Annotated in this window: 56 protein-coding genes and 1 pseudogene (2 of these 57 running past the window's edge); 34 read left to right on the top strand and 23 right to left on the bottom strand. The window is 41.3% G+C overall.

The features are described from left to right. Together ACXAD1_RS05325 and ACXAD1_RS05330 are read left to right on the top strand one after the other, a co-directional pair. A protein-coding gene (locus ACXAD1_RS05325; protein ID WP_206835118.1) for an ABC transporter permease crosses the window boundary here: on the top strand, positions 1 to 693 show its 3' portion. Its footprint begins 330 nt before the window's first position; the window shows 693 of its 1023 coding nt (coding positions 331-1023); the start codon falls outside the window, past its left edge; it ends in the stop codon at positions 691 to 693. Further along, positions 668 to 1462 (top strand): ABC transporter ATP-binding protein, encoded by a 795-nt coding sequence (locus tag ACXAD1_RS05330; protein WP_206835120.1) that lies wholly within the window; start codon positions 668 to 670, stop codon positions 1460 to 1462. Before ACXAD1_RS05325 ends, ACXAD1_RS05330 begins: the two co-directional genes overlap by 26 nt. 99 nt (positions 1463 to 1561) lie before the next feature. On the opposite strand, the gene ACXAD1_RS05335 is transcribed toward ACXAD1_RS05330, so the two are convergent. Further along, positions 1562 to 2113 carry a helix-turn-helix domain-containing protein gene (locus ACXAD1_RS05335; RefSeq protein ID WP_206835123.1) on the bottom strand — a complete coding sequence of 184 codons (552 nt, stop codon included), beginning with the start codon at positions 2111 to 2113 and terminating at the stop codon, positions 1562 to 1564. 136 nt (positions 2114 to 2249) lie between these two features. Here ACXAD1_RS05335 and ACXAD1_RS05340 point away from each other — a divergent pair, with 136 nt between their 5' ends. From ACXAD1_RS05340 to ACXAD1_RS05350, 3 genes are all read left to right on the top strand, one after another. Continuing rightward, the gene (locus ACXAD1_RS05340; RefSeq protein WP_206835126.1) at positions 2250 to 2978 is read left to right on the top strand and encodes an AzlC family ABC transporter permease; all 729 of its coding nucleotides are present in this window, start codon (positions 2250 to 2252) and stop codon (positions 2976 to 2978) included. After that, a complete protein-coding gene (locus ACXAD1_RS05345) occupies positions 2971 to 3276 on the top strand; it encodes an AzlD domain-containing protein (protein WP_206835129.1) in 306 nt (101 codons plus the stop codon). Before ACXAD1_RS05340 ends, ACXAD1_RS05345 begins: the two co-directional genes overlap by 8 nt. Before the next feature lie 174 nt (positions 3277 to 3450). Next, positions 3451 to 4743 (top strand): M48 family metallopeptidase, encoded by a 1293-nt coding sequence (locus ACXAD1_RS05350; protein WP_206835130.1) that lies wholly within the window; start codon positions 3451 to 3453, stop codon positions 4741 to 4743. A 44-nt stretch (positions 4744 to 4787) separates the two neighbouring features. Here the strand turns inward: ACXAD1_RS05350 and ACXAD1_RS05355 are convergent, their stop codons facing one another. Together ACXAD1_RS05355 and ACXAD1_RS05360 are read right to left on the bottom strand one after the other, a co-directional pair. Beyond that, positions 4788 to 5432, bottom strand: a complete 645-nt coding sequence (locus ACXAD1_RS05355; protein WP_474909611.1) for a Type 1 glutamine amidotransferase-like domain-containing protein — start codon at positions 5430 to 5432, stop codon at positions 4788 to 4790. A 62-nt stretch (positions 5433 to 5494) separates the two neighbouring features. Continuing rightward, entirely contained in the window at positions 5495 to 5731 is a 237-nt protein-coding gene (locus ACXAD1_RS05360; RefSeq protein ID WP_206835134.1) for an IDEAL domain-containing protein, read from the bottom strand. 200 nt (positions 5732 to 5931) lie between these two features. On the opposite strand from ACXAD1_RS05360, the gene ACXAD1_RS05365 reads away from it, so the two are divergent. After that, positions 5932 to 6486 carry a competence protein ComK gene (locus tag ACXAD1_RS05365; RefSeq protein WP_206835136.1) on the top strand — a complete coding sequence of 185 codons (555 nt, stop codon included), beginning with the start codon at positions 5932 to 5934 and terminating at the stop codon, positions 6484 to 6486. Positions 6487 to 6584: 98 nt separating this feature from the next. Here ACXAD1_RS05365 and ACXAD1_RS05370 read toward each other — a convergent pair whose 3' ends face one another. After that, on the bottom strand, positions 6585 to 6974 hold the full coding sequence (locus ACXAD1_RS05370) for a YhjD family protein (protein WP_206835137.1): 390 nt from the start codon (positions 6972 to 6974) through the stop codon (positions 6585 to 6587). Between the two features lie 232 nt (positions 6975 to 7206). Here ACXAD1_RS05370 and ACXAD1_RS05375 point away from each other — a divergent pair, with 232 nt between their 5' ends. From ACXAD1_RS05375 to lepB, 4 genes are all read left to right on the top strand, one after another. After that, positions 7207 to 9192: a S9 family peptidase gene (locus tag ACXAD1_RS05375; protein WP_206835139.1), complete on the top strand. Its 1986-nt coding sequence runs from the start codon at positions 7207 to 7209 to the stop codon at positions 9190 to 9192. 283 nt (positions 9193 to 9475) lie between these two features. Then, positions 9476 to 10405: an LCP family protein gene (locus tag ACXAD1_RS05380; RefSeq protein ID WP_211202415.1), complete on the top strand. Its 930-nt coding sequence runs from the start codon at positions 9476 to 9478 to the stop codon at positions 10403 to 10405. Between the two features lie 130 nt (positions 10406 to 10535). After that, positions 10536 to 11159, top strand: coding sequence for a TVP38/TMEM64 family protein (locus ACXAD1_RS05385; RefSeq protein ID WP_206835143.1), 624 nt, complete (start codon positions 10536 to 10538; stop codon positions 11157 to 11159). Between the two features lie 24 nt (positions 11160 to 11183). Beyond that, complete coding sequence (lepB, locus tag ACXAD1_RS05390) at positions 11184 to 11738, top strand: signal peptidase I (protein ID WP_206835147.1); 555 nt, start codon at positions 11184 to 11186, stop codon at positions 11736 to 11738. Positions 11739 to 11836: 98 nt separating this feature from the next. Here lepB and ACXAD1_RS05395 read toward each other — a convergent pair whose 3' ends face one another. Continuing rightward, the gene (locus ACXAD1_RS05395) at positions 11837 to 12163 is read right to left on the bottom strand and encodes a hypothetical protein (protein WP_206835150.1); all 327 of its coding nucleotides are present in this window, start codon (positions 12161 to 12163) and stop codon (positions 11837 to 11839) included. Positions 12164 to 12413: 250 nt separating this feature from the next. Here ACXAD1_RS05395 and fabG point away from each other — a divergent pair, with 250 nt between their 5' ends. From fabG to ACXAD1_RS05410, 3 genes and pseudogenes are all read left to right on the top strand, one after another. Then, entirely contained in the window at positions 12414 to 13154 is a 741-nt protein-coding gene (fabG, locus tag ACXAD1_RS05400) for a 3-oxoacyl-ACP reductase FabG (RefSeq protein ID WP_206835152.1), read from the top strand. A 52-nt stretch (positions 13155 to 13206) separates the two neighbouring features. Beyond that, positions 13207 to 14386 (top strand): annotated as a pseudogene (locus tag ACXAD1_RS05405) (thiolase family protein). A gap of 80 nt (positions 14387 to 14466) precedes the next feature. Continuing rightward, positions 14467 to 15006, top strand: a complete 540-nt coding sequence (locus ACXAD1_RS05410) for a GNAT family N-acetyltransferase (protein ID WP_312886117.1) — start codon at positions 14467 to 14469, stop codon at positions 15004 to 15006. A gap of 33 nt (positions 15007 to 15039) precedes the next feature. On the opposite strand, the gene ACXAD1_RS05415 is transcribed toward ACXAD1_RS05410, so the two are convergent. Next, positions 15040 to 16194, bottom strand: a complete 1155-nt coding sequence (locus ACXAD1_RS05415; RefSeq protein WP_474909612.1) for an MFS transporter — start codon at positions 16192 to 16194, stop codon at positions 15040 to 15042. Positions 16195 to 16339: 145 nt separating this feature from the next. On the opposite strand from ACXAD1_RS05415, the gene addB reads away from it, so the two are divergent. From addB to ACXAD1_RS05430, 3 genes are all read left to right on the top strand, one after another. After that, on the top strand, positions 16340 to 19846 hold the full coding sequence (addB, locus tag ACXAD1_RS05420; protein ID WP_474909613.1) for a helicase-exonuclease AddAB subunit AddB: 3507 nt from the start codon (positions 16340 to 16342) through the stop codon (positions 19844 to 19846). Continuing rightward, entirely contained in the window at positions 19824 to 23582 is a 3759-nt protein-coding gene (addA, locus tag ACXAD1_RS05425; protein ID WP_206835161.1) for a helicase-exonuclease AddAB subunit AddA, read from the top strand. The genes addB and addA overlap by 23 nt, the downstream gene beginning before the upstream one ends. Before the next feature lie 273 nt (positions 23583 to 23855). Further along, positions 23856 to 24167: an HNH endonuclease gene (locus ACXAD1_RS05430; protein ID WP_206835163.1), complete on the top strand. Its 312-nt coding sequence runs from the start codon at positions 23856 to 23858 to the stop codon at positions 24165 to 24167. 32 nt (positions 24168 to 24199) lie between these two features. On the opposite strand, the gene ACXAD1_RS05435 is transcribed toward ACXAD1_RS05430, so the two are convergent. The 6 genes from ACXAD1_RS05435 to ACXAD1_RS05460 are packed head-to-tail and all read right to left on the bottom strand — an operon-like array spanning position 24200 to position 26116. Further along, complete coding sequence (locus ACXAD1_RS05435; protein ID WP_009331287.1) at positions 24200 to 24418, bottom strand: spore germination protein; 219 nt, start codon at positions 24416 to 24418, stop codon at positions 24200 to 24202. A 32-nt stretch (positions 24419 to 24450) separates the two neighbouring features. Beyond that, entirely contained in the window at positions 24451 to 24831 is a 381-nt protein-coding gene (locus ACXAD1_RS05440; protein WP_206835165.1) for a spore germination protein GerPE, read from the bottom strand. A gap of 4 nt (positions 24832 to 24835) precedes the next feature. Next, on the bottom strand, positions 24836 to 25012 hold the full coding sequence (locus ACXAD1_RS05445; RefSeq protein WP_206835168.1) for a spore gernimation protein GerPD: 177 nt from the start codon (positions 25010 to 25012) through the stop codon (positions 24836 to 24838). Then, entirely contained in the window at positions 25009 to 25620 is a 612-nt protein-coding gene (gene gerPC / locus ACXAD1_RS05450; protein WP_206835170.1) for a spore germination protein GerPC, read from the bottom strand. Before gerPC ends, ACXAD1_RS05445 begins: the two co-directional genes overlap by 4 nt. Before the next feature lie 36 nt (positions 25621 to 25656). After that, positions 25657 to 25881, bottom strand: a complete 225-nt coding sequence (locus ACXAD1_RS05455) for a spore germination protein GerPB (RefSeq protein ID WP_206835172.1) — start codon at positions 25879 to 25881, stop codon at positions 25657 to 25659. A gap of 13 nt (positions 25882 to 25894) precedes the next feature. Next, complete coding sequence (locus tag ACXAD1_RS05460) at positions 25895 to 26116, bottom strand: spore germination protein (RefSeq protein WP_009331280.1); 222 nt, start codon at positions 26114 to 26116, stop codon at positions 25895 to 25897. A gap of 206 nt (positions 26117 to 26322) precedes the next feature. On the opposite strand from ACXAD1_RS05460, the gene ACXAD1_RS05465 reads away from it, so the two are divergent. The 5 genes from ACXAD1_RS05465 (at position 26323) to ACXAD1_RS05485 (ending at position 33935) form a co-directional block, all read left to right on the top strand. Further along, entirely contained in the window at positions 26323 to 27915 is a 1593-nt protein-coding gene (locus tag ACXAD1_RS05465; RefSeq protein ID WP_206835175.1) for a long-chain-fatty-acid--CoA ligase, read from the top strand. 160 nt (positions 27916 to 28075) lie between these two features. Then, positions 28076 to 29263 carry a DUF418 domain-containing protein gene (locus ACXAD1_RS05470; RefSeq protein WP_206835177.1) on the top strand — a complete coding sequence of 396 codons (1188 nt, stop codon included), beginning with the start codon at positions 28076 to 28078 and terminating at the stop codon, positions 29261 to 29263. Positions 29264 to 29347: 84 nt separating this feature from the next. After that, the gene (locus ACXAD1_RS05475; protein WP_474909614.1) at positions 29348 to 30256 is read left to right on the top strand and encodes a fumarylacetoacetate hydrolase family protein; all 909 of its coding nucleotides are present in this window, start codon (positions 29348 to 29350) and stop codon (positions 30254 to 30256) included. Between the two features lie 196 nt (positions 30257 to 30452). After that, on the top strand, positions 30453 to 30809 hold the full coding sequence (locus tag ACXAD1_RS05480; protein ID WP_206835182.1) for a YisL family protein: 357 nt from the start codon (positions 30453 to 30455) through the stop codon (positions 30807 to 30809). Positions 30810 to 31013: 204 nt separating this feature from the next. Next, positions 31014 to 33935 carry an EAL domain-containing protein gene (locus ACXAD1_RS05485; protein WP_206835185.1) on the top strand — a complete coding sequence of 974 codons (2922 nt, stop codon included), beginning with the start codon at positions 31014 to 31016 and terminating at the stop codon, positions 33933 to 33935. A 447-nt stretch (positions 33936 to 34382) separates the two neighbouring features. Here ACXAD1_RS05485 and ACXAD1_RS05490 read toward each other — a convergent pair whose 3' ends face one another. Beyond that, positions 34383 to 34946: a DUF2777 domain-containing protein gene (locus ACXAD1_RS05490; protein ID WP_206835188.1), complete on the bottom strand. Its 564-nt coding sequence runs from the start codon at positions 34944 to 34946 to the stop codon at positions 34383 to 34385. A 157-nt stretch (positions 34947 to 35103) separates the two neighbouring features. Here ACXAD1_RS05490 and asnB point away from each other — a divergent pair, with 157 nt between their 5' ends. Continuing rightward, a complete protein-coding gene (gene asnB, locus ACXAD1_RS05495; protein ID WP_206835191.1) occupies positions 35104 to 36951 on the top strand; it encodes an asparagine synthase (glutamine-hydrolyzing) in 1848 nt (615 codons plus the stop codon). 172 nt (positions 36952 to 37123) lie between these two features. Here the strand turns inward: asnB and ACXAD1_RS05500 are convergent, their stop codons facing one another. Together ACXAD1_RS05500 and ACXAD1_RS05505 are read right to left on the bottom strand one after the other, a co-directional pair. After that, positions 37124 to 38473, bottom strand: coding sequence for an MATE family efflux transporter (locus tag ACXAD1_RS05500; RefSeq protein WP_206835193.1), 1350 nt, complete (start codon positions 38471 to 38473; stop codon positions 37124 to 37126). Positions 38474 to 38599: 126 nt separating this feature from the next. Further along, positions 38600 to 40369, bottom strand: coding sequence for an alpha-glycosidase (locus ACXAD1_RS05505; protein WP_474909615.1), 1770 nt, complete (start codon positions 40367 to 40369; stop codon positions 38600 to 38602). 316 nt (positions 40370 to 40685) lie between these two features. Here ACXAD1_RS05505 and ACXAD1_RS05510 point away from each other — a divergent pair, with 316 nt between their 5' ends. From ACXAD1_RS05510 to ACXAD1_RS05530, 5 genes are all read left to right on the top strand, one after another. Next, a complete protein-coding gene (locus tag ACXAD1_RS05510) occupies positions 40686 to 41978 on the top strand; it encodes an extracellular solute-binding protein (protein ID WP_474909616.1) in 1293 nt (430 codons plus the stop codon). Positions 41979 to 42178: 200 nt separating this feature from the next. Then, complete coding sequence (locus ACXAD1_RS05515; protein WP_206835200.1) at positions 42179 to 43462, top strand: carbohydrate ABC transporter permease; 1284 nt, start codon at positions 42179 to 42181, stop codon at positions 43460 to 43462. Positions 43463 to 43464: 2 nt separating this feature from the next. Next, entirely contained in the window at positions 43465 to 44307 is an 843-nt protein-coding gene (locus ACXAD1_RS05520; RefSeq protein ID WP_206835202.1) for a sugar ABC transporter permease, read from the top strand. Between the two features lie 90 nt (positions 44308 to 44397). After that, positions 44398 to 45936, top strand: a complete 1539-nt coding sequence (locus ACXAD1_RS05525; RefSeq protein WP_474909617.1) for an alpha-amylase family glycosyl hydrolase — start codon at positions 44398 to 44400, stop codon at positions 45934 to 45936. Positions 45937 to 46056: 120 nt separating this feature from the next. Further along, the gene (locus tag ACXAD1_RS05530; protein ID WP_206835207.1) at positions 46057 to 47103 is read left to right on the top strand and encodes a LacI family DNA-binding transcriptional regulator; all 1047 of its coding nucleotides are present in this window, start codon (positions 46057 to 46059) and stop codon (positions 47101 to 47103) included. 43 nt (positions 47104 to 47146) lie between these two features. Here ACXAD1_RS05530 and ACXAD1_RS05535 read toward each other — a convergent pair whose 3' ends face one another. Continuing rightward, positions 47147 to 48016, bottom strand: coding sequence for an SDR family oxidoreductase (locus tag ACXAD1_RS05535; RefSeq protein ID WP_206835211.1), 870 nt, complete (start codon positions 48014 to 48016; stop codon positions 47147 to 47149). Between the two features lie 120 nt (positions 48017 to 48136). Between ACXAD1_RS05535 and ACXAD1_RS05540 the strand changes: the two genes are divergently transcribed. After that, complete coding sequence (locus tag ACXAD1_RS05540) at positions 48137 to 48640, top strand: GNAT family N-acetyltransferase (RefSeq protein WP_206835213.1); 504 nt, start codon at positions 48137 to 48139, stop codon at positions 48638 to 48640. Positions 48641 to 48699: 59 nt separating this feature from the next. On the opposite strand, the gene ACXAD1_RS05545 is transcribed toward ACXAD1_RS05540, so the two are convergent. Beyond that, positions 48700 to 49191, bottom strand: coding sequence for a YajQ family cyclic di-GMP-binding protein (locus ACXAD1_RS05545; RefSeq protein WP_159866208.1), 492 nt, complete (start codon positions 49189 to 49191; stop codon positions 48700 to 48702). Between the two features lie 158 nt (positions 49192 to 49349). Here ACXAD1_RS05545 and ACXAD1_RS05550 point away from each other — a divergent pair, with 158 nt between their 5' ends. Beyond that, complete coding sequence (locus ACXAD1_RS05550) at positions 49350 to 50213, top strand: CvfB family protein (RefSeq protein WP_370224061.1); 864 nt, start codon at positions 49350 to 49352, stop codon at positions 50211 to 50213. Positions 50214 to 50259: 46 nt separating this feature from the next. On the opposite strand, the gene ACXAD1_RS05555 is transcribed toward ACXAD1_RS05550, so the two are convergent. Together ACXAD1_RS05555 and ACXAD1_RS05560 are read right to left on the bottom strand one after the other, a co-directional pair. After that, a complete protein-coding gene (locus tag ACXAD1_RS05555; protein WP_009331260.1) occupies positions 50260 to 50391 on the bottom strand; it encodes a DUF3941 domain-containing protein in 132 nt (43 codons plus the stop codon). Positions 50392 to 50499: 108 nt separating this feature from the next. Continuing rightward, entirely contained in the window at positions 50500 to 51354 is an 855-nt protein-coding gene (locus ACXAD1_RS05560) for a DegV family protein (RefSeq protein WP_206835217.1), read from the bottom strand. A 127-nt stretch (positions 51355 to 51481) separates the two neighbouring features. On the opposite strand from ACXAD1_RS05560, the gene ACXAD1_RS05565 reads away from it, so the two are divergent. Together ACXAD1_RS05565 and ACXAD1_RS05570 are read left to right on the top strand one after the other, a co-directional pair. Next, entirely contained in the window at positions 51482 to 52312 is an 831-nt protein-coding gene (locus tag ACXAD1_RS05565; RefSeq protein ID WP_009331258.1) for a YitT family protein, read from the top strand. Between the two features lie 20 nt (positions 52313 to 52332). Continuing rightward, positions 52333 to 53088 carry a BsuPI-related putative proteinase inhibitor gene (locus ACXAD1_RS05570; protein WP_370224057.1) on the top strand — a complete coding sequence of 252 codons (756 nt, stop codon included), beginning with the start codon at positions 52333 to 52335 and terminating at the stop codon, positions 53086 to 53088. Between the two features lie 38 nt (positions 53089 to 53126). Here the strand turns inward: ACXAD1_RS05570 and ACXAD1_RS05575 are convergent, their stop codons facing one another. The 3 genes from ACXAD1_RS05575 to ACXAD1_RS05585 form a co-directional block, all read right to left on the bottom strand. Beyond that, positions 53127 to 53312, bottom strand: coding sequence for a DUF3813 domain-containing protein (locus ACXAD1_RS05575; protein WP_206835221.1), 186 nt, complete (start codon positions 53310 to 53312; stop codon positions 53127 to 53129). 2 nt (positions 53313 to 53314) lie between these two features. Next, positions 53315 to 53467: a hypothetical protein gene (locus ACXAD1_RS05580; RefSeq protein ID WP_009331255.1), complete on the bottom strand. Its 153-nt coding sequence runs from the start codon at positions 53465 to 53467 to the stop codon at positions 53315 to 53317. Positions 53468 to 53595: 128 nt separating this feature from the next. Then, positions 53596 to 54414: a Cof-type HAD-IIB family hydrolase gene (locus ACXAD1_RS05585; protein ID WP_206835223.1), complete on the bottom strand. Its 819-nt coding sequence runs from the start codon at positions 54412 to 54414 to the stop codon at positions 53596 to 53598. A gap of 280 nt (positions 54415 to 54694) precedes the next feature. Here ACXAD1_RS05585 and ACXAD1_RS05590 point away from each other — a divergent pair, with 280 nt between their 5' ends. The 3 genes from ACXAD1_RS05590 (at position 54695) to ACXAD1_RS05600 (ending at position 57177) form a co-directional block, all read left to right on the top strand. Further along, a complete protein-coding gene (locus ACXAD1_RS05590; RefSeq protein ID WP_474909618.1) occupies positions 54695 to 55462 on the top strand; it encodes an alpha/beta fold hydrolase in 768 nt (255 codons plus the stop codon). Positions 55463 to 55535: 73 nt separating this feature from the next. Next, positions 55536 to 55844: a metal-sulfur cluster assembly factor gene (locus tag ACXAD1_RS05595; RefSeq protein WP_009331252.1), complete on the top strand. Its 309-nt coding sequence runs from the start codon at positions 55536 to 55538 to the stop codon at positions 55842 to 55844. A gap of 205 nt (positions 55845 to 56049) precedes the next feature. Then, the gene (locus ACXAD1_RS05600) at positions 56050 to 57177 is read left to right on the top strand and encodes a TIGR04053 family radical SAM/SPASM domain-containing protein (protein ID WP_370224054.1); all 1128 of its coding nucleotides are present in this window, start codon (positions 56050 to 56052) and stop codon (positions 57175 to 57177) included. A gap of 30 nt (positions 57178 to 57207) precedes the next feature. On the opposite strand, the gene ACXAD1_RS05605 is transcribed toward ACXAD1_RS05600, so the two are convergent. Next, on the bottom strand, positions 57208 to 57671 hold the 3' portion of the coding sequence (locus ACXAD1_RS05605) for a Crp/Fnr family transcriptional regulator (RefSeq protein WP_206835231.1). Its footprint extends 238 nt past the window's final position; the window shows 464 of its 702 coding nt (coding positions 239-702); the start codon falls outside the window, past its right edge — the gene reads right to left on this strand; its stop codon occupies positions 57208 to 57210.

Consider the following 57671-nt stretch of genomic DNA (forward strand, 5'->3'; position numbering starts at 1 on the left):
CCTCTGCTGTCTGAGGAAACGGCTATCACAAAGCTTACAGCATTCTGGCAGGGGCTTGGGATTGATCAGGCTATTCAAAGCCTGTTTGGGGCATTGGGAATGAGTTTCATCCCAAAGACCTGGGGTATTCTCATTTTAATGCTAATTTTAGCCTTTGCTGTGAAAGTATTGATTGATCTTTTCTTAAAGACAGATATTGGCCTGGCCATACGCGCAACAGGCGACAATGAGACGATGATCCGCAGCTTTTCTGCTGATACAGATCTTTTGAAGATAGCTGGCTTGGGCATTTCAAATGCACTGGTTGCTTTTTCTGGAGCATTAGTGGCACAGTATAACGGATTCAGTGACGTCGGAATGGGAATCGGGATGATTATCATCGGACTTGCATCCGTGATCATTGGAGAAGCAATCTTTGGTGCAAAAACTATTGTCCGGGCAACACTCGCTGTCATCGGAGGAGCCATCTTATATCGTATTATAGTCACTCTTGCATTAAGGGTTGAATTCCTTGAAACAGGAGATATGAAGCTAATCACAGCAGTAATCGTGATTGGCGCGCTGATTCTGCCAAAGCTTATTCAGCAGCAAAAAGAAAAGCAGAGAAAGCGGCGGAGATTAGCGGAAGCGAAAAAAACTAATGCTTACGGGAAAAGTGGTGAACATCTTGCTGCAATTAAATCAGATTCATAAAGTATTTAATGAGGGAACTCCAGACGAAAAAACAGCGCTTCACAGAATCGATCTTCATTTAAAGCCAGGCGACTTCATGACGGTTATCGGCAGTAATGGAGCGGGAAAATCTACTCTTATGAATATGATTTCCGGCAAATTGATTCCTGATATAGGAGAAGTGCTGGTTGATGGCACTGATGTCACTCTTGTGAAGGAACATAAAAGATCCAGGCTGATTGGACGCGTTTTCCAGGATCCGATGGCAGGAACAGCACCCTCCATGACGATAGAGGAAAATCTGGCCATTGCTTATTCGAGAACTATGGTGCGAGGCCTTCGCAAAGGTGTTTCCAAGAAACGCCGCGACTTTTTTCAGGAAAAGCTGGAAATGCTGCATCTTGGATTGGAAAACAGGCTTTCAGCAAAAGTCGGACTGCTGTCAGGGGGAGAAAGGCAGGCATTATCCCTTTTGATGGCGACTTTCACAGAGCCTAAAATACTGCTTTTGGACGAACATACCGCTGCCTTGGACCCTGCTCGTGCAGAATTGATTACCAGCCTTACGAAAGAGATTGTGGAAACATATAAACTTACCACGTTAATGGTGACTCACAATATGCAGCAGGCACTTGACCTGGGAAATAGGCTGATCATGATGGACAAAGGCCAGATCATTTTTGAAACAAATGAAGACCAAAAGAAAGATTTGACTGTCGAAAAACTGCTTGAAGAATTCCAAAAAATCCGCGGAGAGAAAATGAGCAGCGACAAGGCTGTATTAATCTAAAAGGAGACCGGACAAAAGGCTTTTCGCTTTGTCCGGCTTGTTTGTTCTTGGAGATATTCCAGTAAAAAGCATACCGAGCGCAGCGATATGCCTACTTTTTCATGGATAATACATGACTGCCTGGTAGCGAATCAGTTCGTCTCCGATATTTTTATACGTATGCACTTTATTTGCTGAGAATTTTATTGAATTTCCGGGGCGGACAGTGATTCGCTGGTCTCCGATCTCTATTTCAAGCGTTCCGGACATGACAGTGATATATTCTTCAACACCCTCATTATGTTTATCAGATGTATGCTGACAGCCCGGTTCAATTTCGACTGTGAAGATCTCGAATTTCTTGCGGGGATCAAAAGGGAACACGGGATAAACCCTGTATCTGCCCATGCTCTCCATTATTGGAGTTAGAGTTTTCAATTCTATGAGTTGGATATCTGATGGTTCCTCATGAATAAGTGAGGAAAATGAAACCTGAAGGCCGCTCGCGATTTTCCATAGGGTGGTGACAGTCGGGTTGGATTCCCCCCGCTCAATCTGCCCCAGCATCGCCTTGCTGACCCCGGTTATTTCTGCCGTTGCATCCAGGCTGTAACCTCTTGTTTTTCGAATATTCCTCAGGTTTTCCCCAATACTTTTTTGAATATTCTCCATTATATCCTCCAAACTTATTGTGTAATATAACGCACGAATGTATAATATACTATATCAATGCATCATTCTTTAATATTAAGTCTATTATAGTATATTTTTCAGGTTTAGTATTATATTTTTTAAGGCGGTGAGCATTATGGCAGAACTTGCAGTCGGCAAGCCTTCCGGAGAGTATAGGAAAGGGGTGCAGTCGGGAATCAGCATCGCGATAGGATATGCACCAATCGCTTTAACATTTGGGCTGCTCGCCAAAACAACTGGTCTTTCAATTGGTGAAACAGCTTTAATGAGTTTGCTCGTATTTGCGGGGGCAGCACAGTACATATCCCTGAGCCTTCTTTCATTGGGAACGGGTATATTTGAAATTGTTTTGACAACATTTATTGTGAATATCAGGCACTTCTTAATGTCAACCTCTCTTAACGAAAAGTGGGATGATGAACAGGATGCTAACAAGGTAATTTTGTCTTTTGGGATTACGGACGAAACTTTCTCAGTTGCAGCAGTACGTGAAGATAAGGTAACAAGCGGTTATATGCTTGGGCTTATTTCGGTTTCCTATGCAAGCTGGGTCATTTGCTCTGGGCTTGGGCACCTAATTGGTGCGAGCCTTCCGCAAACCTTGCAGGAAAGCATGTCTGTTGCACTTTATGCCATGTTTGTCGGCCTTCTTGTTCCGTCTATGAAAAAGAGTGCAAAAGTTGTATTTCTTGCGGCGCTGGCAGCATGTTTTAACATGATTTTTACTTTGACTAATATGTTATCGACAGGATGGGCAATTGTACTGGCCACGCTTTTATCGGCTGTAATAGTAGAATGGATTGAAAGTATAAAAAACAGGCAAAGGGGTCAGGGGCATGAGTAGCCAAGTCGTGTGGATGATTATTGGAATGGCAGCAGTTACTTATATCCCAAGGCTTCTGCCTTTTGTGCTTTTTAAGGGGAAGGAGCTTCCCGGGTTTGTTCAGGGGATATTAAAGAATGTGCCGTATGCGACTTTAGGGGCACTCATTTTTCCAGGCATTCTGTTTATAAATGAAGATCTTTGGTTTGGGCTGCTCGGGGCAGCTGCTGCCTTTCTAGCTGCCTTTTTAGGTGCAAATGTGATTGTTGTCGTATTAGGATCAATTGCTGTGTTATCTGTATATTCTTTCTTATTTTAGAAAAGATTATTATTGATGTTCTTTAGCCGGTTCCTTCGAGAACCGGCTTTTTCAATAGAACTGCTGGAATAGGCTATTATCTTTTAAGTAATGATTGTCCCATCAAAATAGTTCTAATTACAGATTTTTATACTAAACTAAATATAGAAAGGTTGTACCATAAGGGGGGATCAGATGGCGCGGAAATTAGGCTTTTACGGGGCGCTCGCCTTTTTTGTATACGGTTTATTTTTTTATTGGTATTTATTCTATTTTGCTGACAGCAGTCTGCCGTTTGAGTATGAAGGCTCACGTGCAGATCCGGCAACTTTCCTGAACGGCAGGGAACTGATGCTCAGTGAGGAATATTCTAAAATAAGAAACCTGCTGTTTTTTATTTCTACACCTTTTGAATGGATTTTCTATTTATTCATTCTTTTATTTGGATTATCGAAGGCTTTTAAGAAGTGGGCTGAGCAGACTGCGCCTTATAAATTTCTGCAAACGGCGATATATTTAATTTGGCTTTCTTTTTTCGCGTTTATGGCCACAATGCCATTAAGCTATATCAGCTTTTCACTTTCAAAAACGTATAATATCTCAACTCAGAGCTTTAGCGGGTGGATGAAGGATGAGCTCATAGATTTTTGGGTTAATTATGGAATGATGGTTCTTATTGTGTCTGTACTGTACTGGCTGATTAATAAGAGCAGGAAAAGATGGTGGCTTTATGCCTGGCTTTTGTCTGTTCCATTTACCTTATTTATGATGTTCCTGCAGCCGGTTGTCATTGACCCTCTTTATAATGATTTCTATCCTTTGAAAAACAAGGAACTTGAAACAAAAATTCTTGATTTGGCCAGCCAGGCTAAAATACCGGCGGAACATGTCTTTGAAGTCGATATGGCAGAGAAAACAAATGCGCTGAATGCATATGTGACAGGCATCGGATCAAATTCAAGAATTGTTCTATGGGATACAACACTGAATAAATTAACTGATGATCAGATCCTGTTTATAATGGCACATGAAATGGCCCACTACGTGGAAAAGCATATATACATCGGAATTGGCGGTTACTTGCTGCTTTCCCTGCTGGGGCTTTATATGACAGCCAAATTAATGGAGAAAGCAGTCGATAAATGGGGAAGGGCGCTAAAAATTCCTGCGGTAAATGATATTCGGTCCCTGCCGCTGTTTTTGATGATTCTTTCGATGCTGCTCTTTATTTCAAGCCCCCTATCCAATCTTGTTTCACGGTATCAGGAAACAAGGGCAGACCATTATGCCATCGAAATGACGAAGGATTCAAAAGCAGCAATAGGAACATTTCAGGAACTGACACGTGCGGGTCTAAGCCAGGTTAATCCGCCGCTTCTCGTAAAAATATTCCGGTATGGACATCCAACCATGCTTGAGCGTATTTCCATGCTTGAAGAATATGAAATGGAACAGAGGCAAAAAGAACGGGAGCAGGCGGCAGACTGATTTGACAATAACATGAGAAAAAGCAGGCCATGTGGCTTGCTTTTTTACGTTTCATTCTTATAAATATGTATGCTGCCTTCAATATCAGTCTGAATTTCATTATAAAAATAAATGCCTGCATCATCATCAATTCCATAACCAGTCGTGACATTGGCTTTCCAAACTGCCCTCTTTAAATTTTCCCCTTCATTCCATTTAGTGAAATGGACACTTATGACACAATCCCTGATTAACCCGATTCCCTTCAGAAAGAGATGCTGTTCTCTAGGCGTATCAATAGGGGGAATTATGCAATGCTCCGGGATGATTAGGGCACCTGCAGAAAAACCTGCTACAGGAATACCGTTCATGTACATTTTGCCAATGTGTTCTCCCACTTCAGTATCCACAATAAAACTTCTGTATTTTTCCGTTTCACCGCCTCCAATGATGATGCCGGAACAGGACGCCAATTCTTGAAGAAAAGATTCTGAAGGTGCAGGGGAAAGCGGCAGATAACAGAAATTCCTGGCCCCATTTTGAATTAAGCCAGCAGTATACTTATTAATATAGCCTTCCCAGCCTTCCCTTTCCAAAAAGAGTATAGCTATTTTGCCAGCCGCTCCGGAAGCCAGTTCTGCAAACTTTTTTCCAAGCCTTTGCCCGAATGGAGGGCTTCCGCCCATTAAAAATAAATGCCTGCTGTCCATTAATTTTCTCCTGCCTTATTAAAATAAAATACCCCGCTGATTGGCGGGGGCAAACTGTTTTTCTAAGTGCCAAAACGTTTGGAAAGTTCTTTGTACTGCTTTGATAAATTCATAAATGACGGTTTATTTCCTTCATCAATTGCTGCGTTTATTTTATTCATCAGCTTTTCTTTCTCAGTATTCAGCAGAATTTCGGAAATTAGCATATCAATATAAAGGTCAAGAACAAAAGAATCCTTATGGTTTTTCCGCTTCATCGCACTGGTTTTCATTAATTCGGTGTATGATTTTTCCTTCATGGAAATCACCCCTGAGCTTTTTAATATTATATGGAATTGCCGCTGAATATTCAACTAAGTTTTTTAAATTTTTAGAAAATATTTTCGGAATGTCTAAATTGTGAACAATTTAGAAACTATTGAATAAATTAGTAATTTTTAGATAAATTGGTGTTAATATGGAAAAGTGAGAGCGAAATAAAAAAGGAGATGAAAACATAATGAACCATAATACCCAAATGATCGAAGAGTATGAAGTCAATCCAAATACAATGATTATCAAACCCCTCTCTTATGGGCTAAAAGTTTATTCGCAAATCTGGGAGCTTGATGATGAGGTAACTTCCCCTTTTAAGCCGGTCGATATAATAAAAAGCAGCTGCAGATATTTTGGATCAAGCTATGAAGGCAGAAAAGAGGGTACACGCCAATTAACCGGCATTACCCATAAAGCTCCGATAACGATCGACCCCACAAATTTCATTTATTTTTTCCCGACGGCCTCTCCTAACAATCTTGAATGCATCTGGATTGCATTGGATCACATCAATTATTTCAAGCGAGCGGAAAACGCACATACTCAAGTGGTTTTTAAGAATAAGCAAAGCTTCATCATTCCTGTATCTTATACTACTCTTAATAATCAGGTGCTCAGAACAGCTTTACTAAAAACAACATTGATAAGAAGGATAGAAGATTCAGAGAGAAAAGCACTGTACTTTGTGAATGGTTCCAAAATAATGAATGCTTCGGAGAGAACTGGAGCCTACCAATAGAGAAGGGAAAGGATAACTAAGAAGCATGCGGAATTTCATGCTTCTGTTTTCCGTGTGTGTATTACCTTATTAGCTGCAGGCTTTTCTTATTACAAATATTAATTTGCCTTCAGATTTTTTCCTGGACCATGCCTAGGTTTTTTAATAAGATAATAGGTCATCAGCTCCTGGACTTTATTTCGGATGCGGGGGTTAAAGTAATTATGGTGCTCCTCATATCCTTTGTAAAGGAACATGAACATAGTAAATGCCTCATCTCTCTTTATTTCCTGTACCTTTAGCTGGTGTTTATTCATATAGCGTTTTACCTCAGAGAGTTCACTTTGAATGACCTTCATTGTTTCTTCAACCAAATCAATATAAGGCTGTTTTAGTTTAAATGGGCTTTTATTAATGACGATGGAGTCCCGATTTAGAATGGTTAGCACCATTGGCAAATATATAGCCTGCTCCATGATATTACGGTCTTCCTCAGGAATTCTGGTCATATTTTTTCTGCTCCCTTAATCAATAGTATCCTGTTAGTGACACAGAACAAGTGTTCTTATTTAATTTTACAAAGGAATGTTTTTTCTTGCAAGAGCCTATATTTGTCGAAACGCTGTTATTCTTCATCATTTCCAATAATTAAAAAAAATTTCAGCCAGCAGCTTATTGAGAAGGGATTTTATTTCTGATGTCGAAATAAATAGAACAGCACAGTTAGGAAGGATGGAGTAAATGACGCAAAAAAGAACAATTAAACCGGAAGATCTTTATCGGTTAAAATCTGTAGCTGATCCGCAGCTATCCTTGAATGGAAATGACTTAGCTTTTGTTGAGACCGGAATGCTTGATGCGGAAAATACATATAGTTCAAATATTTTTTACTTAAATACCATTGAAAGTAATATCCCGGTTCAGTGGACTTACGGCAAGCACCGTAATCATTCACCCCGCTGGTCTCCAGACGGGGAGTCAATCGCATTTGTATCCGACAGGGACGGAAAATCACAAATTTATGTGATGAGCAAAGCAGGCGGAGAAGCCAGGCAGCTGACACACTGTGCAAATGGCGTTTCAAATCCTGTTTGGTCACCGGATGGGAAGAAAATTGGTTTCAATCTTTCAATAAAACCTGGTGAAGATGCAGAAACAAAGGAAAATCAGGAAAAAAAGGCAGACAAGCCCGTTCCGCTTGAAATTGAAAAAATGAAGCACAAATCAGACGCCCAGGGTTTTTGGAGCGGAAGGTACAGCCAGGTTGCATTAATAGATATTGAAACTGGGGGGATGGAGCAGCTGACATCCGGGGAACATGACTACCAGCTGCAGAACTGGTCACCTGATGGAAAATGGATTGCTGTTACAGCAGATTTAAGTGAAGACAAAGATTTCTCTTTTCTAAGCGATGTCTATATTATCCATCTTGAAACAAAAGACATGAAAAGGATTACAAATGGAAAAGGTTATTTTGGAAGCGCCACATGGTCGCCGGATGGAAAATACATAGGAATGTTCGGGCATGAAAGGGAATACGAAAATGCTACGCATACTAAGGTCTGGGTGTATAATCTCGAATTGGGCAATCTGCAGTGCCTGACTGCAGAATCAGATATATTGGCTGGTGATTATGCCATCGGAGATTTCCAGCAGGGTGCAGTTACACCGGGAATTCTTTGGGCAAAGGACAGCAGCAGCTTTTATTTCCTGGCAACTGATCATGGCAATACAGTTGTTTATTATGGCACTTTAGATGGGGAATTATATCCTGCGCTGCTGGATCAGCAGCATGTATATGGATTGACAACAGGAGGAAGCATCAATAAAGCTGTTGTGGCCATTAGCAAGCCTTCATATCCAGGAGATTTATTTTTGCTTGATGTCCCATCAGGGGAATTAAAGCAGCTGACAAAAGTGAATGAAGAGTTCCTGAACGAAGTTGAGCTGGCAGATGCGGAGCCAATTCAGTTTAAATCTTCGGATAATTGGGACCTGCATGGCTGGATCATGAAACCAGCCTATCTGAAAGAAGGAGAAAAAGCACCGCTTGTGCTCGAAATCCATGGCGGCCCTCATGCCATGTATGCCAATTCATATTTCCACGAATTCCAATGTCTTGCAGCAAAAGGCTATGCGGTCTTATTTATCAATCCACGGGGAAGCCATGGATATGGACAGCATTTTGTAGACGCTGTAAGAGGAGATTATGGGGGCAAGGATTATGAGGATATTATGGATGCAGTCGATTATGCTCTGGAAAACTTCGATTTTATCGATAAAGACCGGCTTGGCGTAACGGGTGGAAGCTATGGCGGGTTTATGACCAACTGGATTATTGGACACACCAGCCGCTTCAAGGCTGCAGTCACACAGCGATCCATCTCCAACTGGATCAGTTTCTATGGAGTAAGTGATATCGGCTACTATTTTACTGATTGGCAGATCAAGAGTGATTTGAATGATATAGAAAAGCTTTGGAAACATTCGCCGCTTGCTAATGTGAATGATATGAATACACCGCTGCTGATTCTGCACAGCGAAAAAGATTATCGCTGTCCAATTGAGCAGGCAGAGCAATTATTCATAGCCTTAAAGCATCGGAAGAAAACAGCAAAATTTGTGCGGTTCCCTGAAGCCAACCATGAGCTTTCCAGAAGCGGAAAACCGAATTTAAGAATCAGCCGCCTGAATTACATTGCCGGCTGGTTTGATGAATATCTATAAAAAAGTTGCCGCAGGCCTCCGGGTTTGCGGTTTTTTGATTAAAGCTGTAAAGTAACATCAAAATAACCCGATATATCAATGAAATCAGTTTTCATATAGCGTAAAGAAACTGTTTAAAATAAATTGCAAAGAATCCAATTCATCTGCAGAATATAAGGGTATACAGGATATACCAGCAGTGATATCGAAACTTTTTTATGGAAACTGCAGTCGAATATAGGTGAAGGTATTTCCATACCCGCGGCCGAAATATAATTTAACTGCAAAGAAAGGACTTATTCTAATGAGATCAGATAGATATGAAAAGAAGAAAAAGAAAAAAAAATGGAAGTCCGTTCTCCTGGTTTTGTTTCTTATGATTGCAGGAACCCTTGGCTATTCGTATTTTCAGTTCAAGCAAGGTGTTTCCCAGACGGAGGGAGAGGCAAATATACAGACAGAAGAGTTTGAATTTAACGGTGAAAAAGATAAATATGGAGGAACGAATATCCTGATTCTTGGAAGTGACGCAAGGGGAAAAGAGAAATCACGGGCAGATACCATCATGGTTGCCCAATACCATCCTGAAAAGGGAACATATAAGCTTATTTCTTTTATGAGAGATATGTACGTGGATATACCGGGCCATGGACAAAACAGAATAAATTCAGCACTTGCTTATGGTGGTCCTGAGTTATTAAGGCAGACGCTTAAGGAAAACTTTGATATTGATATAAAATATTACTCTATTGTTGACTTTGAAGGCTTTGTTCATTTAATAGATGAAGCTTTTCCAAGAGGGGTAGAAATTGATGTGGAAAAAAGAATGTCTGCCAATATCGGTGTTACTCTGGAACCGGGTCTGCAGCGGCTTGATGGTGAGCATCTCCTCGGGTATGTCAGGTTCAGGCAGGATGCGGTAGGTGATTTTGGAAGGGTTGAGCGCCAGCAGAAAGTAATGAAAGAAGTAGCAAGCCAGTTTACAAGCCTTCAGACCATTACAAAGCTTCCAAAACTCATCGGGGTGGTAACTCCTTTTGTTAATACCAATATGAATACCGGCGATATTCTGTATATTGGGAAAGATTTCTTATCTAAGGATAACAGGGATGTAGAGACTCTTCGTGTTCCTGTTGATGGAACATTTGAAAATCAGAGAATTAATGGTGCTGCTGTTTTAGGCATAGATAAAGAGGCGAACAAAGCGGCAATCCATGAGTTTCTCTCGAAATAAAAAGTTAGAAACACAGTTTTTGGCGGATTAGGTGTACAATAAAAGGGGAAGTGGTAAAACTAGGAGAAGCTTCCCTTTAATGATAATCGAACGATAGGACTTTGCTGCATATTGGACAAGGAGATACTAAATGGATTTTGAACTGTTCAAAGATTGGTTTACATTAGATCATATAATGGATTTAATTCGGGAATATCGATCATTTGGGCCGCTTCCCGGTATTCTGCTTCCAATGCTAGAAGCATTTTTGCCTTTTCTGCCCCTGGTGTTATTTGTTATGGCAAATGCGAGTGCATTTGGTCTCTGGCTGGGTTTTTTATACTCCTGGCTCGGCGCGGTCGCAGGAGCGCTGCTCGTTTTCCTGCTGGTCAGGAAATATGGCCAGAAACGAATACTCCGTTTTTTGAAAAAGCATAAGCAGGTACAGAGGCTTATGAAATGGGTGGAAAAGCATGGGTTTGGGCCATTGTTCATCCTGCTCTGTTTTCCGTTTACTCCATCGGCAGTCGTAAATATTGTCGCAGGGCTTTCGAATATCAGCATTGCTCAATATATGCTTGCAGTCCTGAGTGGCAAAATAGTGATGATTTTTACAATAAGCTTTGTCGGATATGATATCAAATCATTAATAACACAGCCAATTCGGACAGCCATTGTGGCATTGGTCATTTTCATTCTTTGGTATGTCGGCAAAATCATTGAAATAAAGATGAATATGAGCGTAGAAAAAGACCGCGGGAATAAAAAGTATTGAATGCAGTACTGGGAGAGATGGAGTGTGAAAGAAGGCTTGAGAAAAGAAGGAGCGGAATGGCTGAAGGCTTTTGCAATTGGCATCATTATCTTTGCTTTTATACGGACTTTTTTCTTCTCCAATTATGTTGTGGAAGGTGAATCCATGATGCCCACCCTTCAGGATGGCAATAAGCTGATTGTCAATAAAATCGGCTATCAGGTCAGTGATTTAGAGCGCTTTGACGTAATTGTTTTTCATCATAATGATGAAGAGGATTTTGTAAAAAGAATAATAGGGATGCCAGGGGATGAAATTGAATACCGCGATGATGAATTATTTGTAAATGGCAAAAAAGTGAATGAACCTTACCTGGAGAAATACCGGAAAGAAACAGCAGGGGGTAAACTGACAGGTGACTTTACACTGCTGGAAATGACTGGCACCGAAACGGTTCCGGAGGGAAAACTATTTGTTATGGGAGATAATCGCCTTGGAAGCTGGGACAGCCGGCATTTTGGATTTATTTCAGCCGGCCAGGTTGTAGGGAAGGTAAACCTGCGCTATTGGCCGCTTGATGAAATGGATGCGTCATTCTAAACAAACTTATTTTGCGAAAAAGGGACTCGATAATATCAATTATTCGAGTCCCTTTTACTGTCTGGCACAAGAGCTATTCTAATTGCAGGCAAGACATCTCAGATTACATGCAAATTAGGATTATTCCTATATTCAGGTTCACAGTTTACACATACGTCTTCATCATAGTCAGTCATATTGACATCTTCACGATTGTATTCAATTCCGCAAAGGGAGCAGGCAACCATTGTTTCTTCTTCTATTTCCTCTGGGGGAATTGGGATAGCGTCATTAATAGTAATGGGCTCTACGGTAATTCCGCGTGTATTGACCATTTCGGCATTTAAATATTCCTTTGCGGATTCTTCAACTTCCCAAAATCCCAAATCCCATAACAGCTCCTGGGCGTCTCCGTTTTGAGCCATCAAGCCATAAACAACTTTCATGATAAATTCTCCTTTCAACTTGCTGTCTTTTGTTTTATATTTCTTAGCCTCTTTTTGCAGCGCATAAACCGATTCAAAAAATTACCATCAGTTCCCTTGGAAGACTGGGATCGTTTTTTAAACAATGAGAATATATTGCTGGGCACAGGAAATACTGCAGGCTTTGTCGAATAATAGCTTGTGTACACGTCAAAGGATCCGTTTCAGTATCCGATGTCGGAATATTTAAATATATCAGGAGGTGCAATTGATGAGGCTGAAGGATAAAGTAGCCATTATTACTGGTGCGGCTAATGGAATTGGTCTGGCTGCGGCCGAAAAGTTGGCAGGTGAAGGAGCGGTGGTAGCCATGGCTGATTATGATGCAGACACGGGAATTACCAGGGCTCAGGAGCTCAAGGGAAAAGGTCTTCAGGTTGAGTTTTTTCAGGTGAATGTCGCGGACAGGCAAAGCATAGACAATATGGCGGAAGCTGTAAAAAGGGCATTTGGAAAAATTGACATCCTGATCAATAATGCAGGAATAACAAGGGACGGGATGCTGGCAAAGCTATCTGCAGACGATTTTCAGGCCGTTATGGACGTGAATCTGGCAGGTGTCTTCCATTGTACACAAGCAGTGCTTCCATTCATGCTCGAACAGGGAAGCGGAAGAATTATCAATACGTCCTCTGTTTCGGGAGTCTATGGGAATGTCGGACAGACAAACTATGCGGCAGCCAAAGCGGGTGTAGTGGGAATGACCAGAACATGGGCAAAAGAACTCGGAAGAAAAGGAATCAACGTAAATGCCGTTGCCCCAGGATTTATTTCAACCAGTATGACAGCAAAAGTACCGGAAAAGGTAATAGGACAAATGCAGGGGATGGTTCCGCTGGGCAGACTTGGAAAACCGGAAGATATTGCGAATGCATACCTGTTTCTGGCTTCCGATGAATCGGATTATGTGAATGGCACAGTTCTTCATGTAGATGGCGGCATCATGATGTAATGACCTGACTTCGAGCGCCTGCTCGATAAGAAGATAAAATGAGGTGGAAAAGATGAGAAATGTTGTAATAACATCAGCAGTCAGAACACCGGTTGGAACGTTTGGCGGAGCGTTTAAGGATCTTCTGCCGACAGATTTGATTGTGCCTGTATTAAAAGAAGCTGCCGGGAGAAGCGGCCTGCAGAGCAATGAGGTGGATGAAGTAATTTTGGGACACTGCATTCAGCGTACAGATGAACCGAATACAGCAAGAACAGCAGCTTTGCTTGCAGGCTTTGATGATACAACAACAGGGTTTACAGTCCAGAGGCAGTGTGCATCCGGTATGCAGGCAATTATGTCTGCAGCGCTTGCAGATTCAGTCAGGGATGTCAGATATCGTGATTGCTGGAGGAGTGGAAGCCATGAGCTCCAGCCCTTATCTATTAAAACAGCATCGCTGGGGCGCCCGCATGCAGCATGGGCAGGTAACCGACACCGTGTGGGAAATTCTCGAAGATCCAATCCATCATATTATGATGGGGGAAACGGCAGAAAACCTGGCAGAAATTCATGCCATTACAAGAGAAGAGCAAGATGAAGCGGCCTTGCTTAGCCACAAGAGAGCCTTGCACGCGATTGAAAGCGGTTACTTTGATTCGCAGATCGTTCCAATTACTGTGAAAAGCAGGAAAGGGGAAGTAACCGTTAGAAAAGATGAGAACCCGCGTGCAGATTTAACAGCCGAAAAGCTGCGAAACTTGAAGCCTGTCTTTAGAAAGGGCGGCTCCGTTACAGCCGGAAATGCATCAAGCCTGAATGACGGCGGAGCAGCCCTTGTCCTGATGCCGGAAGAACTGGCTCTGGAAAAGGGACTAAAGCCTCTGGCAAGGATTGCTGGCTTCTCCGTGGCAGGAGTAGACCCAAAAGTAATGGGAATAGGGCCAGTGCCGGCAGTCAAAAAAGGTCTTGCTAATGTCAGCTGGTCACTTGAGGATGCAGACTTGATTGAGATCAATGAGGCTTTTGCAGCCCAATATTTGGCGGTGGAGAAAGAGTTAGGCTTAAACCGGGACAAAGTAAATGTAAATGGAAGCGGAATCAGCCTGGGACACCCTATTGGATGTACTGGTGCACGCCTTGTTGTGAGTCTTGTTCATGAATTAAAGAGAAGAGGCGGCCATAAAGGAATAGCTTCTCTATGTGTCGGAGGCGGGATGGGAGCCACAGTATTTGTCGAAACGTACGAATAAAGAGTTCCTTCGGGAGCTCTTTATTTATCCAATTAGCGAATCCCATCTTCTGCAGAATTAATTTTTCAGGGGGGAGAAAAGTGATAAGCTGTACGATATTGTCTGGAAAAAGGATCATTCTGGGGGCGTTTCTTGAGGAAGATATTAAAAAGATAATCCAGTGGCGTGCAGACGAAAAAATTATGCGAAACCTGGATGCTCAGCCGGTAAAACCCAAACAGGAAATGGAAATTAAGAAATGGCTTGATGAGTGTCCGCAAGACACCTTCAGATTCTCGCTCAGGTTAAAAGAAGCAAATGAACTGATAGGCTATGCGGAGTTAAACGGCATTTTATGGCCACACAGAACAGGCTGGATTACCATCGCCATTGCAGATAAAACAGAATGGGGAAAAGGGTACGGAAAGGAAGCCATGCAATGCCTTATTAGTTATGCTTTTATGGAGCTTAATTTGTATAGGCTTCAGCTTACTGTATTTTCCTATAATACCAGAGCAAAAACTCTTTATGAAAGTCTTGGATTCCAGAAAGAAGGCTGCTATAGAGAGTTTATTGAGCGCGATGGAAAACGGCATGATATGTATTTATACGGGCTCCTGAGAAAGGAGTGGAAAGAGTGACGAAGCGCGGAATGATTCCGCGCTTTACAAGATTTATTCTGGCTGACTGACAAAAATAATTTCTTTTGACAAGAAATAGCTAAGAACGATATTCGTCAGGAAAAAGGCAAGAAGCAGAAACAGTACATAATGATATTCCAGAATCATAACCGCTGGGGGCGCAAGGCTTGCTCCGGTTAATAGAAAAAAAGAATAGAGAGAAAGCGCTTTTGCACGGTCAGCTCCTGCAATCATGCCAATCAGTGTGATAACAGTGGGAACAAGAAGGGATATGGAAGCCACAAACATAATGGAAATTGCCATTAAGGCAATAGTGCTGCTGAAGAAAAATATATTAATAATGCTGAAAATCCCTAAAAGTAAACCAAGCTTTAATGTCGAATGGGCACCAATCCGCTCAATTAATTTTCCCGTAAAGAGAGACAGCAGCGCCCCGATTAGTCCCACAGCTCTTAATGTGAACAGCTCCTCCATTGTTCCCTCGAAATTCCTTCCTATTGCATCGTAAAAAGCTACAAAGGCAAACAGCAAAGTAAAGGTAATAGCATAGCTTTGGAGCAGGCTTCCCTTCATTAATAGTTTTTTCATAATTGAAATAACGGAAACCCCTGATTTGCAAGGAGGAGAAGTGCCTGGAAGTATTTTATACGATACAAGGAAAAGTATAAAATAGCAAAACGCAAAGAAATAAAAAGCATAGTTCCATTTAAAATAAAAAGTAATTGTCGAACTGATCAGCTGTCCAAGAATGCCGGCGACAAGGAATCCTGTATTGATAAAAACAAGCAGCAGGGTGCGGCTCCTCGGCCTGAAAAGATCAAAGGTATAAGCGAAGGCAACAGGAGCATAGCTCCCAAGTGTCAGCCCCTGAATCGACCTGGTTATATAGAGAGCCTCTACATTAGGAGAAAGCCCGACGGCACAAGTGGACAAAGCAGAAGCAAACAAACCCGTAATAATAATTTTGCGCCTGCCAAATGTATCTGAAGCAGGACCAAAGAACAGCAGGCCGGCTGCATAAAAAAATGCAAACAGGCTTCCCCCGCCAACAATATAATTTTCATTTACTTTAAATGAGTCAGCAATATCCCCGTAAATAGGGATTAGTGTATAAATGTTGCTGGCCACGAAAATTCCTGTAACTGTCAAAATGACTGAAGTTGCAATCAGGATCTGTTTTGAAATCATCCTTATCACCTGCCGATATACTTTATGCACGAAACCCCGTATAGGAAAGTTGTCATTTCCACAATTTTGAAGAACCCCATACAAAAAATTGAACAGCTTATATGATAAAATAATGATAGAGAGAGCTTTTTTAAGGAGGAAAAAAATGACCGTACGTTTATTGATAGGCCGGTCCGGAAGCGGCAAAACGGAATACTGCCTTAATGAAATCCGCGATGAACTGCGGCTTAATCCGGATGGAGATCCCATCATTTACTTAGTTCCGGAACAAATGACGTTCCTTTCAGAATATAAATTAATTACAACGCCCGGCCTTGGCGGAATGATTCGCAGCCAGGTATATTCTTTCACGCGACTTGCGTGGAGAATTCTTCAGGAAACAGGAGGCTTGAGCAGATATCATCTAAACAGTGTTGGCATCAGCATGCTTATCCGCAAGATCATCGAAGATAAAAAGGATGAGCTTAAGCTTTTTCAGAGGGCTGCAGATAAAAATGGTTTTATTCAGCAAATTGAACAAATGATGACTGAATTCAAACGGTATTGTGTAGCCCCCGATGAACTTGCTGAAAGGCAGCAGCAGCTCCCAGGAACAGGGAAATCGAATAAGGCACTTCAGGACAAGCTTCATGATCTTGAGTTAATCTATAAAAATTTTGAAGAATCCCTTGCCGGCAAATATACCGATTCGGAAGACTACTTCCGCCTTCTTGCTGAAAAAGCATCCCATTCAGAGTATCTAAAAAATGCCGAGGTTTATATAGATGGCTTTTACAGCTTTACACCACAGGAATATTCGATTGTTGAACAGCTGATGAAGCAGTGTAAAAACGTCACTATTACACTGACACTTGACCAGCCGCGTAAGCATAGTGCTCCTGAAGATCTTCATTTATTCAGAATGGCGGGAGAAAACTATCAGACAATCAAAGAAATGGCTTTCCGCAACAGTCTGGGTATTGAAGAAATGGTCCTTGCTGAGCAAAAAAGGTGGAGCAGCCCTTCGCTTAGACATCTTGAGGAATATTTTGACAGCAGGCCTGCTGAGGCATTTCCAGGGGAAGCAGACATCCACATCGGACAGGCTGTCAACAGGCGGGCTGAAATCGAGGGCGTTGCCAGAAAAATAAATAAGCTTGTTCGCACAGATGGCTATCGCTATCGTGATATTGCAGTACTTGCAAGAAACGGACAGGATTATCATGACAAGATTGAAACAGTGTTCCATGACTACGAAATCCCATATTTTATTGACCAAAAAAGAACTATGATGAATCATCCACTCGTGGAGTTAATTAGGTCAACTCTTGAAATCATCAATGGGAATTGGCGCTATGAACCGATCTTCAGAGCAGTAAAAACGGAGCTTATTTTCCCGTCCAAGTTAAACGCCGGCAAGCTTCGTGAGCAAATGGACAGACTTGAGAACTATGTTCTTGCCTATGGCATCCAAGGGGACAAATGGACGAAGAAGAAAAGATGGATATACAGGAGAATCAGGGGGCTGGAGTTTGAAGCGGTTGCCCAGACAGATGCCGAGAAGAAAATAGAAGATGAGTTAAGTGATTTGCGCGAAATGATTACAGGCCCAATATTAAGATTGCACAGGCGCTTGAAAAAGGCTGCTGATGGCCGCGGATATTGTGAAGCTTTATTTTTATATCTGGAAGAATTGGATGTGCCTGTGAAGATTGAAAAGTGGAAATCGGCTGAAGAGGAAAAAGGGAACCTTGTTAAATCAAGGGAGCATGGACAAGCATGGAATGCCATTATGGAGCTTCTCGATCAGTATGTAGAAATGCTTGGTGAAGAAGAGGTGACTCTAAAGCGCTTTGCTTCCGTTCTGGATGCCGGTCTGGAGTCGCTGCGTTTCACGCTTGTTCCGCCTGCCATCGATCAGGTCATGGCTGCCGATTTGGAAAGATCAAGGCTAACTGATATTAAAGCTGCCTTTGTCATTGGTCTCAATGAAGGAGTAATTCCTGCCAAGTTCTCAGAGGAGGGTGTGCTGGCGGATGATGACAGAGAAATTCTTAACACCAGCGGAATGAAACTGGCGCCTGGAAGCCGAACACGACTTCTTGATGAAGAATTTATTGCTTATAAAGCGTTTGTCACTCCATCAGAAAAACTTTTTATCAGTTATCCGCTGGCGAATGAAGAAGGTAAAGCACTTATGCCTTCTCCATATATTAAGAGATTGGGAGATTTATTCCCTGATTGCAGGCAGCTTTCCTTCATGTCGGATCCGGCAGAGCTGCCGGAAACAGAACAGCTGGAATATGCGGATAATCTTAATACAGCACTTTCGTATTTGACTTCTCAGCTTCAGCTGAAAAAACGCAGCTATCCAATCTATGACCTGTGGTGGGATGTTTATAACTGCTATCTTAACAATGAGCAGTGGAGAAGGCCGGCATTAAAGGTTCTTTCCAGCCTGAATTATGAAAACCGGACAATTCAGCTTGGCGAAGACATCAGTAAAGAATTGTATGGCGATCATATTCAGGCGAGTGTTTCCAGGATGGAATTATTCCATAGCTGTCCATTTTCCCATTTTGCACAGCATGGACTAAAGCTGCGGGAAAGACAGGTATACCGTTTGGAAGCGCCGGATATCGGGGATTTATTCCATGCCGCTTTAAAATTTATCGCAGAGACAGTTATGTCCCAGAAACTTTCATGGACAGATATGACAAGGGAACAGTGTGAGATCCTTGCAAAAGAAGCAGTTGAAATGCTTGCTCCTAAACTGCAAAATGAAATTCTTTTAAGCTCGAACAGGCATCACTATATTAAGAGAAAGCTTGAGCAAATCATCAGCAGGGCTTCCTATGTTATCAGTGAGCATGCCAAATCAAGCGGATTCTCGCCAGTGGGGCTGGAATTGGAGTTTGGTCCAAAAGGAGAACTTCCTTCGCTTGTTTTTCCTCTTAAAAATGGGACTAAAATGGAGCTTGTCGGAAGAATTGACAGAGTGGACAAGGCTCAGGATACAAACGGGACATTTTTACGGGTAATTGACTATAAATCCAGCTCCAAGGATTTGAATGTCAGTGAGGTATATTATGGGATTGCTCTGCAGATGCTCACGTATCTGGACATCATTATTGCCCATTCCAATTCTTTGATCGGGACTGAAGCCGATCCGGCAGGAGTCCTTTATTTCCATGTTCATAATCCAATCGTCAGCACTTCAAAAATGCTGACCATAGAGGATATCGAGCAGGAACTCTATAAGAAATTTAAAATGAATGGCCTGCTGCTGGGAGATGAAAATGTCATCAGGTTAATGGACCAGACAATTGAGACAGGAGATTCATCCATTATCTCAGCCGGATTTAAAAAAGACGGCACACTTTCAAAGCGATCTAAAGTGGCTAGCAAGCAGGAGTTTGATTATTTGCGGCGCTACGTAAGAAAGATGTATAGGAATACTGGCAATATGATTACAGAGGGCGATGTTAAAATTGCCCCATATAAAATGAAGGAAAAAACACCATGTACATTTTGTGCCTATAAATCTGTATGCCAATTTGACGAATCGCTCGAAACCAATGATTACAGGTTATTTGTGCCTAAGCCAAAGGAAGACATGATTGAAATCATCAAGAAGGAGGTGGAGGGCGATGAAAATGGCCATACCGCCTAAGCCGGAGGATGCAACCTGGACTGATGACCAGTGGAAAGCAATTATGGCCAAGGGCCAGGATATCCTGGTGGCTGCTGCAGCCGGTTCAGGGAAAACGGCTGTTTTGGTTGAAAGGATTATCAATAAGATTATCGCTGATGAAGATCCTATTAATGTCGATGAACTCCTTGTTGTGACCTTCACAAATGCCTCAGCAGCCGAAATGAGGCACAGAATCGGCGAAGCGCTTGAAAAAGCTATTGATGCCGATCCGAAGTCTGCTCACCTCAGAAAGCAGGTAAGCTTATTAAACAGGGCATCCATCTCGACTTTGCATTCATTTTGCTTAGAGATGATTCGTAAATATTACTACATGACCGATATTGATCCCGGATTTCGAATCGCTGATGAAACAGAAGCACAGCTCTTAAGAGATGAAGTACTCGAGGAGCTTTTTGAAGAGGAATACGGTAAAGAGGGAAACGAAGCATTCTTTGCACTTGTTGATACTTTTACAAATGACAGAAGTGACACTGCCCTTCAGGATATAATAAGGGACTTATACGATTTTGCCCGCTCCAACCCTTCACCTGATCAATATCTTGATTCAATTGTTGAGATGTATAACGTGGAGGGTGTTGACAGTCTTGAAAAGCTTCCATTTGTCCGTTCCCTTTTGGAGGATATAGATCTTCAGCTGAAAGGGGCCAAGCAGCTGCTGGAATATGGGCTGGAGCTGACCAAACTTCCTGGAGGACCGGCTCCGAGAGCAGAAAACTTTATCGCAGATCTGCACGTTGTCAATACTCTAATCGAAGCGAAAAACGATTCATGGCCGATGCTATATGAAGCGATGCAATCATGGTCTTTTGGCAGAGCCAAAACCTGTAAGGGCAATGATTATGATGAAGGGCTGGTTGAAAAGGCAAAGAAACTTAGGGACCAGGCCAAGAAAATCATAACCGGCCTGCAGGAAGAACTGTTTTTCCGCAAACAGGAAAGCTTCATGCGTGATATGGCGGAAATGAAGTCCCATATAGAATCGCTTGTTTCGTTAGTTAAAGAATTCTCAATTCGCTTTGACCAGGTTAAAACTGAAAAAGGGCTGGTTGACTTTGCCGATCTTGAGCATTATTGCCTTGAAATTCTCTCATCATCAGATGAAGAGGGAAGGCTTTTGCCATCAGAAGCAGCTCTTGCCTGCAGAAATCAGTTCAAAGAAGTCCTGGTTGATGAGTATCAGGATACCAACATGGTGCAGGAAGCGATTTTGCAGCTGGTAACGGCAGATTCAGAAGAAAACGGAAATCTTTTCATGGTAGGCGATGTAAAGCAGTCGATCTACCGTTTCCGCCTTGCAGAGCCTAATCTGTTTTTGGGTAAGTACACCCGGTTTGGCCGGGACGGAGAAGAGGCAGGGCTTAGAATTGATCTGGCGCGAAATTTCAGAAGCCGTAAAGAAGTCCTCCACGGGACCAACTATATTTTTAAGCAAATTATGGGGACATCTGTCGGTGAAATTGAGTATGATCAGGCAGCTGAGCTTGTTAAAGGAGCTCCTTATTCAGAGAGTCAGGAACACCCTGTGGAAATAGTCATTATTGATCTTGAAGGAAATGAAAAAAACGAACCTGAGCCTGAATCAATGGATGAGGGTTTTGACAGCGAAGAGTTAGCCCAGTCACAGCTCGAAGCCAGATTTATGGCGTCGAGAATAAAAGAAATCATTGGGAATCGGAAAGAAGTTTACAACACAAAGACCCAATCCGAGCGGCCTGCCAAGTATAGGGATATTGTCATCCTGCTTCGTTCCATGACATGGGCTCCGCAAATAATGGAGGAGTTCAAACAGCAGGGAATCCCTGTTTATGCCAATCTCTCCAGCGGCTATTTTGAAGCAACGGAAGTAGCGATTATGATGTCACTTCTAAAAGTGATTGATAATCCGTATCAGGATATTCCGCTGGCATCAGTTCTAAGATCTCCTATTTTGGGGCTGACCGAAGAAGAGCTGGCACAAATCAGAATCCATAATAAAAGAGGTTCTTTCTATGAAGCTTTGACTTCTTTTTGCCGGAATGACCCAACCCTGGAAGCAGAAGAATTATATGAGAAAGTGCGGCCGTTTTTTGATCAGCTTAAAGATTGGCGTGTGATGGCGCGCCAAGGTTCGCTTTCCGAACTGATTTGGCATCTGTATAGAGAAACCAGATTTTATGATTTCGTCGGCGGCATGCCGGGCGGAAAACAGAGACAGGCAAACCTTCGCGCACTGTACGACAGAGCCAGACAGTATGAAGCAACATCATTCAGAGGATTATTCCGCTTCTTAAGGTTTATTGAACGAATGCGGGACAGAGGCGATGATCTTGGCGCTGCCCGTGCTTTGGGTGAGCAGGAAGATGTTGTCCGCCTTATGACGATCCACAGCAGCAAAGGGCTGGAATTTCCTTTCGTTTTCATTGCAGGGCTTGCCCGCAGTTTTAATACGATGGATTTAAAAAAGCCGTACATGCTTGATAAGGAATTTGGATTCGCTGCAAAATATGTGAATGCCGAGAAGAGAATTTCTTATCCCTCTTTGCCGCAGATTGCTTTTAAACGAAAAAAGAAAATGGAAATGCTTGCTGAAGAAATGCGGGTCCTATATGTTGCTTTAACAAGGGCGAAGGAAAAGCTTTTCCTGGTATCGTCCGTCAAGAGTGCTGATAAAAAAATAAATCAGTGGCTGCAGGCATCGGAGCATAAAGAGTGGCTCCTGAATGAGTATGACAGGGCTTCTGCAAACAGTTACCTGGACTGGATTGGTCCATCGCTTGTCAGACATAGAGATTGTGAGGCATTGAGAGGGGAAGGGCAGGTTCATCCTCTCGTACCTTCTGAAATACTTGAACACCCTTCATGCTGGAATTTAACCATAATCAAAAGCGAAGAAGCTGCAGTTCTTTCAGAAGAAGCCAATGAGGGCGAAACGGATTTGCTGAAATTGGTTTATGAAGGGAAACCTGTTCCGGCTGAATCGGCTTATAAGGATAAAGTTGAGGAACAGCTTTCCTGGAAATATTCCTTTAAGCAGGCTGCTCAAGCTAGATCTAAGCAATCCGTTTCGGAAGTAAAGCGGCAGCGGGAGATTTTTTCAGAAGAAGACAGCGGTACTGAATTAATCCGTAAAATCAATAAACCCCTGCTGGGCAGGCCTAGATTCATGCAGGAAAAATCTCTTTCTCCAGCTGAACGGGGTACTGCTATGCATGCTGTCATGCAGCATATTGATTTAAGCAGGCCTGCAGCTGTGGAAACGGTAGCTTTCAAAATGGATGAGATGGTTCATAACGAATTGCTGACAGAAGAGCAGCATGCCAGTATTGAGCCGCAGCTGATTGTACAGTTTTTCGAAACCGAACTGGGAAAAAGAATTGTTCAGGCTAAATCGATACGAAGAGAAATCCCATTCAGTTTATCTTTCCCAGCCCGGGAAATCTATTCAGATTGGCAGGGAGAGGATGAAACGGTTCTCATTCAGGGGATTGTGGACTGCGTATTTGAAGATGAGCAGGGTCTGGTGCTTCTGGATTATAAAACGGATGGAATCAGGGGCCGGTTTAAGGGAGGCTTTGCTGAAGCTAAACCCGTTCTCGAAAACAGGTACAAAGTTCAAATTGATATGTACACCAGAGCATTGGAACAAATATTAAAGAGAAAAGTCAAAGAAAGATACTTATTCTTCTTTGACGGGGCTCATACAATTAAGTTATAGGGAAAGCCGGCAAGGAAACTTGCCGGCTTTTTGCGTATTAGCAGGAATGGTATTGTGCGCACTAGCCGAAAAGCCGCGCACAGCCAGTGAAATCCCGCGCGCAAACGAAGCATCTCCGCGCGTAAAAAGGAGAAATCCGCGCAGATCCAGGAGAGATACGCGCACTAGCTGAACAAGCGCGCACAACCAGAGAGTACCCGCGCGCAAAGGGGAAAATATGCGATTTTATTACCCCCAATATAAAGGGTAAATTAAATATAAAGGAGGCTAGCAATGGGAAAAAAGAAAACAGAGACGGGAACCTGCGAATTATGCATGCGGGAGGATACTGAAATAACCGTCCATCATTTAACGCCGAAAGAAATGGGGGGCACCTTCCTGCCGACCGCGAAAATATGCATACCCTGTCATAAGCAGATTCATGCTTTATATACGAATGCAGAGTTGGCTGTACGACTGAATTCAATAGAATTATTACAGCAGGATGATAAAATCGGAAAATATTTGAAATGGATCAGGAAGCAGCCTTCATCTAAGTTAACGAAAGCCAAAAAATCTAATGACAGGAAATCAAAAGGACGATAACAAATGTGCTATCGTCCGAAATTACTGAAAAATTAGTTATTTCCGACATTTGGCTGATCAACCAGACTGGTATCCAGAACATTGCTGGCGCTCAGGCCATTGTTTGTAATGACTAAGCCGCCCGTATTTGCGGCACCCTGTCCGGTCGTTGATTTTGAATTGCTTTTTGGAGAGATATAAAGGGAGTCTCCAAATTGCACAATTCCCCCGCCGACATTGATGATTTGTACCGGTCCGATTATAGCTGGCATGTAAAACATCCTTTATGAAAAAATTTTCATTCTTAAGAAGTGCTATTTTTTGGATAAACTTGACGGATATGCTTGACCCGGGCTTCCATTGAAATATTTCCACTGTTGCCAATATGAATGACAGAAGAGGAGGAAACCCCGATAATATCAATATTCTGTACTTTAATGATTGGATTCAGCTGTGTAGTTTGAATCGCAATTACTTCATCAATAGGAAGGAGAGGGATGGGCTCACTGAAAATAGGATAAGCAGCAAAATTGCCTTCATGGGCATCAAAGTACTCCGCTTCGCGCTGAACTGCAAGTGCCCTGGAAAAACCCTGAATTAAGCAGGAGTCCCCAATCTCAAATATCGATGAAAACGCAATAGTATCTATATGAATATTAGCAACTGACGAAGTTCTTTGAAGCATACGGCTACTCCGGTGTTAGCGGCACAAAAGGCCCAATCAGTAGAGATTCTACTGGGGTATCAAAGGTTGCTGCAAGCTGGATCGTCTGTGTATCTCCAACCATTAATACAGAAGAACTGGATACACCAAGCACTCTTATGCTGCCAACACACAAATCTCGGTTATATACCTGATAATTCATTCGTTATTCATCCCTTTCATATTCTCTGGCAAATGTGAGATAAAGGCATGGACTCCATTGTGAATTTCCTTTTTTATAAGCTCAATAATCTCTTTGTTATCATTTTCCTTCCCGGATCGATTCGAAGCCTGCTGCTGTTTAATATAGAAGTCAATCCTGTTAGGCAGCTGCTTTTTGATATCTTCTTTGATAAATGTAATATAGGAATCATCCACACTGACATTTAACTTCTTCTGTACAGTAGCTGTAATGTCAGGAAGTTCCTGTTCTAAATATTGATAGATGGCATCTTCAATTTCCATCGTTCTCTTCATCTGATTCTTAGGCGAAATAGGTGCTTTGATGTTTTTGTTATCGACGGCAAAATCTTCAATGTTTTGCAGCTCAGAAGGATTTAAGCCGATGTTTAAAGTACCTTCGAGGGACTCGACCTTTAGCTGGTCAAATTTATATTCAATCCGGTCGACCTGCATTGGCGGACGGTTCTTTAGAACTTCAGTCTCTTCCTGAAGTTTCTTAACCGCCTTTTCCAGTATTCGGATTCGTTTTTCCTGGGCCTCCACAAAAGCATGCAATTGGTGAAGATAGGTATTTATTTGCTGGTTCAAGCGCACCACCTCGCTTTGTTTAAAGATAACCTATCACTATGTTGTCAAAGGTACCGAAGGCATTAATAATAGACTGTCCGCCGGGCCCGATGGAACTGGTGATTCCGCTTCAGGTGCAGGTTCGGTAAATCCCCCTGTGTTATACAGATATGAAGCCGGCTTTATTATGCCTGCACTTCCAATCTGCATAACGGAAGAGTTTGAAATCCCGCCTATCTTAATAAAATTAATATGAATGGACTGCTGTATATAAAAATTCATATCATCACCCGTTTTAAGCATTGAAATAATTGCCCTGATCCACGCCATCACAATCATAAGTGTTTGTTGTGCTCCGGTGATTGTAAACATTCAGGCCATCCCCCGTGTTAAACGATCCAGCGCCTGAAAAGGTCTTAGCGTTAGAAACAGGCATGATTTTATAGACATCCCCAATGTTGAATACAGAACTGCTTCCAATTGATATGACCTGTGCGACTCCGACAATAGCTGGCATACATAACACCCTTTAAAATGATTTCTTGTATATCGTATGTGCCTGCTAGCTGATTGTGATTAATTAGCCCAAATATCTGAAATGCACTTTAATGAGAAGGTCTGCAAATGTTATATAACAGACAAAATCCAGGTGAAACTGTCATAATTTTTATGATAATATAAAAAATATAGAATTAACTAAATTTTCAGTGAGGTGGCCATAAAATGAATGTCCCATTAATAGTAACGCAGTTTTTAGATCGTGCTGTGTCTCTTTACGGTTCTAAGAAAGCCATTTTTGCAGATGATCGGGTTTTTACATATGAGGAATTGAATAAGAGAGTTAATCAGCTTTCCCATGGCTTAAAAGCTTCAGGGGTTGAAAAGGGGGACAGGGTGGCTTATCTTGCACCTAATTCCGTCGAAATGCTGGAGGGTTTTTATGGTGTTTTTCAGCTGGGAGGAATTATAGTCCCATTAAATATACGGCTGAAGCCGGAAGATTACCTGTATATATTGAATCACAGTGAATCCAAAATCCTATTTGTAGACCAGGACCTTTATCATCTTATATTACCTGTGAAAGATCAGCTGAAAACTGTGGAAAAAATCTTCGTGCATTATAAAGAGGAAGAGACGAATGAGAGCGATTATGATTCATGGCTCAGCAGTCAGGACAGCGGTCCATATCAAAGGGAGGTCCTCGACGAAAATGATGTGTGCAGCCTTCTATATACCAGCGGCACAACTGGCAATCCAAAAGGTGTCATGCTGACCCATCGCAACAATTACCTGCATGCATTGTCAACTATGCATCATTTAAGGGTCAGCGATCAGGATGTATTGCTGCATGTCCTTCCGATGTTTCATGTGAATGGATGGGGCTCTCCTTTTTATTACACGGCAAATGGCGCTTCTCAGGTGTGTATAAGAAAAGCAACTCCAGAAAAGATTTTTGATGCACTGCAAAAAAATAAAGTATCCGTCATGCATATGGCTCCTACAGTCCTGAATTCGCTGATGCAGTATTATGAACAATTTGTTCCGGCTGTTGAACAAAATGTCAGAGTTGTTATAGCTGGTTCCGCACCGCCGCCAGCTTTTGTAACAAGAGTAGAAAAGGAGCTTGGATGGGAGTTTATTCAGGTATATGGAATGACTGAATCATCTCCATTAAGCACTGTATCTACGATCCGGTCTCATCTTAAAGATCTTCCCCTTACTCAGCAGTACAGGATGAAAGCAAAGGCAGGACATCAGATGATAGGCTGTGAAGTAAGGGTAATTAATGAACATGGCGAAGAAGTGGCCCATGATGGATTGGAAATTGGTGAAGTCGTTGTCCGCAGCAACGGAGTTATGAAAGGCTATTGGAAAAATGAAGAGGCAACAATGGAAGCTATTCGAGACGGCTGGCTTCATACCGGTGATATGGCAAGTGTTGATGAATTTGGCAATATCGATATCGTGGACCGTAAAAAGGATATCATAATCAGCGGCGGTGAAAACATCTCATCCATCGAAATTGAAGGGGCATTATACGAGCATCCTGCCATACTGGAAGCAGCCGTTATAGCTGTACCCCATGAAAAATGGGGGGAAACGCCTCACGCGTTCGTCGTGCTTCGAAACGGCAAAACAACGAATGAGCAGGAAATTATCGATTTTACCAGGGAGAAACTTGCCCACTTTAAAGCTGTAACGGGAGTGACTTTTGTTGATGAGCTGCCGAAAACAGCATCGGGGAAAATTCAAAAAATTCATCTTCGGAATGATTACTGGGAGTCGAAAGGAAAAACAGGCCGTTTTGTTAATTAATTGAAAGCGGGACTTCAGCATTGCTGGGGTCCCTTTTTGAAAAGAAAGTTTGAGAGTTGATAGTTTGGGCAAGACGCATCCGCATTTCTTTTCTGGACAATTAGAATTCTGCTCTCTATCATTAATGTTAGATTTTCTTTCCAAAGAAGGAGGCGTTTTTATGGACAGGCAAGCCAGTCCGGTGCTGGAGAAGGATCGGATCATTTCGCTGGATATAATGAGGGGATTTGCCATCCTCGGGATCTTTTTAGTTAATATGCTTTCTTTCCATTCGCCATATCTATACATTGATCCTTTTGACTGGTGGGACAGCCCGGCAGATAAAGCCGCCTATGCCTTTATTGATATCTTTGTGCAGGCCAGCTTTTATCCATTGTTTTCCATGCTGTTCGGTTATGGTTTAGTTATTCTAAGGGAAAGGGCATTGGCTAAAGGCCTTGGATTTGGAGCAATGGCTGCAAGGAGATTTTCCCTTCTGCTGCTGATAGGCATCATTCACGCTTTTCTTATATGGCATGGGGATATTCTAATTAACTATGCAATCTTCGGCTTTATCTTTTTACTGTTTGTAAAAATGTCTGGAAAAAATATGCTTTTGACTGGAATATTGCTTTACATTATTCCCAATCTGCTATTTGCCCTTTTATTATTTGCAACGGTTCGGTTTGTTCCTGCTGATGAACTATCAATCTATGACCCTCAAGCGGCAACAGCTTCTTTACAGGCCTATCAAAATGGAAGCTTTTCCGAGGTTACCGCACAGCGGATAAAGGACTGGTCCGGTGTTAATAATCTTTCTTCACTGCCTATCATGCTGGCATCTATTTTTCCATTATTTTTAATAGGGGGAGGAGCTGCCAAACTGAAATGGCTGGAGGAACCGGATAAAAACCGGGCATTCCTTACGAAAATTATGCTGGTCTCATTGGCTGCAGGGTTATTGTTCAAATTGCTGCCTTACTTGATGGAAAGCAACCTGGGACTGGATTACGTGCAGGATATATTTGGAGGTCCGCTGCTGGCAATTGCTTATGGTTTAGGGATAGCAGTGATGATAAAAAATGATCAAGGTCTTGGATTCCTGCTGCCGCTCTCATATGTTGGGAAACTTTCGCTCTCAAATTATCTTTTCCAGTCCGTTATCTCGACTTTTATTTTTTACAGTTATGGATTAGGCTTCTATGGAAAGGTCTCTGCTTTTTGGGGGGCACTTCTGGTTATTTTCATTTTCGCTTTTCAGGTAATAATCAGCCGCTTCTGGGCTGCCCGCTATTACTATGGTCCGGTTGAATGGCTTTGGAGGAGCTTCACATATTTGAAAATCCCTAATTGGAAGAGAAAGGGTTAATATTTGCATTCACTTATAAATAGTCCAAAAATTTGAAAATTTATATTATACTTTAAAAGTGAATAAAAAAACGAGGTGATGGGATTGAAATTTGTTACTTTTATGGATAGCACCGGAAGTGTGGCTGGTTTATTGGACGAAACCGGCACAAAGGTTCTTCCGCTGAATGCAGCTTTAGAAAAAATGGAAGGCGAAAGCGATTTGCCAGAGACTTTGAAGGAATGTATTGCCTTAGGAGATAAATTCATTGAAAAGGTACATAGTTTAAAAGATTGGCTAAGCAGCAATCCTGACAGGGAAGAACTCTTCCGCCCGCTCGCTTCTGTTGCACTGGAAGCTCCGATTCCCCGTCCCGATAAGAATATCTTTTGTGTAGGCAAGAATTATGCCGAGCATGCAATTGAAATGGGAAGCAAAGAAGACATTCCGGAGCACATAATGGTTTTTACGAAATCGCCAACAACGGTAATAGGTCCTAATGAAACGGTATTAAATCATCATAATGTTACAGCAGAGCTGGATTATGAAGGAGAGCTTGCCGTTGTAATCGGAAAAAAAGGACGTGCTATCCCAAAAGAAGAAGCATTGAAACACATCTTTGGCTATACGATTATTAATGATGTAACAGCTAGGGATCTGCAGTCGCGCCATAAGCAATTTTTTATCGGTAAAAGCCTGGATACCACTTGCCCGATGGGTCCATGGATCGTTCATTCATCGGCTGTTGATAACCCAAATCAGCTTGATATTCAAACAAAGGTAAACGGAGAATTGAGGCAAAGTTCAAATACTGAAAACTTTATCTTTTCAATCGAAGAAATCATCTCGGTCCTTTCAAAAGGCATGACCCTCGAACCGGGAGATATTATTGCTACTGGGACTCCTGCAGGTGTAGGCAAAGGCTTTAAGCCTCCACGCTTTCTTCAGCCGGGAGATAAAGTGGAAATTACAGTTGAAAAAATAGGAACTCTAACAAATTGTATAGAAAAATAAAAAGGTGGCCTGTGTATAAAATCACAGGCCTTTACATATCAATTTAGATTTTCAGAGTGTCAATGAGATATATCACATATTGCCTTAAATAGTTCACAAAGTTATATATATTGAGATCTTTGCAGCACCATAATTTTAGGATTTTCTATGCCAATATGATATGATGGTATCGAATTTCACAATAGGAGGCACTGGAATGATACATGCCCATATAACAACATGGTTTTTGGCACTGGTTTTATTTATTATTGCCCTTATGATGCATAAAAGCGGCAAGCAAAAAGGTTTAAAAGTCGTTCACATGATCTTGAGACTGTTCTATTTGCTGATAATTGGAACAGGAGTTTGGATTTTAAGCAGCCTTAACAGCATCGATCTTCTTTATGTATTGAAATCACTGGTAGGCATTTGGGTAATCGCAATGTTTGAAATGATTATTATCCGCACTGTCAAAGGGAAAAAAACGTCTATTTTATGGGGGCAGTTTATTGTTGCTTTAATTCTGGTTCTATATTTAGGCTTTGTTAAATTGCCATTAACATTTATGACGTAAAATAAGGATATTTATTGAATAAGCTGCCAAAAAGGCAGCTTTTTCTAATTTTGTCATGTCAAGAGTTCACTAAATATGGTAATTTAAAAATGTAACTAACTTTTTGAATAAAAATTAGAAATTGGTCCCTCAGCTGTATAGGAGCGTTCCTTTTAGAGGGTAACTGGCATTTTTCTAATGATCTTACTATGATGGTGGGTTTTTATGGCAAAGACAATTTCATGTTTATATAAGAATACTAGCCAGTTGAATAGATTTATAGACTTGAACGAATTGGAGGAATACCCCAATTTGCTTGTGCAGGTTTTTACAGGAAACCCTGAAAGTAAATATATCGCTAAACTTCAAAAAGAGCTGGCAGAAAGGCTTCCATTTGCAAATATAGCAGGCTGTTCGACTTCTGGTGAAATTTATGATGGCCACATAACGGAAAAACAAACAGTAATCTGCTTTACTTTTTTTGAAAAAACAGAATTAAAATCTTTCCTTTTCAACAGGAGTGATTTTAAAGATAGTTATGAAATGGGAAAAGCCTTGGCACGGGAACTTGCTATCTTCAATACAGAAGCTGTAATCATTTTCCCAGCTGGATTTGATGTGGAATCCACTGCCTTGCTGGAGGGGATAAATGAAACTCATCCGGATATTGTGATTTCAGGGGGCCTTGCAGGAGATAATGGATTATTTCAGGAGGGCTTTTCTTTTACTCAAGATGGAATCACCAGCGATGGGCTTGCAGCAGTTGCTCTTCAAAGCGGCCATCTTTCAGTCCGTCCGTTTGCAAATTATCAGTGGCAGGAGATTGGAAAAAGCTTTACTGTTACAAAGGCGGAAGGATCTATCATCTATTCTTTAGATCATAAGAAGCCCTTAAATATTCTAAAGCACTATTTGGGAGAGGCTTTTGTTAAGGATTTGCCAGAATCAGGTACTGAATTCCCATTCCTGTTAAAGTACCGCGGGGAAAAAGTGTCCGTTTTTATTATTAAATCACTCGAAACTGGTGCTATTAAAGTAAACAGAAGGGTTGAAGAAGGAGACACACTCACGTTTGCTTATGCAAATCTGGAAGACATCATTGAACGGTCTTTACAGGAATTAAAAGAGCTTGACCATCAAGCTCCTGAAAGCATATTTATATACAATTGTATGGCACGAAAACAGTTTGCAAGAGATTTTACGGAAAAAGAACTGGAAATGTTCCAGGGGATAGCCCCAGCGAATGGGTTCTTTTCTTATGGGGAAATATCTTCCCGAAAAGGCGGAGTTCCGCAGATGGTCGGACATTCTCTTACCTATCTTGCTCTATCAGAAAATAGTGCAGAATCAAAAAAAAATCGTACAAATTTATATGCTTATGAAAAAACGCCCCAATTTAAAACGATTACTTCTTTGACTCATTTAATGCATGCTTCCCAGGATGATATTAATGCATTAAACAGCAGTTTGAAAATGTCTGAGCAATATTATAAATCTCTGTTTGATAACAATGCAGATTTTGTTTATTCAACTGATTTGAAGGGGAATTTCACAAGTGTAAACCCTGCATTCGAGAAAACTTTTGGGTACAGACGGGATGAAATAATCGGAAAAACAGCTCTTTCATATGTTCGTGATGGGGATGTGCAAAGGGTCAGAATGCATTTTTACCGGGCATTAAGAGGGAAAGAGCAATATTATAACGTTTATATCGATACAAAATCTGGTGAACCCAATCTTTTTCAGCTGAAAAATATTCCGATTACTGTTAATGGGGAATGTGTAGGCATTTATGGAATTGGCAGGAATATTACAGAACAGAAAAAGATTGAAGAAAAGATAACAGAACTGGCTTTTTTCGACCGGGATACAGGGCTGCCGAATAGAATGAAGTTTACCGAACAATTGGAAATGCAATTAAAGAGAGCCAAAAAAAAACAGAAGAAAATTGCCGTTCTTTCTATTGATATCGACCGCTTTAAAATTATAAATGACAGTTTGGGGCACTTTGCTGGTGATATGGTGTTAAAGGAGATTTCCGAAAGAATAGAAAGAGTTCTGCCATCGGGTTCTTATTTGGGCAGGTTCAGCGGGGATAAGTTTACTTTGGTATTATCAAGGGATGCAACTATCGAGAAAGTTATGAAAGTATCCAAAAAGATATTAGAGGAAATATCCCATCCTATATTTCAGTCGAATCAGGAGTTTATTGTCACAGCCAGCATTGGTGCGAGCCTGCATCCAGATGATGGGTCCGATGAGCATTTGCTGCTGAAAAATGCGGATATTGCCACGAATCGCTCCAAGCAGCAAGGAGGAAACAGGGTCACCTTTTTCTCGATGGAAATGAATCAGCAGGCAATGGTCAGACTTGAGCTTGAAAGCTACTTAAGAAAAGCTTTGCAGAAAAATGAATTCTATTTATGCTATCAGCCCTTAATTGATCTTGAAACAGGCAATTTATATGGAAGCGAAGCCCTCATCCGCTGGAATCATCCAAAACTTGGCCTTGTTTCACCTGGTGAATTTATTCCTCTTGCAGAAGAGACTGGTCTCATTGAGGATATCGGCAGCTGGGTATTGCGGTCGGCTTGTAAGCAGAATAAACGGTGGCAAATGCTTGGCTATGAATCTCTCTCCATCTCGGTGAATGTATCGGCCTATCAATTCCAGCAGCCGGGATTTCTTCAAGAAGTTAAGATGGCATTGGAACTTTCCGGTATGGAGCCGCAATATTTAACATTAGAGCTGACGGAGAGCACGATGCTGAGAAATGTTGAGTACAGTATTCTAGTCATGCAGTCGCTGCAGGATATAGGAGTCAAAGTATCTATTGATGATTTTGGCACAGGCTATTCCTCTTTAAGTTATTTAAAGGATCTTCCGATCAATACATTAAAGATCGATCGGTCGTTTATTAATAATCTGCGAATAAACACATCCGATGTTGCCATTGTAAAAGCCATCATTACCATGGGGCACGGGCTTGCCGTGAAAGTCGTGGCAGAAGGGGTGGAAACACAGGAGCAGATTGAGCTTTTAAAAGAATTAAAATGCCATTATGCACAAGGCTTCTATATTCATAAGCCGCTTATGACACGTGAGTTTGAGGAAGGCTTATCTAATTATGCCCAAACGCACAGCTAGAATAAAGAAACAGCAGCACTGCCATTAAAGGCAGGCTGCTGTTTTTTTCATGAAAATAGTATAAGTTTTGAACGTCGATAACTGTCTAGCGCAAGCAGCCTACCCCCTCGAGGTCACAAGCTTGTCTTGTTGCGGTTCCTAGGGACTAGGGGTCATAAGCCGTTTCCTTTCAGAAGGAAGAACACCTTCTTACAAGAACCGTCTTATGCCTGTCGTCCCTGTGCAGTCGCCTCCACATTTCGGGCAAGCCTCCCAAAAAGGCAAAGAACGCCTTTCCGTGAGGCTCGTCTTGCGCTTGAGGCCCCCAGCATGGGGGGCATGCAGACGTTGCCACAGGACAAGGAAAGCTACGGAAGCGATACTTCGCACGACCGAAAGCGTAAGCTTTTGGGAGGACGTGGCGTTCTTAGTCTGCGTTCCTTCGTGGTCAAGGTGCTTCCGCTTTTCTTATGAAGAAATTTTTTCAATAACCATCCTTTTTCCGCTGTTTAAGGTGAATTCAAACCGGTCACTCATTTTTTCGTAATAGCAAAAATGGTGCTGCACATTGCAAATATGATCCTGGTTATCAAAAACGATGAAGTTCACACCGCTTTTTCTGTCCTTATCATTGAAAAATGCCAGCTGGTTATAGCAATAAATGCAGTCATAAACCGAAAATTGCATGGAATTTAAAGTGGTTACGAACTGATAAAAAGCATCATCATTTACTTCCTCCAGTAATCTCTCGAGGGAGAAAACAAGATGTTTTCGGATGCGGATCGAGTCCTGATTCTTCAAGTGAAATATTTCATCATCAAAGGCCACTTTGCCATCCTCGAATAAAATGCCTTTCTTCCAGCGTTTAAAGCGGAATACTTCCATTTCCTGATGGAGGAATTCATCCAATAATGATGCTTCATCTGTTTCATTGTCGAAAAACACCCATTGTTCATTAATATACTCTACAGTGCCTTCTGTAAAAGCACGGGATTGATATTCAATAAGCTTTGTTCGCTGCTGTCTATTCATATAAAACCTCCATTAACTTCCTCAACTTCTTTTTAGACAGTTTTGGCGATTTTTATAACCGCTTGTATGTGGACAATTAACTTTTTTCTAGGCTGTGCATACAATAGCATCATGAAAAATGTGCCCATGCGATTCCGCTTTGAAAGGATGATGTAAAGTGTGTGGAATAACCGGCTGGATTGATTTCCAAAAGGATTTGAGAAAAGAAACGGCAGCAATTGGCAAAATGGCGGATACGCTGGCAAAGCGGGGTCCAGATGAAACAAACATATGGACAGATGTGCATGCTGGATTCGGCCATAAAAGGTTAATCGTTGTAGACCCGGCAGGCGGAAAACAGCCAATGACTAGGAAAAAACATCAAAACCGCTATACTATTTGCTATAATGGAGAGCTTTATAATACGGAGGATCTCCGTAAAGAACTCCTTATAAAAGGATATTCGTTTGATGGCCATTCTGACACTGAGGTTTTGCTGACTTCTTATATCGAATGGGGAGAAAATTGCCTTCAATATTTGAATGGCATCTATGCATTTGCTGTATGGGATGAGGAGAAAGAACAATTATTTATAGGCAGGGACCGTTTAGGGGTTAAACCTTTATTTTACAGAGAAACGAAGCAGGGCATTATATTCGGATCTGAATTGAAGGCTATTTTGGCCCATCCTGATGTTAAAGCTGAAATCGGCAGGGATGGCCTGGCAGAAGTCTTTGGACTGGGGCCATCAAGATCCCCGGGTTCAGGAGTTTTCAAAGGCATTGACGAATTAAGACCTGCACATGCGCTGACGTTTTCAAGAAATGGACTGAAGGTATGGCGTTATTGGAATGTGAAAAGTGTGCATCATGAGGATAATGTAGAGGAAACTGCTGAACGAGTCAGAGAATTATTTACGGATGCTGTAACAAGGCAGCTGGTCTCGGATGTCCCGTTATGCACGTTCCTATCCGGCGGTGTGGATTCGAGTGCCATCACAGCCATTGCGGCAAAAGCTTACGAAAGAGATGGAAAGGGTCAATTGAACACTTATTCGATAGATTATGAGGGGAATGAGGAGTTTTTCAAGGCTAATGAGTTTCAGCCAAATTCAGATGGAGCATTTATCCAAAAGATGTCCGATACCTTTAAAACGAAACATAACAGCTGTATAATCACCCAGCAGCAGCTGGCAGAGGATTTAATCGAATCCGTGCATGTAAGGGATCTTCCTGGCATGGCTGATATCGATTCTTCCCTGCTATGGTTTTGCAGGGAAATAAAAAAGGATTTTGTTGTAAGCTTATCAGGGGAATGCGCGGATGAAATATTTGGCGGCTATCCATGGTTTCACAGAGAGGAAGACTTAAAGCGAAAGGGCTTCCCATGGATGAGGTCTCTCGAAGCCAGACAGGGACTATTGAAAGAAGATTGGAGTAAGAAACTAAATATTCATGACTATGCCATGGAGAAATATCTTCAGGCAATCTCTGAAACCCCTGTCTTAGACGGGGAGAGCAAGGAAGACGCAAGCAGGAGAGAACTTTTCTATATTAATATGACTTACTTTATGACAACCCTATTGGACCGTAAAGACAGAATGAGTATGGGGGCGAGCCTTGAAGTCCGGGTGCCTTTTGCCGACCATCGCCTGGTGGAATATGTATGGAATATTCCTTGGGAGATCAAAATGCATGGAAACCGCGAAAAAGGAATCCTGCGCAAAGCACTCGAAGGCATCCTGCCGAATGAAGTTTTATACAGAAAGAAAAGCCCGTACCCTAAAACGCATAATCCGGAATATACGGGTACAGTCCAAAAGATACTCACGGGATACTTGGAAGACCGGTCATCCGCTCTGTATGAATTCTTTGATTACAGGCAGTTGAAGAATATAATTGAATCGGGCGGTGACTCATTCCAGAAACCATGGTTTGGTCAGCTCATGACTGGACCTCAGCTGTTAGCACACCTTGCACAGATTCATATTTGGTTTAAAGACTATAATATAAATATTGCAGAATGAAAAAACAGCGGCAGTCTTTACTGCCGCTGTTTTTATGGGGTCAAACAGGCTGCCACATGACAAGGAAAATAGCGGAAGCGATACACGCACGACCAAAAGAGGCAGCTTTTGGGAGGACGTGGCGTTCTTAGTCTGCGTACCTTCGTGAGCAAGGCACTTCCGCTTTTCTTATTTAAACAGCTTTTGAAGACACGAAAGACTTGTTAACCCAGACTCTGGATTTCCAGCGCCATAACATGAGCAATCCTCTAAGCCATTCATCGGCAATAAAGGCGATCCAAATACCGGCAAGTCCCAGTCCAAAATGAATTCCAAGAACATAGGAAAGGGTGACGCTTACGCCCCACATGGACAAGATCCCCATATAAACGGGGAATTTTACATCGCCGGCTGCACGGAGGGAGTTAATGACGACCAAATTAAACGATCTGCCTGGCTCCAGGAGGATGGTCAAAAGAATGAGTACACTTCCAACCTTTATGATGTCAGGATTAGAAGTGAATATGCCCATCAATTCTTTTGAGAACAAGGAGAAAAGAACGGCAGTTCCGAACGAAATTATAATGGCAAGGCGCAGGCTTTTCATGCACCTCTTATAGGCGGCCTCATAATCCTTTCCACCTACCATATGGCCTATCAGGATTTGAGTGCCCTGGCTGATGGCGACACTGAAAAGGAAAATGAACATCATTATATTTTGAGCATAAACTTTTGCAGTCAGAGCTTCTGTACCCAGAGCAGCGATGAAAATGGTAATGACCATCTGTGACCCATTATAGGATAAATGTTCTCCTGCTGAAGGGATACCGATTCTTAAAAGATTTTTGATATGTTCCTTTGGGAAGCGGAAAAGTAAGCGGAACGGAAGTGCTTTTTCTGTTCTTCTAAGCAGGACGGCAACAGCAGCAGCAAATCCGATCAATCTGCTGACGACAGTTGAGATGGCCACTCCTTCTACACCCAATACAGGAAAACCGAATGGGCCAAAAATGAATAAATAATTGCCTATTACATTTAAAATGTTCATGCCTATGGTAATGTACATAACATCTCTGGTAAATCCATAACTTCTGATGATGGATCCAATTGTCATAATCAATGCCTGGACAAAGGAAAAGCCGCCAACGATGACCAAGTAGGCGTTTGCCTGGCTTAAAAGTTCCTCCGGCAAATCCATCAACCGAAGCAGAGGTTTGCCTGATGCGAATAGAAGGATACTTAAGATGATTCCAAATACAAGGTTTGCCCCTAAGGAGACAATTGAAATTTCAGCAGCTGTTTTATTATTTTTTGCGCCTAAATTTTGAGCGATAAGGATGGAGGTCCCAGTTGCAACAAATCCAAACATGACGATCACGAGCGAAAGGATCTGATTTGACACACCGACTGCAGCTACGGATTCATCCGAATATTGCGAGAGCATAAGCGTGTCAGCATTCCCCATAAGCATGTGAAGCAATATTTCTATAAAGATCGGCCAGGTTAATGCAAATAATGTCAATTTTTTCTGGTTTTTAGTCATGGATATTCTCCCTGTTTGCAGGTAAATTTTCATGTAAATAGGAGGGGCCGACGACAATTTAAAAACGAAAAAAGAAAAGCCTTAAGGTCTTGCCCTTAAGAACTTTCCTTAGTTCAATCAGGTTTCCTATTTATTGAAGCTGGCGGGAAAGGACAGGATTTCAAACCCCCATCCATCAAGCTGAACTTTAAGGTTCTCCGCTTCTGCTGCAAATTCTTCGTCTGTAAGCATATTCGTAATCTTTACACCCTTCAGCGGGTAAGGCAAAGTAACTTCCGTACTTTCATCCGCAGGATTGGCGAGCACAATGATTGTTTTAAAATCATCATATTTGCGGTAGGCAACTATCTTAGAATCTGTTTGAATAAATTCAAAATGGCCTTCATTTGCCAGCAGCTTTTCTTCTTTCCGCAGCCTAATAAGCTTCTGAATATGAAAATGCAAATCTCGATCCTGTTTTTCCTCATCCCATTCCATGCATTTTCTGCAGCCTGGATCCATTTCACCGCTGAGCCCAATTTCATCTCCATAATATAGGCATGGTGAACCCATAAAGGTAAATAAAAGTGTATAAATAAGTTTTACCCTGTCTTTATCATCTTCACATTCCGTTAAAATTCTGGGTGTATCATGGCTTCCAACCAGATTGAATGCAGCTTCATAGACATTGGCTGGATAACTGTGGATTTCAGCGGTCATATTATTGGCGAATTCAGTTCCGGTAATGGATTTTTTTGCAATTAAATTAAGCAAGTTGGTGGTAAAAGGATAGTTCATGACAGCATCGAACTGGTCTCCGCGCAGCCAGGGCATGGAATTGTGCCAGATTTCCCCTAATATATAGATATCAGGTTTAATTCGTTTAACAGTCTGCCTGAATTCACGCCAGAACTGATGGTCAACTTCATTGGCCACATCCAGCCGCCAGCCATCAATATCAAACTCTTCAATCCAATAACTGGCCACTTTGAGCAAATATTTTTTTACCTCGGGATTATTTGTATTCAGCTTTGGCATCTGCTCAACAAAAGCGAAGGTCTCATAATTAGGGTACTCCCCGCCTTTTAGCGGGAAACTATGCGGATGATACCAATCTTTATATTGTGATTTTTCTCCATTCTTAAGCACATCCTGAAAAGGAGGAAAGAAGTATCCGCTATGGTTAAAAACGGCATCGAGCATCACTCTAATATCCCGCTTATGGCATTCTTCAACCAGTCTTTTTAATGTATCCTTTGAACCGAACTGGGGATCAATTTCCTGATAATCTATTGTATCATATTTATGGTTGGAAAATGCCTTAAAAACAGGCGTGAAATAGATGCCGGTAATGCCAAGCTCCTGAAGATAATCCAGATGTTCAATGACACCTTCGAAATCCCCGCCAAAAAAGTTATCCTGAGAAGGCTTTTCACTGCCCCAGGGAAGTACTCCTTCGGGGTCATTGCCGGGATTTCCGTTAGCAAATCTTTCCGGGAAAATCTGATACCAGACCGTATCCTTCACCCAGGCAGGAGCTTTAAATACTTCTTCATGATGGAGATAAGGAAAGTTGAAATAATAACCTGAATCAGAAGGAGCCTCCTCGTAAAAACCTTTTTCAGTCAAAATTAATTCTTCTTCACCAGATTTTAATCGAAAGCCGTATCTTGATCTTCTAAATGGCGGGTCAATATAGGCATGCCAATAATCATGAATGCCATCAGAGCCGGATTTCTTCATATCAGTATTTTCATACTGCCATTTTCCATCCGCCCACAGGTATTGGTCACCGTGTATTAATGTGACTTCAGAAACATCATCTTTCTTTGTTTGCAGTCTAATATGTAAGGTTTTCTTGTTGATAGGATAAACATAATGATCAGCTGGGTAATGTATGATAGCTGCCTTTTCCATTGAAATTCCCCTTTCAAAAGTGCAATCGCTTGCATTATACCATATGAAAGAAATGAAAATATAGAAGAGAAATGAGGATCAATCTTTTAAAATTTATTTTCGCTTAAAAATATTTAGAAAAAAGTAGTTGTAAAAGCCCAAAAACCTTGTATAATAAAAATTAGAAATTGTGCAATCGTTTTCATTAAGCGGTTTCATTGGATAATAGTTTAAGTGAACGCTCATTTTTTTAGAAATAGATTAAAGCGTTTACAATTTTGTGCAAACGGTTGTACGTTTACATTAATCAACAGATCTATTTAAAGGGGGCAATATCATGAAAAAGTCACTATCTTTCTTTATGATGCTGGTATTGGTGATCGGAATGCTGGCAGCTTGCGGTCCTCAGCGTGAGGCACAGCCGGAAAACACAGATAAAGATAACGGCACAGGCGAAAACCAGGCTGAAGAGCCAAAACCTGAAAAATTAGTAGTTTGGGAAGACACAGATAAAGGCGTAGCTTTAAAGCCTGCCATTGAGTCTTTTGAAAAAGAGTATGGAATTAAAGTTGAATTTAAAGAGTTGGGCATGGCAGATAAGATCCGTGACCAATTAAGACTTGATGGACCTGCCGGAAATGCACCTGACGTTGTTACACTTCCTCATGACCAAATTGGCCAGGTTGTAACTGAAGGTCTTCTTCAGGAAATCAAAGTAGAAGACAGCGTTCTTGATACTTTCACAGAATCATCCATCACTGCTCAAATGTTTGACGGAAAACTCTATGGTCTTCCAAAAGCAACTGAAACACCAGTTTTCATCTATAATAAAGCATTAATGGAAAAAGCTCCTGAAACAATGGAAGAGCTTTATACTCAAGCTAAAAAATTGACGACTGGCGGACAGTATGGATTCCTGGCTCTATTCGACAATTTCTATTTCGCACACGGACCTATTGCTGGCATGGGCGGATATGTTTTCAAGGAAAATGACGGTGCATTAGACCGTGAAGATGTAGGCTTAAACAACGAAGGCGCTGTTGAAGGTGCTGAGTTCATTCAAAAATGGTACGGTGAAGGCTTATTCCCTAAAGGAATCATCGGGGAAAGCGGTGGAGCAGCAATGGATGGCCTATTCAATGAAGGAAAAGCTGCTTCTGTTATGAATGGTCCATGGGCACTTCAAGGTATGAAGGATGCAGGAATTGAGGTTGGCGTTTCTGTAATGCCAAAGCTTCCAAACGGTGAGCCTGTTAAAACATTCATGGGTGTTAAAGGCTGGCATGTAACTGCATTCACTAAAAATCCTTATTGGGCAACAAAATTTGTTGAGCATATAACAAATGAAGAAAACTCAAAAATCCGTTTTGAGACAACTCAGGAAATCCCTCCTGTAAAATCTCTTATTGAAGACCCTGTAATTGCAGACAATGAAGCTGCAAAAGCAGTTGCTGAGCAATCTCAATATGCTGTTCCAATGCCAAACATTCCTGAAATGGCTGAAGTTTGGGGACCAATGGCCTCCGCACTTCAAACAATTGCAACAGGGAAAGCGGAGCCAAAAGCAGCACTTGATGATGCAGTAAAAACCATTAAAACAAACATCGAAACAAATCATCCTGCCAAGTAAAGCTTGACAGACAAAGGGCGGTACCTCCCGGGAGGTATTGCCCATCATTTTTATAGAAAGAAAATAAAAGCGGCCAGAAGCCGCTTTCCTGTTCTTCTTAAAAGCAACCGCTTGCACAAAAAACAGCCGCTATTATCTTGGAAATGAATTATACTAATAGAAAATACTTTCTCCTATAAAGAAAGGGGAGGCCAAGCCATATGGACACAGAAAAAATGACATCCAATTATGGAAGAAATGCTGCTCTATTATCCATCCTGCCTGGATTTGGACAGTTTTATAATAAACAGTTCGTAAAAGGTGCCATATTCTTAATTCTTACGGTTTCGTTCTTTGCAGCATTCTATGACACACTGAATTGGGGATTCTGGGGACTTATTACACTGGGGGAAATTCCAGTTCTGGACCACTCGATTTTTCTCCTGATCGATGGAATTATTGCACTGATTGTAACAGCTTTGGGACTTATCATATATGCATTCAATATTTATGACGCATATAATAATGGAAAAAAGCGTGATTTGGGGCTGAAATTAAACAGTGTCAGAGAACAGTACCACAATCTCCTTGATAATGGTTTTCCATACTTAATGATATCACCGGGATTTTTTCTCTTAGTTTTCGTAGTTATTTTTCCTATCTTATTCGTAGTTCTTCTTGCATTTACAAACTATGATCTATATCATTCTCCGCCTGCAAAACTGGTAGATTGGGTTGGCATACAAAATTTTATCGATATCTTTAAGCTGGATTTATGGAGAAAAACCTTCTTTGGCGTAATGGGCTGGACAATAGTGTGGACATTCGTAGCTACCACTTTGCAGGTGGCTCTGGGTATTTTCCTGGCAATTCTCGTTAACCAGAAGGATCTTAAAGGAAAAGCGATTATCCGAACAATCTTCATTCTTCCTTGGGCAGTTCCTGCATTTATATCAATCCTGATTTTCTCAGGCATGTTTAATGAGACTTTCGGTGTAATTAATAAAACGATACTGGATGCGATTGGCATCGGTCCCATTCCATGGATGACAGAGGAAAACTGGACACGTTTAGCCTTGATTTTTATTCAGTCATGGCTTGGCTTCCCATTCATTTTTGCCATGACAACAGGTGTGCTGCAGTCAATTCCGGATGAGCTTTATGAAGCTGCAACAGTTGATGGTGCAACAATTTTGCAGAAATTTTCAAAGATCACTCTGCCGCTGGTTCTTTTTGCAACGGCACCCATTATCATTACTCAGTATACATTCAACTTCAACAACTTTAATGTAATCTTCTTGTTCAATGGCGGTGGACCGGCCATTCCAGGCCAAAACGCCGGCGGTTCGGATATTCTTATATCCTGGATTTATAAACTGACAATGACTTCTGCCCAATACGGCAAAGCAGCAGCGGTAACCATGATTCTGTCACTCATCGTCATCACTGTAGCTCTATGGCAGTTTAGAAGAACAAAATCATTCCAAGAAGAGGATTTGATGTAGCTATGAGCATGAAGAAAAATAAAATAATCCGGCTGACTTTTTCATATGCAATCATTGCCTTAATGAGCTTTATAGTGATTTATCCGCTTTTGTGGGTAGTGGGTTCTTCCTTAAACCCAGGCCAAAGTTTGTCGGGATCCACAATGTTTCCTGAAAATCCGACCTTAGATCATTACAAATATCTTTTTGATTCAGATAAGTCCAATTATGTTAAATGGTACTGGAATTCTTTGAAAATAAGTACACTGACCATGATTTTAACCGTTATTACAGTGTCCTTCACTGCGTACTCATTTTCCCGTTACCGCTTTATCGGAAGGAAAAATGGATTATTAACTTTCCTGATACTGCAAATGATACCTAACTTTGCAGCACTGATTGCCATTTTTGTATTAGCGACAAGAACTGGTTTAATTGATACTCATCTTGGATTGATCCTTGTGTATGTCGGCGGACAGATTCCAATGAATACTTGGCTGATGAAGGGCTATCTCGATACGATTCCTAAAGAACTTGATGAATCTGCGAAAATGGATGGTGCGAGCCATCTGCGTGTCTTCTGGCAAATTGTTATGCCGCTCGCAAAACCAATTGTTGCGGTAGTTGCCCTATTTTCTTTCATTGCTCCTTTTGGGGATTTCATCCTTGCCAGAATTTTATTAAGAACAGATGAAAAGTTCACAATGGCTGTAGGTTTGTATGAAATGGTGGCGAAGCAATTTGGAAATGAATTCACAAAATTTGCAGCTGGCTCTGTTTTAATTGCGATTCCGATTGCTGCACTGTTCCTTATGTTCCAAAAATACTTTGTATCTGGTTTGACGGCAGGGGGAACAAAAGGCTAATCTTAAAGGGCTGAAACTTTACTGGCCGCTGCAGTCTGCGAACTGGATTGCAGGTCTCTCAGCGGCTTGAAAAATGAAGGAGGAGCGGCGATGAAAAAAGGAATCATAACCTTCATCTTAATCCCGTTTCTTCTTTTTTATGCCCTGCCGGCAGGAGCAGCTGAAAAAGAAGAGCGTAAATGGCAAGATGAAACATTTTATTTTTTAATGGTTGACCGATTTAGCAATGGAGATCCAAACAATGACTTTAAAGTCGAGGTTCAGGACCCCAAAGCTTATCATGGCGGAGATTTTAAGGGGATTACAGAACGCCTGGATTATATTAAAGATATGGGGTTTACAGCAATTTGGCTGACTCCCGTTTTCGATAATGAAGAGAAGGGCTATCACGGTTACTGGGTTAAAGATTTTTATAACACGGAAGAACACTTTGGCACAATGGATGAGTTCAAACAGTTAGTCCAGGAAGCTCACAAAAGAGATATGAAAGTGATTTTGGACTTCGTAGTAAACCATGTGAGCTCCAATCACGAATGGGTTAATGACCCCGGGAAAAAGGATTGGTTCCATGAAAAACAAGATATCATGAACTGGACGAATCAATCTGAGATTGAAAATGGCTGGATTTATGGACTCCCTGATTTGAAGCAGGAAAATCCAGAGGTGCAAAATTATTTAATTGATGCAGCAAAGTGGTGGATCGAAGAAACGGATATTGATGGATATAGACTTGATACTGTCAAGCATGTTCCAAAATCATTCTGGATTGATTTCGCCAAAAATGTAAAGTCAGTAAAAGAAGACTTTTATTTGCTTGGGGAAGTGTGGTCGGATGATCCAAAATATATTGCTGAATATGAAAAAACAGGGATTGACGGCTTTGTTGATTATCCTTTAAATGATCATTTAAGAACTGCCTTTGCAGAGCCTGGCAAGTCGTTAAGCTGGCTTTTTGCAAGCTGGGACCAAAATAAGGCATTTTATGAAAATCCCTATCTAATGGGAAGCTTCATGGATAATCATGATACTGTCAGGTTCACCAGGGATGCTATCACAAAAAATCATCATCCGGGCCCAAGATGGAAACTTGCCTTAACATACATGTATACCACACCTGGGATTCCCATTGTCTATTATGGAAGTGAAATAGCTATGGATGGGGGTGAGGACCCTGATAACCGCAGGCAAATGGATTTCCGAACAGATAAAGAACTGATTGATTATATCGCAAAACTTGGGGAAGTTAGGCAATTGCTGCCATCTTTAACAAGGGGCGACATGGAACTGCTGGAGGAAAAGGACGGTTTTGCCGTTTATAAGCGGACTTACGAAGATGAAACATCGGTTATAGCGATCAATAATTCAACAAAGTCACAGAAAGCGGTACTTGATTCCACTCAATTAAAAGCAGGAAAAGAGCTTCGCGGCATGATTGCTGATGATCTCATCCGAGAAAAAGACGGTAAATATGAGTTAATCATTGACCGGGAAGAGGCTGAAGTATATGTTCTGGCAGAAAAATCAGGATTGAATATTCCGCTGATTGCAGCTCTCGCAGCAGTTTATTCTGCTTTTATGATTTTTATCTATCTATTATGGAAGCGGTCAAAAAAGAAGAAATCCGAGTAATTTTGGCATTAGAGCCTCCCCTTCTTCCTATTCCTGTTAACTGTTTAAAAAAGGAAAGAAAATCAAACCTGTTTTGATTATAATATTAATAACAGAGACCTCACGGAGAGGGTGATTCTATTGGCAGTCACAATTAAAGATGTAGCAAAGATGGCAAAAGTTGCGCCTTCTACTGTTTCAAGGGTAATTGCCAACAATCCTCGCATCAGCGAGAAAACCAAGCAAAAAGTCAGGGAGGCAATGGAGCAATTAGGATACCATCCGAATTTTATTGCCCGCAGCCTTGCAAGCCAGTCTACCCGTGCAATTGGGCTGATAATGCCCAGTTCTACGGATGTTGTATTTCAGAACCCCTTCTTTCCAACTGTCCTTAGGGGTCTGAGCGAGGGAGCTCATGAAAGGCATTATGCCCTCCATATGACAACAGGGAAAACGGATGATGAGATTTATGAAGGTGTTGTCCAGATGGTACAGGGCGGCCGGGTAGATGGAGTGATTTTGCTATATTCAAAAGTGGAGGATAAAGTTCTGGCCTTCTTAAAGGAAAGAGATTTCCCTTTTGTTGTTATAGGCAAGCCTTTTTCAGACGAAGAAGAAATTACTTACGTAGATAATAATAATTTCCGTGCAGCCAAAGAAGTAACGGAGTACTTGATTAAGCTTGGCCATAAGCACATTGCGTTTGTCGGGGGGAACTTGAATCTAACCGTTACAGTTGAACGGCTGCTTGGCTATGAAAAAGCATTAAGGGATGCTGGCATTGAGCTGGTAAATGAATATATTGTTCATGAGGAATTCTTAAAAGAAGGAGGCCAGGAAGCTGTCAGAGGACTCAATTCCCTGAAAAAACCACCAACTGCCCTAGTGGTTGCCGACGACTTAATGGCATTGGGTGTCCTGAATACGTTGGATGAATTGGGTATAAGAGTTCCTGAAGATATGTCTATCATCAGCTTTAATAATGTGCTTTTGGCTGAAATGTCCAGGCCTCCCCTAACTTCTGTCGATATTAATATATTCGATCTGGGGTTTGAATCTGCACGAAGCCTCATATACAGAATTGAAAACCCGCGGGAGCCTGTAAAGCGAATTATTATTCCCCATAAAATTGTAAAACGCTGTTCATGCAGCAGTCCGAATACTGAAGAACCACAGATTGTGTCATAAAAAAAGGGAAGCCTGGGGCGGGCTTCCCTTTCGATTTGTCTGTTTATCCGTTTACAATAGTACCGCCATTGACATGGATCATCTGGCCGCTCACATAAGATGAATCATCACTGGCAAGATAGACATAGGCCGGAGCCAATTCATATGGCTGTCCTGCTCTGCCTATTGGGGTATTTGATCCAAATTTTGATACCTTATCCGCGGTGAATGTAGACGGAATAAGCGGTGTCCAAATGGGTCCAGGAGCAACTCCATTTACGCGAATTCCCTGTCCAGCCAGCGATTTGGCCAATGAGCGTGTAAAGGAGACAATCGCACCTTTTGTTGAAGAATAGTCGATTAGCTGCTCGTTTCCTTCATAAGCTGTTATGGAAGCAGTATTGATAATTGAGCTTCCTTTTTTAAGGTGAGGAAGAACTGCTTTTGTCAGGTGGAAGAATGAAAAGATGTTTGTTCTGAATGTTTTTTCAAGCTGTTCAGCAGTGATATCAAGCAGGCTTTTTTGAGGATGCTGCTCTGCAGCATTATTAACAAGTACATCAATTTTACCAAATTTATCAAGTGTTTTCCTGACAGCATCCTTGCAGAATGTTTCACTTCCGATATCACCGGAGATCAGCAGACAGTCCTGTCCCTCAGCCTGAATGGCCTCTTTAGTCTTTTCTGCGTCTTCATGTTCTTCCAGATAGACAATTGCCACGCTTGCTCCTTCTTTAGCAAAATAAATGGCGGCTGATTTTCCGATGCCGCTGTCTCCACCTGTTATTAAAACAACTTTTCCTTTTAATTTATGGGACCCTTTATAATTTGGATCAACCGTTTGGGGCTCAGGCTGCATTGGTGCCTCTGTGCCGGGCTGATGTTCCTGATGCTGAGGCGGAAATTCCTGTGGATTGTTTTGAGTATTAGACATTACGAAATCCCTCCAAATCATTAATACTCTTTTAATTCCATTTTATTATGGTAAAAAAACATGGAAATTATTTGCATAGCTTCATATAATAGATTTAAAAAAAGAGTGGGGGAACTGGAATTGCAGATTCGATCAGCTGAAAAATGTGATGCAGAAGCCATTTTGGCGCATTGCCGGAAGGCTTTTGGGGAAAGTGATTTTTTAATGACCGAAGCGGAGGAATTTAATTTAACAATTGAAGAAGAGGAAGCGTGGATTGAACAGAGCATAAGAAATGGGGATCTAATTTTATTAGCGGAAGTTGACAATGAAGTAATTGGAATGCTGAACTTTCGGCGGTCAAAAAGCAAAAAGGTGAAGCATCTGGGCTATTTCGGGATCACAATACAGGAGAAGCATTGTAATCAGGGACTGGGAAGCAAAATGATGGAGCAATTTCTGAAGTGGGCGCAAGAGGAACCGGGTCTGGAAAAAGTATGCCTGGAAGTCTTTGCTTATAACCAAAGAGCGATTCATATGTACAAGCGATTTGGATTTCAGGAGGAAGGACGCAAAATTAAACATATTAAAAGAAATGATGGGTCTTATGCAGATGAATTATTAATGTATAAATTTTTGAAATAATATTTAGCAAACTTCCTGAATTCAAAAAAAGCAAACGGATTTTCTCCGTTTGCTTAAACTTACCGATAGTTTACGAATTGAACATCTACAGTCAAATCAGCCTCTTTAACAGCTGCAATAATCTTCTGCAGGTCATCTCGGTTTTTGCCAGTTACACGGACCTGATCATCCTGAACCTGGCTCTTCACCTTTAAACCGCTGTTTTTAATAAGGGTATTAATCTTCTTTGCATTTTCTTTATCAATTCCCTGAACAAGCTTTGCTCTTTGGCGTACTGTTCCGCCTGATGCCCCTTCAATTTTGCTGTAATCAAGATTTTTTACAGGAATGCCCCTTTTTATCAGTTTACCCAATAAAACATCTTTAAGCTGTTCCAATTTAAATTCGTCATCAGATAGAAGCACGAGCTCTTCTTTATCCAGCTTTATATCACTTTTGCTGCCTTTAAAGTCATAGCGGGTGGAGATTTCCTTCATGGCAATATTAATGGCATTGGTTACTTCAGAAAAGTCAACTTTGGATACAATATCAAATGAGCTTTCTTTAGACATGACAGCCTCCTTGGAGATAACAATTTAAGTTTCACTTCTTGTCCTTATTATAGTAAAATATAGCAGTTCAAACAACTTTAGGAGTTATGTGATCTTAATTGGGAAAGATTTAATATAATGAATATTTGTTTACTGGAAACCAAGAAGGAGGAAAAGGGATGGCTTTAGAAGAGAATTTAGGCCGTGCTGCTAAACTGATTGTTTCAAGGGAAGCGGCATTTGGCTATTTTTTGACGGATGGAGAGGAAGATGTTCTTCTTCATCAGAATGAGACGGATGAAAAGCTGGAAGAAGGACAGGAAGTTGAGGCTTTTCTTTATATGGACTCACAGGGAAGAATTGCAGCAACAACTGTGATTCCCGAGGTTCAGGTTGGTACATATGGATGGGCACATGTAAGTGATGTAAAGCCCGGCATCGGTGTATTCATTAACATTGGCATTCAGAAGGATATGCTCCTGGGGGAGGAAGATTTGCCTGTACATGAAGCTGTATGGCCGATTGAAGGGGATAGGCTGTACATTACACTCCGGGTGAATAAGAATAACAGAATTTATGTAAAAATGGCTACTGATCCTGTCATTACAGATATTTCAATTAAGGCAGCCAAAAGTGATTTTAATAAGAATATTCACGGACATATATATAGAACCGCAAAGGTTGGGAGCTGGATTTATACAGCTGAAGGCTTTAAAGGCTTTATCCATGAATCCCAGCGCAAAAGGGAGCCCCGTCTTGGCGAAAAAGTTGATGGGAGAATTGTAGATGTGAAAGAGGACGGAACAGTGAATGTTTCTCTTGCTCCCAGAAAACATGAGGCACTGGACGATGATTCCGAAAAAATCCTATCATATCTTGAAAGCCGCAATGGTGCGATGCCTTTCGGAGATAAAAGCGCGCCAGAAGATATACAGGAGCGTTTTCAGCTAAGCAAAGCTTCTTTTAAAAGGGCTCTGGGAAGGCTTATGAAGGAAGGCAAGGTTTATCAGGAAGATGGATGGACATATATAAAGAAAGACTAATTTACAATCTAAAAAACGGACAAGCCAATGCTTGCCCGTTTTATTATTATAGATGGTCTGTCTTTTTAGAATATTGGTTTTTCCCGGCCTTGCGGTTTTTCTCGCGCATCATATTTTTTTCGTGAAGAAGCGCATTATTGTCTTTCGCTTTTTTATCATTATCGGAAGTATGCGGCATAATAATAATACTCCTTTCATACTAAGAGGTTTATCCTTCAGAATATTACTGAAGTACAATCATATTGTCTGTCAGAATGAAATGGAGTATGTATTCTTCACTTAAGGTTTATATTTGCTTTTGGTAGAAAACCGCAATTGTTCCTGGACCCGTATGGGAACCGATTGCAGAGCCTATGGATGTAATATAGACTTCTTTGGCTTTAAGCTCTTCCAGGATTAATCTTTGCATTTCCAGAGCTGTGTCTTCATCATCTGCATGGCTGATGCCGACCGTCTGGTTCTCAAACGAAGTCCCATTTTCTTTCATCAGCTCAATAATGCGGCGAAGAAGCTTTTTCTTGCCGCGCAGTTTCTCAATCGGTACAAGTTTGCCATCTTCTACAGTTAGGAGAGGTTTAATATTCAAAAGTCCGCCTAGAAATGCGGAAGCTTTAGAAACACGTCCGCCTTTTGCCAGGTATTCGAGGTCATTTACAGTGAATAAACTCTCGAGGTTCCGGCAGCGAAGTTCGATATCTTGCTGTATATCTTCCTTGGATGCACCTGATTGTGCTTTGGCAGCAGCTGCCTTCACGATTAATCCATATCCCAATGAAGCAGCCTTGGAATTGATAATGGATAATTTGAAATCCGGGTATTTCTCTTTTACCTGCTCCAAAATCATTACAGCGGTCTGGTATGTACCTGAGAGTCCGGAGGAAAAAGAAACATAAATACCGTCTTCATTTTGTTCTGCCATTTTCATGAACGTTTCTTCAAAATGTAGAGGGGATACCTGAGATGTTTTAGGCACCTGGCCATCACGGATAGCATCATAAACATCCTTAGGTTCTATGGTGACTAAATCTTCATATTCTGTATCATTCAGTTGAACCTTTAATGGGAAAAGTGTGACGCCATTTTCTTCATAGAAGCTTAGCGGCAGATCACACGCACTGTCAGCTAAAATTTTTACTGACATTTTCTTTCACCTGCTTTCAAACTATATGAATTAAGTTTATAGAAATCAAGGAGAAAAAACAATGAATTGTGTTGAAAATGACACTGACTGGGTAAAGAAAATAATAAGAAAATTCAGGGGGTAAAAAATGGTTTGGTTAGAAACTAAGAAAGTATTTATTGTTTTAATTGGTGCAATATTGAACGCGATTGCGATGAATTTTTTTCTGATACCTGCCAATGTATATGCGAGCGGTTTTACAGGTGTGGCCCAGCTCTTATCAAGCATTCTGGGGGATTTTGGATCAACAGGGATCCTGCTTTTCATTCTAAATATTCCCGTCACCATTTTAGCCTGGAAAAAGGTTGGAAGGTCGTTTACCATTTATAGTTTTCTCAGCGTATTCTTAATGTCTTTTTTCCTGGAAATAATACCGGTAATTCATGTATCAAAGGATATTTTGCTTAATGCCGTTTTTGGAGGTGTCATTGCGGCTGTTGGCGTAGGGATAACACTAAAATGGGGGGCTTCCACAGGAGGGATGGATATCATCGCGATGGTATTGTCCCGAATGAAAGACAAGCCTGTCGGTACATATTTTTTCACACTTAACGCCATTATTATAATAACTGCCGGCTTTTTGTATGGCTGGGAAAAAGCCTTATACACTCTTGTTACCCTATATGCCTCAACCAGGGTCATTGATGCCATTCATACAAGACATGAGAAACTGACAGCGTTGATTATAACGAAAAAATCGGAAGAAATGAAAAAAGCCATCCATGATCATCTTGTCAGGGGGATTACAACCATTCCTGCAAAGGGGGCTTTTACAAATGAAAACAAGGAAATGATGATGATTGTCATCACCCGTTACGAGTTATTTGACCTTGAAAGAATTATAAAAGAAGTAGATCCGAATGCTTTTACGAATATTGTCCAAACCGCTGGTGTATATGGTTTCTTCCGCAGGGATTAAATGGAATGGAGGGATGAAGGATGCTTCGGCTTTTGGCTGCTGCTGCTCTGATTATCTTTACTATGCCTTTGCAAAGTTTTGAAGCTTCTAAAAAGGAAATGCCATTTGATTTTAAAGTAACGCCTCAAGCAGGAACAGAAAACATGGAGATGGAATTAGTTCTGAGGAATACTGCCAATTACCCGCTAAGCTTTGAGTTTAGGACTTCCCAATTTTACGATGTGGATATATTCAATCAAAAGGGCGAAAAGGTATATTCCTCTTCAGAAGGGAAAGCGTATTTACAGGCTATACAGACTGTTGCCCTCAAACCGGATGAAATTAAGGTGTGGAAAGAGCAATGGGATTATCGGCACAAAGGCGTAAGAGTTAAGGAAGGGGAGTACATTGTAAAAGCCAGGCTTTTGGCATCAAACATAAATGGGAAAGAAATGGAGACGAAAGCGGAATCAAAAGCCTCTTTCTATATTCCAGGAGAAAATCCTGCCTTTCGCCATGTTAAGGTCTCTGGAGAGAATGGCTTTTATACAGTATCAATTGAAGGGCGTCTAAAAAGCGGAAAGCTATGGTATACAGTTGAAGATGGCCATAATGAACTGCTGCCTGAAAAGGGAGTATCAGCACGTTCAAATAACTGGGAGAACTTTAAGATAAAAGTAAGCATTTCTGTTGATAAACTGCCTGAAAACGGATCATTGATTTTGCATTTATATGAAAAAAGCCATGAAGACGGACATATTATTAATTCCTTTCCTGTTATCCTGGAAAGGAGATAAAAAAGAAGCTGGCAGCCATCGAGGCTGCCAGCTTCTTTTTAGCGATTCTGCGAATATTGTTCAAGCTCCTGCTGCATCTCCCGCAGCTGTGCCTGTTCAGCCGCATTGGAATTGGCAAACGCGGAACTTAAAGCATTTTTCGCGCGGGAAACAGTTTCTTCGCCTGCAGAATTTTTAGCTATTTCCACATATTTTCTGGCTTCCTGAAATAGTCTGTTTCCCATCGTTATATTCCTCCGAGGGATGATTCTTTCACATTAGCTAATTTTTGGGCTTCCGCCTCTGCATAGGTCATGTGGTACGGGATACGTTCATCATGCTTACTAACAGTATCAACACCCTGTTGTACGAAGCGTTTTGATTTATTACGTTTACCCATTCGAATCCCCTCCATGAAAGAGTTTAAAGCAGCATTGTGCTGCTCCATCCTTTAGTATGCTCTATAGGAATGATTTAAAAAGGGAATTTAATGGACTGATTACTATTTAATTCTTTTTGTTCATTTGCTTACAGTGCTTTAAGGTTTAATAATTCATTTAGATAGATTCCGATTCCATCTTCCTCGTTGGTTAGGGTGACTTCATTGGCAATATTTTTAACCTGGTCTATAGCATTGCCCATGGCAATCCCGTAGCCTGCAAATTCAAGCATTTCAAGATCATTGTCTTCATCACCGAAAGCTATGATCCGCTCAGGCGGTATTTGGAAGTAATCAGCTGCTTTTTGGAGGCCAACGGCTTTATTCAGACCTGTTTTTACGATTTCAATGACATGCCATGGAGCCGCCCAGCGACGGTGGTCAATCACTTCGGCATGGACTTCAGAAAGATGGGCTCTAATTGTTTTTACATGTTCTTCATCTGTATGGATCAGCATGCTTGTCGGATTATCATTAAGATAATTGCGCAAATCTCCAGTCGTAATTTTGGGATCGCCAAAACCGAAGATATCCAGAAGCTTTTCATCATGGTAATGCAGGTAAACATCATCTATAACTTCTGCTACAATATTATGAACTGTATAACTATTAACTGCTTCGACAATTTCCTTTGCAACGTTCATTTGCAAAGGTGTGTGATAAACTCCCCAATTATGATCTTTAGGATGATGTATATAAGCACCATTGAAATTGACTATTGGCGTAGTCAAGCCCATTTCACGATAGTAAATTTCGCTGGAGCGATATGGCCTACCTGTGGCAATCATCACTTCATGTCCTTGTTCACGTGCCTTTTGAATAATCATTTTAGTTTTAGCTGAGATGGTTTTGTCATCTTTTAATAATGTTCCATCAAGGTCCAGTGCAATTAAATGTTTTTCTGCCATAAGATCTCCTTCTAAGCGCTCAGCACTTTTTCTTAAGAATAAAACTGCAGATAGCGGACTGCAGCAAATTGCTTATCTTGAAGTATGCCCCGCTTTTCTTTTAAGTGTAAAGGTTTTGGAAAAAAAAAGTCTACATGTTAAACTGAAAAAATAGAAAGAATTTACATCATGACAAGAGCGTAAGCTTTTACAAAATCATTTTATACATATATGTTATCAATATTATTATAATTTTGTAAAAAAAATCACTTGTGCCCTAACAGATTTAGGAGGAAGAACTGTGGTTGTTATTGAACATAAGCATTTCAAAGAAATTCCTGTTCTTGAACTTGCCAGGCAGGAAGTAAAGGGGGAACGCTTGCCATTCATTATTTTCGTTCATGGCTTTACGAGTGCCAAAGAACATAATCTGCATTATGCCTATCTGCTTGCTGAAAAAGGGTTCAGGGTGGTGCTTCCGGACACTTTACTTCATGGGGAAAGATCTGAAGGTTTATCAGGCAGCGATTTAAATTTCAAGCTATGGGATATTGTTCTGAATACCATTGCGGAATTGAACATAATCAGGGATGTCTATGAGGATGCAGATTTGATCGACCAGGGAAGAATAGGGCTTGTGGGCACCTCCATGGGAGGAATAGTCACTTTGGGCGCCTTGACCCAGTATGAGTGGGTCAAGGCTGCAGTAAGCCTTATGGGTATGCCGTATTATGAAGAATTTGCACAGCTTCAGCTGGATGAATTGAAGAAGAATAAGGTTGAAATTCCGCTTTCCAGCGAAGAACTGGCAGATCTGCTGGGGACTTTAAGGGAGCGTGATTTAAGTCTTCAGCCTGAAAAACTCGGAGGAAGGCCTCTTATGTTCTGGCATGGCAAAAAAGACCCGGTTGTGCCTTATTCCTATACATACCAATTTTATGAGACCATTCAGCCCTTATATAGTGACTCACCTGAAAACCTCATGTTCATATCAGATGAACAGGCAGGGCATAAAGTAAGCAGGGAAGGGCTGCTGGAAACGGTTAAATGGTTCGGGGAACATCTATAACCAACATTTTTTCAATTCATTTAAATATTTGTTAAGATAAAGATAAAGTAAATAATGAAGGAGTGCTGCAGATATGGACCAGGATTTAAAAGACAGCATCATGGGTGCGCTTGAACTTGTTGTTGACCCGGAGCTGGGGATAGATATTGTAAACTTAGGCTTAGTATATGATGTTAAAATGGAAGAGGAAGGGAAAGCCGTAGTAGATATGACTCTTACATCCATGGGCTGTCCTTTGGCAGGAACAATTGTTGAACAAGTAAAGTCAGCTTTGGCTGATATTCCAGAAGTAAAGGACACTGAAGTGAACATTGTCTGGAACCCGCCTTGGTCTAAAGACAGAATGTCCCGCTATGCAAAAATTGCACTAGGCGTACAATAAGATTGAATCTTAAAAAACAGCTGGAGTATTTTCCAGCTGTTTTTTTATGCCCTTGCTTGTAATTTTTTGAACGTAACTCTGTACATGAGCATTGTATGTGAGGTAGTTCACTTATTTAACATGCCGATTATCCTATAATAACGATGGAAAGACAAAATTGCGTTGATGAAACAGCCAGGATTGAGCTGCTTAGGAGGCATTTCAAATGGGATTTGATAGAAATTTTAATAATGACCCTTTTATTGTGATATGGGAATTAACAAGGGCATGCCAGCTAAAATGTCTGCATTGCCGAGCGGAAGCGCAATACAAGAGAGATCCGCGAGAGCTTTCTTTTGATGAAGGGAAGTATTTGATTGACCAAATCAAGGAAATGAACAACCCTATGCTTGTTTTTACTGGTGGAGATCCATTAATGAGGCAGGATGTATTCGACATTGCCGAATATGCTGTAAAAAAAGGCGTGCGTGTTTCGATGACGCCCAGTGCGACACCCAATGTAACAAAAGAAGCTATTGAAAAAGCTAAAAAGGTCGGCTTAGCTCGATGGGCTTTCAGCCTTGATGGGCCAAATGCGGAAATCCATGACCATTTTAGAGGTACTTCCGGATCCTTTGATTTAACGATCGAAAGGATTAAATATTTGCACGAGCTTGAAATACCAGTCCAGATTAATACAGTTATTTCGCGTTATAATATAGATTATCTTGAGGAAATGGCTAAGGTTGTCGAAGAACTCAAATGTGTTCTTTGGAGTGTGTTCTTCCTCGTCCCAACAGGAAGAGGGCAGGAAAAAGATATGATTTCTCCGGTTGAACATGAGAAGGTATTTACATGGCTGTATAACTTAAGCAAAAAAGTTACTTTCGATATCAAGACAACAGCTGCCCAGCATTACCGCCGAGTAGTCATTCAGCAAAAAATGAAGGAAGCGAAGGCTCAGAATGAGGACATTCAATATCTTGATGCACTTACACAGCAAGGGCTAACGGGTTCTATAGATGGTTTAGGCAGGGCACCTAAAGGAGTAAATGACGGAAATGGATTTGTTTTCATTTCACATATTGGGGATGTTTATCCCAGCGGGCTGCTGCCTGTTAAAGCAGGGAATGTAAGGGAACAGCCACTTGCTGAAATATACAGGGAATCGCCAATTTTTAAAAACCTCAGAAATCCTGATAAGTATAAAGGGAAATGCGGACTATGCGAGTTCCGTTATGTATGCGGGGGATCCAGGTCACGGGCATTTGCCATGACAGGGGATTATATGGAAAGCGAGCCGTTTTGTGTCTATATTCCAAAGGCACATAGAAAGAAAGAGGCAAAATCATAAAAGAAAGAGGAGTGCAGTTAAGATGCACTCCTATTCGATGCTGCAATATACGGCAGGGCAGTTTTCACAGCCTATTTCATTTTTTAAATATTGAAGATCTTTGACTGTGATTTTTCCATTTAGAATGGTGATGATGCCGTCTTTTTTCAGTTCACCCAGTATCCGGTTGGTGCTTTCCCTGGAGGTGCCGCAGAAATTCCCAAGTTCTTGATTCGTAAGGGGCAGATCAATGAGTATGCCGCCCATAACCTTAATGCCATAGCTGTTAGTCATTCTGATAAGGGTTGAATAAAGGGCACCTTTTTTTCCATTAAGGACGAGATCTCTAAATTTGGTCTGTGTATTACGGAAGTGGTCGCTCATCCATTTCATAAATTCATAAGCTAATGTACTATTTTTAAAAATCTCCCTTTCCAGGACATCTTTTTTTATCACAGCAACTTCACCAGCTTCAAGCACTAAAGCATTTAATAAATATTTAGGGTCACTGGTAA

This window comes from Cytobacillus sp. ABV4_503 (assembly GCF_056158445.1).

Bases quoted from the DNA above. Each gene is read 5' to 3' on its own strand.
- ACXAD1_RS05335 (WP_206835123.1), bottom strand. From the start codon at position 2,113: ATGGAGAATATTCAAAAAAGTATTGGGGAAAACCTGAGGAATATTCGA.
- ACXAD1_RS05340 (WP_206835126.1), top strand. From the start codon at position 2,250: ATGGCAGAACTTGCAGTCGGCAAGCCTTCCGGAGAGTATAGGAAAGGG.
- ACXAD1_RS05345 (WP_206835129.1), top strand. From the start codon at position 2,971: ATGAGTAGCCAAGTCGTGTGGATGATTATTGGAATGGCAGCAGTTACT.
- ACXAD1_RS05350 (WP_206835130.1), top strand. From the start codon at position 3,451: ATGGCGCGGAAATTAGGCTTTTACGGGGCGCTCGCCTTTTTTGTATAC.
- ACXAD1_RS05355 (WP_474909611.1), bottom strand. From the start codon at position 5,432: ATGGACAGCAGGCATTTATTTTTAATGGGCGGAAGCCCTCCATTCGGG.
- ACXAD1_RS05360 (WP_206835134.1), bottom strand. From the start codon at position 5,731: ATGAAGGAAAAATCATACACCGAATTAATGAAAACCAGTGCGATGAAG.
- ACXAD1_RS05365 (WP_206835136.1), top strand. From the start codon at position 5,932: ATGAACCATAATACCCAAATGATCGAAGAGTATGAAGTCAATCCAAAT.
- ACXAD1_RS05370 (WP_206835137.1), bottom strand. From the start codon at position 6,974: ATGACCAGAATTCCTGAGGAAGACCGTAATATCATGGAGCAGGCTATA.
- ACXAD1_RS05375 (WP_206835139.1), top strand. From the start codon at position 7,207: ATGACGCAAAAAAGAACAATTAAACCGGAAGATCTTTATCGGTTAAAA.
- ACXAD1_RS05380 (WP_211202415.1), top strand. From the start codon at position 9,476: ATGAGATCAGATAGATATGAAAAGAAGAAAAAGAAAAAAAAATGGAAG.
- ACXAD1_RS05385 (WP_206835143.1), top strand. From the start codon at position 10,536: ATGGATTTTGAACTGTTCAAAGATTGGTTTACATTAGATCATATAATG.
- ACXAD1_RS05395 (WP_206835150.1), bottom strand. From the start codon at position 12,163: ATGAAAGTTGTTTATGGCTTGATGGCTCAAAACGGAGACGCCCAGGAG.
- fabG (WP_206835152.1), top strand. From the start codon at position 12,414: ATGAGGCTGAAGGATAAAGTAGCCATTATTACTGGTGCGGCTAATGGA.
- ACXAD1_RS05415 (WP_474909612.1), bottom strand. From the start codon at position 16,194: ATGATTTCAAAACAGATCCTGATTGCAACTTCAGTCATTTTGACAGTT.
- addB (WP_474909613.1), top strand. From the start codon at position 16,340: ATGACCGTACGTTTATTGATAGGCCGGTCCGGAAGCGGCAAAACGGAA.
- addA (WP_206835161.1), top strand. From the start codon at position 19,824: ATGAAAATGGCCATACCGCCTAAGCCGGAGGATGCAACCTGGACTGAT.
- ACXAD1_RS05430 (WP_206835163.1), top strand. From the start codon at position 23,856: ATGGGAAAAAAGAAAACAGAGACGGGAACCTGCGAATTATGCATGCGG.
- ACXAD1_RS05435 (WP_009331287.1), bottom strand. From the start codon at position 24,418: ATGCCAGCTATAATCGGACCGGTACAAATCATCAATGTCGGCGGGGGA.
- ACXAD1_RS05440 (WP_206835165.1), bottom strand. From the start codon at position 24,831: ATGCTTCAAAGAACTTCGTCAGTTGCTAATATTCATATAGATACTATT.
- ACXAD1_RS05445 (WP_206835168.1), bottom strand. From the start codon at position 25,012: ATGAATTATCAGGTATATAACCGAGATTTGTGTGTTGGCAGCATAAGA.
- ACXAD1_RS05455 (WP_206835172.1), bottom strand. From the start codon at position 25,881: ATGAATTTTTATATACAGCAGTCCATTCATATTAATTTTATTAAGATA.
- ACXAD1_RS05460 (WP_009331280.1), bottom strand. From the start codon at position 26,116: ATGCCAGCTATTGTCGGAGTCGCACAGGTCATATCAATTGGAAGCAGT.
- ACXAD1_RS05465 (WP_206835175.1), top strand. From the start codon at position 26,323: ATGAATGTCCCATTAATAGTAACGCAGTTTTTAGATCGTGCTGTGTCT.
- ACXAD1_RS05470 (WP_206835177.1), top strand. From the start codon at position 28,076: ATGGACAGGCAAGCCAGTCCGGTGCTGGAGAAGGATCGGATCATTTCG.
- ACXAD1_RS05480 (WP_206835182.1), top strand. From the start codon at position 30,453: ATGATACATGCCCATATAACAACATGGTTTTTGGCACTGGTTTTATTT.
- ACXAD1_RS05485 (WP_206835185.1), top strand. From the start codon at position 31,014: ATGGCAAAGACAATTTCATGTTTATATAAGAATACTAGCCAGTTGAAT.
- ACXAD1_RS05490 (WP_206835188.1), bottom strand. From the start codon at position 34,946: ATGAATAGACAGCAGCGAACAAAGCTTATTGAATATCAATCCCGTGCT.
- ACXAD1_RS05500 (WP_206835193.1), bottom strand. From the start codon at position 38,473: ATGACTAAAAACCAGAAAAAATTGACATTATTTGCATTAACCTGGCCG.
- ACXAD1_RS05505 (WP_474909615.1), bottom strand. From the start codon at position 40,369: ATGGAAAAGGCAGCTATCATACATTACCCAGCTGATCATTATGTTTAT.
- ACXAD1_RS05510 (WP_474909616.1), top strand. From the start codon at position 40,686: ATGAAAAAGTCACTATCTTTCTTTATGATGCTGGTATTGGTGATCGGA.
- ACXAD1_RS05515 (WP_206835200.1), top strand. From the start codon at position 42,179: ATGGACACAGAAAAAATGACATCCAATTATGGAAGAAATGCTGCTCTA.
- ACXAD1_RS05520 (WP_206835202.1), top strand. From the start codon at position 43,465: ATGAGCATGAAGAAAAATAAAATAATCCGGCTGACTTTTTCATATGCA.
- ACXAD1_RS05525 (WP_474909617.1), top strand. From the start codon at position 44,398: ATGAAAAAAGGAATCATAACCTTCATCTTAATCCCGTTTCTTCTTTTT.
- ACXAD1_RS05535 (WP_206835211.1), bottom strand. From the start codon at position 48,016: ATGTCTAATACTCAAAACAATCCACAGGAATTTCCGCCTCAGCATCAG.
- ACXAD1_RS05545 (WP_159866208.1), bottom strand. From the start codon at position 49,191: ATGTCTAAAGAAAGCTCATTTGATATTGTATCCAAAGTTGACTTTTCT.
- ACXAD1_RS05550 (WP_370224061.1), top strand. From the start codon at position 49,350: ATGGCTTTAGAAGAGAATTTAGGCCGTGCTGCTAAACTGATTGTTTCA.
- ACXAD1_RS05555 (WP_009331260.1), bottom strand. From the start codon at position 50,391: ATGCCGCATACTTCCGATAATGATAAAAAAGCGAAAGACAATAATGCG.
- ACXAD1_RS05560 (WP_206835217.1), bottom strand. From the start codon at position 51,354: ATGTCAGTAAAAATTTTAGCTGACAGTGCGTGTGATCTGCCGCTAAGC.
- ACXAD1_RS05565 (WP_009331258.1), top strand. From the start codon at position 51,482: ATGGTTTGGTTAGAAACTAAGAAAGTATTTATTGTTTTAATTGGTGCA.
- ACXAD1_RS05570 (WP_370224057.1), top strand. From the start codon at position 52,333: ATGCTTCGGCTTTTGGCTGCTGCTGCTCTGATTATCTTTACTATGCCT.
- ACXAD1_RS05575 (WP_206835221.1), bottom strand. From the start codon at position 53,312: ATGGGAAACAGACTATTTCAGGAAGCCAGAAAATATGTGGAAATAGCT.
- ACXAD1_RS05580 (WP_009331255.1), bottom strand. From the start codon at position 53,467: ATGGGTAAACGTAATAAATCAAAACGCTTCGTACAACAGGGTGTTGAT.
- ACXAD1_RS05585 (WP_206835223.1), bottom strand. From the start codon at position 54,414: ATGGCAGAAAAACATTTAATTGCACTGGACCTTGATGGAACATTATTA.
- ACXAD1_RS05595 (WP_009331252.1), top strand. From the start codon at position 55,536: ATGGACCAGGATTTAAAAGACAGCATCATGGGTGCGCTTGAACTTGTT.
- ACXAD1_RS05600 (WP_370224054.1), top strand. From the start codon at position 56,050: ATGGGATTTGATAGAAATTTTAATAATGACCCTTTTATTGTGATATGG.